The organism is Solimonas aquatica (genome assembly GCF_900111015.1).
GTDB classification, from domain to species: Bacteria; Pseudomonadota; Gammaproteobacteria; order Nevskiales; family Nevskiaceae; genus Solimonas; species Solimonas aquatica.
The window spans coordinates 1-56,847 of the sequence record NZ_FOFS01000006.1 but is presented as its reverse complement, the minus strand read 5'-3'; the positions used below and the strand labels follow the sequence as shown (position 1 = coordinate 56,847).

General features: G+C 67.1%; 47 protein-coding genes and 1 pseudogene (1 of these 48 only partly in view). 13 read left to right on the top strand and 35 right to left on the bottom strand.

What is annotated here, in order from left to right; genetic code table 11:
• Nucleotides 1–914 carry the 3' portion of an efflux RND transporter periplasmic adaptor subunit gene (locus tag BMY12_RS08770; RefSeq protein WP_093284718.1) on the top strand. Its footprint begins 175 nt before the window's first position, so the window shows 914 of its 1,089 coding nt (coding positions 176–1,089); its start codon lies beyond the left edge, outside the window; it ends in the stop codon at nucleotides 912–914.
• A 9-nt stretch (nucleotides 915–923) separates the two neighbouring features.
• On the opposite strand, the gene BMY12_RS08765 is transcribed toward BMY12_RS08770, so the two are convergent.
• The 11 genes from BMY12_RS08765 to BMY12_RS08715 form a co-directional block, all read right to left on the bottom strand.
• Nucleotides 924–2,297 (bottom strand): FAD/NAD(P)-binding protein, encoded by a 1,374-nt coding sequence (locus BMY12_RS08765; protein ID WP_177188910.1) that lies wholly within the window; start codon nucleotides 2,295–2,297, stop codon nucleotides 924–926.
• 55 nt (nucleotides 2,298–2,352) lie between these two features.
• A complete protein-coding gene (cysK, locus tag BMY12_RS08760) occupies nucleotides 2,353–3,327 on the bottom strand; it encodes a cysteine synthase A (RefSeq protein ID WP_093284714.1) in 975 nt (324 codons plus the stop codon).
• A gap of 389 nt (nucleotides 3,328–3,716) precedes the next feature.
• Nucleotides 3,717–5,579, bottom strand: coding sequence for a family 2A encapsulin nanocompartment cargo protein cysteine desulfurase (locus BMY12_RS08755; protein WP_093284712.1), 1,863 nt, complete (start codon nucleotides 5,577–5,579; stop codon nucleotides 3,717–3,719).
• Complete coding sequence (locus BMY12_RS08750; RefSeq protein WP_093284710.1) at nucleotides 5,554–6,480, bottom strand: family 2A encapsulin nanocompartment shell protein; 927 nt, start codon at nucleotides 6,478–6,480, stop codon at nucleotides 5,554–5,556. Before BMY12_RS08750 ends, BMY12_RS08755 begins: the two co-directional genes overlap by 26 nt.
• Nucleotides 6,481–6,586: 106 nt before the next feature.
• Nucleotides 6,587–6,811 (bottom strand): helix-turn-helix domain-containing protein, encoded by a 225-nt coding sequence (locus tag BMY12_RS08745; RefSeq protein WP_093284708.1) that lies wholly within the window; start codon nucleotides 6,809–6,811, stop codon nucleotides 6,587–6,589.
• On the bottom strand, nucleotides 6,808–7,728 hold the full coding sequence (epsC, locus tag BMY12_RS08740) for a serine O-acetyltransferase EpsC (protein WP_093284706.1): 921 nt from the start codon (nucleotides 7,726–7,728) through the stop codon (nucleotides 6,808–6,810). The genes BMY12_RS08745 and epsC overlap by 4 nt, the downstream gene beginning before the upstream one ends.
• 29 nt (nucleotides 7,729–7,757) lie before the next feature.
• Nucleotides 7,758–8,267 (bottom strand): rhodanese-like domain-containing protein, encoded by a 510-nt coding sequence (locus BMY12_RS08735; protein WP_093284704.1) that lies wholly within the window; start codon nucleotides 8,265–8,267, stop codon nucleotides 7,758–7,760.
• Nucleotides 8,268–8,429: 162 nt separating this feature from the next.
• Complete coding sequence (locus BMY12_RS08730; protein ID WP_093284702.1) at nucleotides 8,430–9,341, bottom strand: hypothetical protein; 912 nt, start codon at nucleotides 9,339–9,341, stop codon at nucleotides 8,430–8,432.
• Entirely contained in the window at nucleotides 9,341–9,559 is a 219-nt protein-coding gene (locus BMY12_RS08725; RefSeq protein ID WP_093284700.1) for a hypothetical protein, read from the bottom strand. Before BMY12_RS08725 ends, BMY12_RS08730 begins: the two co-directional genes overlap by 1 nt.
• 111 nt (nucleotides 9,560–9,670) lie before the next feature.
• On the bottom strand, nucleotides 9,671–11,086 hold the full coding sequence (locus tag BMY12_RS08720) for a DUF1329 domain-containing protein (RefSeq protein WP_093284698.1): 1,416 nt from the start codon (nucleotides 11,084–11,086) through the stop codon (nucleotides 9,671–9,673).
• 136 nt (nucleotides 11,087–11,222) lie between these two features.
• Nucleotides 11,223–12,248 (bottom strand): AraC family transcriptional regulator, encoded by a 1,026-nt coding sequence (locus BMY12_RS08715; RefSeq protein ID WP_093284696.1) that lies wholly within the window; start codon nucleotides 12,246–12,248, stop codon nucleotides 11,223–11,225.
• Nucleotides 12,249–12,416: 168 nt separating this feature from the next.
• Between BMY12_RS08715 and BMY12_RS08710 the strand changes: the two genes are divergently transcribed.
• Nucleotides 12,417–14,570 carry a DUF1302 domain-containing protein gene (locus tag BMY12_RS08710; protein ID WP_093284694.1) on the top strand — a complete coding sequence of 718 codons (2,154 nt, stop codon included), beginning with the start codon at nucleotides 12,417–12,419 and terminating at the stop codon, nucleotides 14,568–14,570.
• 166 nt (nucleotides 14,571–14,736) lie between these two features.
• Here the strand turns inward: BMY12_RS08710 and BMY12_RS08705 are convergent, their stop codons facing one another.
• Genes BMY12_RS08705 through BMY12_RS08695 form a run of 3 tightly spaced genes read right to left on the bottom strand, consistent with a single transcriptional unit; the run spans nucleotide 14,737 to nucleotide 17,629 of the window.
• The gene (locus BMY12_RS08705) at nucleotides 14,737–15,570 is read right to left on the bottom strand and encodes a D-hexose-6-phosphate mutarotase (protein WP_245732423.1); all 834 of its coding nucleotides are present in this window, start codon (nucleotides 15,568–15,570) and stop codon (nucleotides 14,737–14,739) included.
• Between the two features lie 2 nt (nucleotides 15,571–15,572).
• Nucleotides 15,573–16,586: a D-alanine--D-alanine ligase family protein gene (locus BMY12_RS08700; RefSeq protein WP_093284689.1), complete on the bottom strand. Its 1,014-nt coding sequence runs from the start codon at nucleotides 16,584–16,586 to the stop codon at nucleotides 15,573–15,575.
• Nucleotides 16,586–17,629 (bottom strand): hypothetical protein, encoded by a 1,044-nt coding sequence (locus BMY12_RS08695; RefSeq protein WP_143068895.1) that lies wholly within the window; start codon nucleotides 17,627–17,629, stop codon nucleotides 16,586–16,588. The genes BMY12_RS08700 and BMY12_RS08695 overlap by 1 nt, the downstream gene beginning before the upstream one ends.
• Before the next feature lie 194 nt (nucleotides 17,630–17,823).
• On the opposite strand from BMY12_RS08695, the gene BMY12_RS08690 reads away from it, so the two are divergent.
• The gene (locus BMY12_RS08690; RefSeq protein ID WP_093284685.1) at nucleotides 17,824–19,641 is read left to right on the top strand and encodes an acyl-CoA dehydrogenase C-terminal domain-containing protein; all 1,818 of its coding nucleotides are present in this window, start codon (nucleotides 17,824–17,826) and stop codon (nucleotides 19,639–19,641) included.
• Between the two features lie 141 nt (nucleotides 19,642–19,782).
• Here BMY12_RS08690 and BMY12_RS20885 read toward each other — a convergent pair.
• The 5 genes and pseudogenes from BMY12_RS20885 to BMY12_RS08665 form a co-directional block, all read right to left on the bottom strand.
• A pseudogene (locus tag BMY12_RS20885) lies at nucleotides 19,783–20,052 on the bottom strand (bacteriohemerythrin); the annotation flags it as partial.
• 142 nt (nucleotides 20,053–20,194) lie between these two features.
• Nucleotides 20,195–20,602, bottom strand: a complete 408-nt coding sequence (locus BMY12_RS08680; protein ID WP_093284681.1) for a bacteriohemerythrin — start codon at nucleotides 20,600–20,602, stop codon at nucleotides 20,195–20,197.
• Nucleotides 20,603–20,794: 192 nt separating this feature from the next.
• Nucleotides 20,795–21,373, bottom strand: a complete 579-nt coding sequence (locus BMY12_RS08675) for a Slp family lipoprotein (protein ID WP_177188908.1) — start codon at nucleotides 21,371–21,373, stop codon at nucleotides 20,795–20,797.
• 100 nt (nucleotides 21,374–21,473) lie between these two features.
• A complete protein-coding gene (locus tag BMY12_RS08670) occupies nucleotides 21,474–23,525 on the bottom strand; it encodes an NADPH-dependent 2,4-dienoyl-CoA reductase (RefSeq protein ID WP_177188907.1) in 2,052 nt (683 codons plus the stop codon).
• 33 nt (nucleotides 23,526–23,558) lie between these two features.
• Nucleotides 23,559–24,107: a thioesterase family protein gene (locus BMY12_RS08665; protein ID WP_093284676.1), complete on the bottom strand. Its 549-nt coding sequence runs from the start codon at nucleotides 24,105–24,107 to the stop codon at nucleotides 23,559–23,561.
• A gap of 160 nt (nucleotides 24,108–24,267) precedes the next feature.
• On the opposite strand from BMY12_RS08665, the gene BMY12_RS08660 reads away from it, so the two are divergent.
• Together BMY12_RS08660 and BMY12_RS08655 are read left to right on the top strand one after the other, a co-directional pair.
• A complete protein-coding gene (locus BMY12_RS08660; protein WP_093284673.1) occupies nucleotides 24,268–25,509 on the top strand; it encodes a TCR/Tet family MFS transporter in 1,242 nt (413 codons plus the stop codon).
• Entirely contained in the window at nucleotides 25,506–27,551 is a 2,046-nt protein-coding gene (locus tag BMY12_RS08655; RefSeq protein ID WP_093284670.1) for a S46 family peptidase, read from the top strand. Before BMY12_RS08660 ends, BMY12_RS08655 begins: the two co-directional genes overlap by 4 nt.
• Here BMY12_RS08655 and tadA read toward each other — a convergent pair.
• Complete coding sequence (tadA, locus tag BMY12_RS08650; RefSeq protein WP_093285096.1) at nucleotides 27,509–28,036, bottom strand: tRNA adenosine(34) deaminase TadA; 528 nt, start codon at nucleotides 28,034–28,036, stop codon at nucleotides 27,509–27,511. The genes BMY12_RS08655 and tadA overlap by 43 nt on opposite strands.
• Nucleotides 28,037–28,102: 66 nt before the next feature.
• On the opposite strand from tadA, the gene moaB reads away from it, so the two are divergent.
• The 6 genes from moaB (at nucleotide 28,103) to BMY12_RS08620 (ending at nucleotide 33,523) form a co-directional block, all read left to right on the top strand.
• On the top strand, nucleotides 28,103–28,645 hold the full coding sequence (moaB, locus tag BMY12_RS08645) for a molybdenum cofactor biosynthesis protein B (protein WP_093284668.1): 543 nt from the start codon (nucleotides 28,103–28,105) through the stop codon (nucleotides 28,643–28,645).
• 166 nt (nucleotides 28,646–28,811) lie between these two features.
• Nucleotides 28,812–29,195, top strand: a complete 384-nt coding sequence (locus tag BMY12_RS08640) for a PA2779 family protein (protein ID WP_366516800.1) — start codon at nucleotides 28,812–28,814, stop codon at nucleotides 29,193–29,195.
• Between the two features lie 14 nt (nucleotides 29,196–29,209).
• Entirely contained in the window at nucleotides 29,210–30,148 is a 939-nt protein-coding gene (locus tag BMY12_RS08635) for a PA2778 family cysteine peptidase (protein WP_093284664.1), read from the top strand.
• Nucleotides 30,149–30,202: 54 nt separating this feature from the next.
• The gene (locus BMY12_RS08630; RefSeq protein ID WP_093284662.1) at nucleotides 30,203–31,222 is read left to right on the top strand and encodes a DUF72 domain-containing protein; all 1,020 of its coding nucleotides are present in this window, start codon (nucleotides 30,203–30,205) and stop codon (nucleotides 31,220–31,222) included.
• 154 nt (nucleotides 31,223–31,376) lie between these two features.
• Complete coding sequence (locus BMY12_RS08625) at nucleotides 31,377–31,814, top strand: BLUF domain-containing protein (RefSeq protein ID WP_177188906.1); 438 nt, start codon at nucleotides 31,377–31,379, stop codon at nucleotides 31,812–31,814.
• A gap of 275 nt (nucleotides 31,815–32,089) precedes the next feature.
• Nucleotides 32,090–33,523 carry an alanine/glycine:cation symporter family protein gene (locus BMY12_RS08620; RefSeq protein WP_093284657.1) on the top strand — a complete coding sequence of 478 codons (1,434 nt, stop codon included), beginning with the start codon at nucleotides 32,090–32,092 and terminating at the stop codon, nucleotides 33,521–33,523.
• 63 nt (nucleotides 33,524–33,586) lie between these two features.
• Here the strand turns inward: BMY12_RS08620 and BMY12_RS08615 are convergent, their stop codons facing one another.
• From BMY12_RS08615 to BMY12_RS08600, 4 genes are all read right to left on the bottom strand, one after another.
• The gene (locus BMY12_RS08615; protein ID WP_093285094.1) at nucleotides 33,587–34,870 is read right to left on the bottom strand and encodes an O-acetylhomoserine aminocarboxypropyltransferase/cysteine synthase family protein; all 1,284 of its coding nucleotides are present in this window, start codon (nucleotides 34,868–34,870) and stop codon (nucleotides 33,587–33,589) included.
• A gap of 543 nt (nucleotides 34,871–35,413) precedes the next feature.
• Nucleotides 35,414–37,288, bottom strand: coding sequence for an InlB B-repeat-containing protein (locus BMY12_RS20280; RefSeq protein ID WP_093284655.1), 1,875 nt, complete (start codon nucleotides 37,286–37,288; stop codon nucleotides 35,414–35,416).
• 375 nt (nucleotides 37,289–37,663) lie between these two features.
• Nucleotides 37,664–39,715, bottom strand: coding sequence for a TonB-dependent receptor (locus BMY12_RS08605; RefSeq protein ID WP_177188905.1), 2,052 nt, complete (start codon nucleotides 39,713–39,715; stop codon nucleotides 37,664–37,666).
• A gap of 95 nt (nucleotides 39,716–39,810) precedes the next feature.
• Entirely contained in the window at nucleotides 39,811–40,632 is an 822-nt protein-coding gene (locus BMY12_RS08600; RefSeq protein WP_093284648.1) for an NAD-dependent protein deacetylase, read from the bottom strand.
• A gap of 64 nt (nucleotides 40,633–40,696) precedes the next feature.
• On the opposite strand from BMY12_RS08600, the gene BMY12_RS08595 reads away from it, so the two are divergent.
• A complete protein-coding gene (locus BMY12_RS08595) occupies nucleotides 40,697–40,906 on the top strand; it encodes a hypothetical protein (RefSeq protein ID WP_093284645.1) in 210 nt (69 codons plus the stop codon).
• Nucleotides 40,907–40,913: 7 nt separating this feature from the next.
• On the opposite strand, the gene BMY12_RS08590 is transcribed toward BMY12_RS08595, so the two are convergent.
• From BMY12_RS08590 to BMY12_RS08570, 5 genes are all read right to left on the bottom strand, one after another.
• Nucleotides 40,914–43,160: a hydantoinase B/oxoprolinase family protein gene (locus tag BMY12_RS08590; RefSeq protein ID WP_093284641.1), complete on the bottom strand. Its 2,247-nt coding sequence runs from the start codon at nucleotides 43,158–43,160 to the stop codon at nucleotides 40,914–40,916.
• Between the two features lie 14 nt (nucleotides 43,161–43,174).
• Nucleotides 43,175–45,310 carry a hydantoinase/oxoprolinase family protein gene (locus BMY12_RS08585; RefSeq protein WP_093284637.1) on the bottom strand — a complete coding sequence of 712 codons (2,136 nt, stop codon included), beginning with the start codon at nucleotides 45,308–45,310 and terminating at the stop codon, nucleotides 43,175–43,177.
• Nucleotides 45,311–45,323: 13 nt separating this feature from the next.
• The gene (locus BMY12_RS08580) at nucleotides 45,324–45,752 is read right to left on the bottom strand and encodes an acetone carboxylase subunit gamma (protein WP_093284634.1); all 429 of its coding nucleotides are present in this window, start codon (nucleotides 45,750–45,752) and stop codon (nucleotides 45,324–45,326) included.
• A gap of 100 nt (nucleotides 45,753–45,852) precedes the next feature.
• A complete protein-coding gene (locus BMY12_RS08575) occupies nucleotides 45,853–46,059 on the bottom strand; it encodes a hypothetical protein (RefSeq protein WP_093284632.1) in 207 nt (68 codons plus the stop codon).
• Complete coding sequence (locus BMY12_RS08570; protein WP_218140130.1) at nucleotides 46,056–48,302, bottom strand: molybdopterin-containing oxidoreductase family protein; 2,247 nt, start codon at nucleotides 48,300–48,302, stop codon at nucleotides 46,056–46,058. The genes BMY12_RS08575 and BMY12_RS08570 overlap by 4 nt, the downstream gene beginning before the upstream one ends.
• A 59-nt stretch (nucleotides 48,303–48,361) precedes the next feature.
• Between BMY12_RS08570 and BMY12_RS08565 the strand changes: the two genes are divergently transcribed.
• Nucleotides 48,362–48,892 (top strand): MarR family winged helix-turn-helix transcriptional regulator, encoded by a 531-nt coding sequence (locus BMY12_RS08565; RefSeq protein WP_093284630.1) that lies wholly within the window; start codon nucleotides 48,362–48,364, stop codon nucleotides 48,890–48,892.
• Nucleotides 48,893–48,902: 10 nt separating this feature from the next.
• Here the strand turns inward: BMY12_RS08565 and BMY12_RS08560 are convergent, their stop codons facing one another.
• The 6 genes from BMY12_RS08560 to BMY12_RS08535 form a co-directional block, all read right to left on the bottom strand.
• Nucleotides 48,903–51,608, bottom strand: coding sequence for a winged helix-turn-helix domain-containing protein (locus tag BMY12_RS08560; RefSeq protein WP_093284627.1), 2,706 nt, complete (start codon nucleotides 51,606–51,608; stop codon nucleotides 48,903–48,905).
• 7 nt (nucleotides 51,609–51,615) lie between these two features.
• Nucleotides 51,616–52,635, bottom strand: coding sequence for an NADP-dependent oxidoreductase (locus BMY12_RS08555; protein WP_093284625.1), 1,020 nt, complete (start codon nucleotides 52,633–52,635; stop codon nucleotides 51,616–51,618).
• An 83-nt stretch (nucleotides 52,636–52,718) separates the two neighbouring features.
• Nucleotides 52,719–53,177: a DUF3237 domain-containing protein gene (locus BMY12_RS08550; RefSeq protein WP_177188904.1), complete on the bottom strand. Its 459-nt coding sequence runs from the start codon at nucleotides 53,175–53,177 to the stop codon at nucleotides 52,719–52,721.
• Between the two features lie 24 nt (nucleotides 53,178–53,201).
• Nucleotides 53,202–54,434: a thiolase family protein gene (locus tag BMY12_RS08545; RefSeq protein ID WP_218140129.1), complete on the bottom strand. Its 1,233-nt coding sequence runs from the start codon at nucleotides 54,432–54,434 to the stop codon at nucleotides 53,202–53,204.
• Nucleotides 54,435–54,440: 6 nt separating this feature from the next.
• Nucleotides 54,441–55,565 carry a DUF5938 domain-containing protein gene (locus BMY12_RS08540; protein ID WP_093284622.1) on the bottom strand — a complete coding sequence of 375 codons (1,125 nt, stop codon included), beginning with the start codon at nucleotides 55,563–55,565 and terminating at the stop codon, nucleotides 54,441–54,443.
• Nucleotides 55,566–55,595: 30 nt separating this feature from the next.
• A complete protein-coding gene (locus tag BMY12_RS08535) occupies nucleotides 55,596–56,360 on the bottom strand; it encodes a glucose 1-dehydrogenase (protein ID WP_093284620.1) in 765 nt (254 codons plus the stop codon).
• Nucleotides 56,361–56,847: the final 487 nt, after the last annotated feature.

Genomic DNA, 56,847 nt, shown 5'->3' with positions numbered 1-56,847 from the left:
CGCAGCCGGCCACGCAGGACCGCTTGCTGCGGCAACAGCGGGCGGCGGAAGTGCTGGCGACACCGGCCAGCACGGGTGCGCTGCGCGCGCCGCAGGCCGGACGCCTGGAAGCCGCCGGCGCCTGGCCGCAGCCGGGACGTCGCGTGCAGGCCGGCGAGCTGCTGGCCTGGCTGCGTCCCTTGCTCAGCCAGCGCGATCAGGCGCAGCGACGCACGCAGCTGGCGGAGATCGAGCAGAAGCTGCAGGTCGCCCGCATCAACGCCGAGCGTCTGCGGGTGCAGGGCGAGGCGGCGCCGGGACTGGTGACCAACGAAAACGTTTATCGCGAGCAGGCCGAGCTGGAACTGGAAGCCTTGCAGAAGCGGCGTGAGCTGGAGGACGCCGCGCTCTCGCAGCGCATGCCGATCCGCGCCGCGCAGAGCGGGCTGCTCTACGAGGCCACGGTGAGTGAAGGCGAGGTGGTGGCTTCGGGGCAGGCGCTGTTTGCCATCGCCGAGACGGATCGTGCCTGGCTGGCCGTGGCCAGCGATCAGCCGCGCGAGGCGCAGCGCCTGCGCAGCGCGCAGCTGCTGCTGGACGATCAGGCCTTGCCGCTTACCTGGCGCGGACAGCAGCCGGCGGACAATGGCCGGTTCGGCTGGCGACTGCTGTTTGAAATCAGCGCGCCACTGCCGCGTCCGCTGCTGCCCGGCGAGCTGCTGTCAGCCCAGCTGGAAACCGTGGCCGAGCCGGCGGCAGTGCTGGATGCGCCCTGGTGCGTGCCGGCCGAAACCGGTGTGCTGGTCTGGGAACATCGCGATGCCGAACACTTCCTGCGGCATCGCTACGCTTCCTGCGCGCAGGCGCTGGCACAGGCCGGCAGCCAGACGCGCTGGGTGACGCAGGGCGCGGCGCTGCTCTCGCAGTATCGCTGAAGTCCTGCGCTACAGGCCGCCGAGCAGCAGCTCGGCGAGCCGGCGCGTGTGCTGCCGCAATTCCGGCGCGGCAATCGCTTCCCAGTAACGCGCCTTGAGCATCGGTCCCACGTAGAACAGCTCCGGACTGGGTTCGCCGCTGCGATTGCAGACCTCATATTGCGCCGACACCTGCAGTCCGATCTTCAGCGCGTCCTGCTGGATGTGGCCATCACGCAGCAGCTGCTGCAGCAGCGGGGTCTGCACCTTGGTCAGATCGTAATTGGGGCCGGCGCAGTTGATCACGCGATCGACCGCCAGCTGCACCTGGCGGCGTGTGCCGCGCTCCAGAAGATGCACGAGCAGACCCTGCGGCTGACGCTGATAGGACAGGATGCGGCCGGCCAGGGTCTGCACCTGTCCCGATTCGCGCAGGCGGCTGAAGCGGCCGTGGGCGATCGGCGCCAGACGATGGCGGTGGATGTCCCAGTACGGCAGCAGGTGCCGCAGGAAGCGGCGCTGCTCGGCGACCGGCAGGCGCTGCCACAGGCTCGCGGTGTGCGGACGCAGCTGGCCGATCACGTCGCGCCAGTCCTGATGCTGGGCGGCGCGTTCGCGCACTTCACGGCGGATGGCGCGGCTGTAGGCCAGCGCGGTGGGCGGACAGTCGCGCAGATAGGCGGGGAACTCGGCGTCCGGACGCGCGCGCGTCTGCGGGCGATGGCCCTGCGGCGAGAGGCCGCGACGCGAGACCATGTGGATGCGGCGCTGATCATTGTGTCCGCTGAGCCAGAAGGCGATGTCCACGGCGGTATGACCGCTGCCGATGATCATCACCCGCTCATCACTGCCGATGGCATCGAGCGCGGCGGCGTCCCAGGGATTGCGGATATAGGCCTCGCTGTCCTGCAGCCAGGAAGCGGGCGGCGGGTCCAGCGGCGCCTGATGACCCAGGCACAGCACCAGGCGATCGCATTCGACGGCGGCGCGGTTGGCGAATTCGATGCGCCAGCCCGGCGCCGTCTCGCGACGATGCGCCGCCACCGCCGCATGCGGCACCAGTTCCAGGCTGGAGCCGTGTGCCTGCAGCGCGCGCTGCAGGATCGCCTCCAGATAGTCGCCATACAGGCGACGCGAGATGAAGGAGGCCGGGCCCAGCGCCGGGTCTTCCGCGTGACAGAACTGCACGAAGTCATCCGGCGCGTCGGCAAACGCGCTCATGTTGCCGGCCGGCACATTGAGCAGATGATTGTCGTCCCAGGTGCGATAGGCCAGACCCCGGCCCATGCGCGGCACCTGGTCGATGAGCTGGATGTGAAAGGACTCACCGCCGCCCAGGCGCAGGATGTTGGCAGCCAGCAAGGTGCCGGAGTAGCCGGCGCCGATGATGGCGAGCTTCCTCATGTGCATCTCCAGTTTGTGTCCGGCGCGCAGCCGCGCGCGCCGTGACGTGGGACTTTCAGAGTGCGGTGCCGTCCGGCTTGAACAGGCCTTCGAACAGCACCGAGCTCAAGTAACGTTCGCCGGAGTCCGGCAGCACCACGACGATGGTTTTGCCGGCAAACTCCGCGCGCTGCGCGAGACGGTCCGCCACGGCGATGGCGGCGCCGCTGGAAATGCCGGAGAGAATGCCTTCCTCGCGCGCCAGACGGCGTGCGTACTCGATGGCCTCCTCGTTGCTCACCTGTGCGATCTCGTCGACCAGCGACAGGTCCAGCACGCCCGGCACGAAGCCGGCGCCGATGCCCTGGATCTTGTGCGGTGCCGGCTTGAGCGGCTCGCCCGCGCGCGTCTGCGTCAGCACCGGACTGGCGGCGGGTTCCACCGCCACCGACCACACCGGCTTGCCGCGCGTGTTCTTCAGATAGCGCGTGACGCCGGTGATGGTGCCGCCGGTGCCCACGCCGGAGATGAAGGCATCGACCTGGCCCTGCGTGTCATCCCAGATTTCCGGGCCGGTGGTGCGTTCGTGGATCGCCGGATTGGCCGGATTCTTGAACTGCTGCAGCAGCACGTACTTCGGATCGGAAGCGGCGATCTCCTCGGCCTTGGCCACCGCGCCGCTCATGCCCTTGGGGCCTTCGGTGAGCACCAGCTTGGCGCCATAAGCCAGCAGCAGCTTGCGGCGCTCGATGCTCATGGTCTCGGGCATGGTCAGCGTCAGCGGAATGCGCCGCGCCGCAGCGACGAAGGCCAGCGCGATGCCGGTGTTGCCGCTGGTGGGTTCCACCAGTTCCTTGCCGGGGCCGAGCAGCCCCTTGTCCTCGGCGTCCCAGATCATCGCCGCACCCAGGCGGCATTTCACCGAGTAGGCGGGATTGCGGCCTTCGATCTTGGCCAGCACGGTGGCGCGCGCCGGGTCGATGATGCGGTTGATGCGCACCAGGGGCGTGTGGCCGATGGAACGGGAGTTGTCGGAATACCAAGATGTCATGAGCGATGTCTCCTGTGGATCGCGCGATTGCACTAGGGCCTGTTAACGCTATGGCAATCGCTGCGTTGCTGCCAGAAATCGCGCCAGGCAAGGCGCGAAACGCAGGCTTTGGTGGGTCCAAAGCCAAGTTTCGCAACGCCGCATGGCGCGATTTCTGGCGCAACCCGAAAGGGACGGGGCCGTTTTGGCGCAGGGCGGCGTTGGCAGCCGCTTGCTTGGAATCACCAAGCGGCGCGTCTGCCGCCTTCCCCTGCGCCAAAACGACCTCCGTCGCAGCGATCGCCATAGCGTTAACAGGCCCTGGCCACCGGAGTCTCGGACATTGATGGTCATCAACACCAGTCCCCTCTGCAAAAAAACGTTATGGCGATAGATCGTAACGATCTGGATCAGCGCCGCCGTCCGGCTGCTGCCGCGAGCCGGTGCAGGGACGCGATCAGCACGTCGACTTCCTCGCAGGTGTTGTAGAAGGCCAGCGAGGGACGCACCGTGGCCTCAACGCCGAAGCGCCGCAGGATGGGCTGCGCGCAATGATGGCCGGCGCGCACCGCGATGCCGTCCTGATTGAGCAGCTTGCCCACCTCTTCGGTCTTGTAACCGTCGAGCACGAAGGACGCGACACTGGTCTTGTCGGCGGCGGTGCCGATCAGATGCAGGCCCGGCACCGTGCGCAGGCCCTGCGTGGCATAGGCCAGCAGATCGTGTTCGTAGCGCGCCACGTTCTCCAGGCCGATGCGCTCCAGATAATCCAGGGCCGCGCCCAGACCCACGGCGTCGGCGATATTGCCGGTGCCGGCTTCGAAGCGCGCCGGCGCGCCGTGATAGACGGTCTTTTCGAACGTCACGTCCTGAATCATGTTGCCGCCGCCCTGCCAGGGCTGCGTGGCTTCCAGGATCTCGCGCTTGCCGTAGACCACGCCGATGCCGGTGGGACCGAAGACCTTGTGGCCGGAGAACACGTAGAAGTCCGCGCCCAGCTGCTGCAGGTTCACGCGCAGATGCGAGACCGCCTGCGCGCCATCGATCAGCACACAGGCGCCGGCGCGATGGCCCAGCTCCACCACCTGCTGCACCGGCACCACCGTGCCCAGGGCGTTGGAGACCTGCGTCACCGCCACCAGCCGGGTGCGTTCATTGAGCAGCTTCTGGTATTCGTCGAGGCGGATCTGGCCGCTGTCGTCCACCGGAATCACGCGCAGCTTCGCGCCTTTCTCGGCGGCCAGCATCTGCCAGGGCACGATGTTGGCGTGATGCTCCAGATGGCTGACGATGATTTCGTCGTCCTTGCCGATGTGCTGACGGCCCCAGCTCTGCGCCACCAGATTGATGGCCTCGGTGGCGCCGCGCACGAAGATGATTTCCTCCACCGAAGATGCGCCCAGAAAGCGCGCGACCTTCTGTCGCGCGGCTTCATAGGCGTCGGTGGCACGCGCCGCCAGCTCATGCGCAGCACGATGGATGTTGGAATTCTCGTGCGCGTAGAAGTGCGCCAGGCGGTCGATCACCGCCTGCGGCTTCTGCGTGGTGGCGGCATTGTCCAGCCAGATCAGCGGCCGGCCGTTGACGCGCTCGGCCAGAATCGGAAAGTCGCGACGCACCGCGTGTACATCGAAAGGCGCGCGACTGGCAGGCAGCGCGGGCACTGCGCCCTGACTGCGCGGCAGCGCGTGTTCGGTGAAGTAATAGGGCGCGGTGCTGCGCTGCGCGGGCTGCACGGTGCTGGACGGTGGCGAGAGTTCGGCGAGCAGTGCCGCCAGACTCGCCTGGCCGGGCAGTGCATAAGGCTGCGCGCTGATGCGGTTCTCGCCGCCGGTGGCCGGCGGCGAGCGATAGGCGCTGGATTCGCCGACGAAGTAATACGGCGTGGACGGCGGCTGCGCGCCGCCGATGCTGGCGGACTCCGGCGCCGGCACGCTGGGCAGCGCGGCCGCATAGGCCTGCGGCACGCCCGTGACCACGCCACCCAGACGCGGCTGCGTGCCCGGTGCAGCCTGCAGCGCGTGATCGGGCACGCCATTGCCGGCCGTGGATGAAGGCGCCAGCGAAGGCGCGCGCTCGGCCAGTGCCGGTGCATCCAGCGGCGCGGCGAAGGACGGCGGCGCCGGTGGCGTGTTCACCCCGTGCAGCGATGCGCCCGGCGCGGCGGTCGAGGGCAGACTGCCGAAGAACTCGTTGGCGAGCCGGCTCAGCGTCGCCAGATCCGGCAGGCCGGGCGCAGCGGGCGCTTCACTTGTAGCTGTCGGGATAGTCATGGTACTTGCCGACTTCCACGTCTTCGAGCACCGCCAGCGCATCGTCGCTGAGCACGGCCAGCGAGCAGTACAAGGAAATCAGATAAGAGGCGATGGCATTGCGGTTGATGCCCATGAAGCGCACCGACAGGCCCGGGCTCTGTTCGCCGGGCAGGCCGGGCTGGAACAGACCGATCACGCCCTGGCGCTTGTCGCCCACGCGCAGCAGCAGGATCTTGGTCTTGCCGTCGGCCACCGGCACCTTGTCGGAAGGAATCAGCGGAATGCCGCGCCAGGTCAGGAACTGTGAACCGAACAGGCTCACGGTCGGCGGCGGCACGCCGCGTCGCGTGCACTCGCGGCCGAAGGCGGCGATCGCCAGCGGATGCGCGAGGAAGAAGGCGGGCTCCTTCCAGACCTTGGTCAGCAGTTCGTCGAGATCGTCGGGCGTGGGCGCGCCGGTGAGCGGGTAGATGCGCTGCGACTCCGCGACATTGGCCAGCAGGCCGTAGTCCTCGTTGTTGATCAGCTGGCTTTCCTGCTGCTCCTTGATCAGCTCGATGGTCAGGCGCAGCTGTTCCTTGATCTGATCATGCGGGCTGCTGTAGAGATCGGAGACGCGCGTGTGCACGTCCAGCACCGTGGACACCGCGTTGAGGAAATACTCGCGCGGCTGTTCTTCGTAATCGATGAAGGTCTGCGGCAGTTCGGATTCATCGCGCTTGGTGCAGGCGATGCGTACGCTCTCCGGATTCTTCACCTTGTTGAGACGGAAGATGCCGGCTTCCACCGGCTGCCACTGCAGCAGGTGCGTCAGCCAGCGCGGGCTGATGGTGGAGAGCTGCGGGACGGTTTTGGTGGCGTTGGCAAGCTGACGCGCAGCGGCGTCGCCCAGGGCCAGTTGCACCGGTTCTTGTGCCATGTGAATCCCCCTTGGCAAGGATGGGCGTGAAACGAATAAGGATAGATTCCGGGAATCTAAGGCCCGGCTCTACAGGCGATCGCCACCAAGGCGATCTCGCGGGCGCTCAGGCCTCTTCGCAGTCGCGCAGCAGATGTGACAGCTTGAGTTCCAGCGCCGCGGCGAGCTTGGCGCCGGTGGACAGCGAGGGACAGACCACGCCGCGTTCGATCTCGCCCAGATAGCTGCGGTTGAGATCGGCGGCCTCGGCCAGTCGCTCCTGCGACCAGCCCTGGCGCTTGCGGGCCTGGCGGACGGTGAGACCGAAACGTTGTTGCAGCTGCTCGCTCATAAGCTGTCGCCGGATTCTTGCTGGGTGCGGGCCTGGGTGATCTGGCTGCCGGGCGGCACGCTGCGCGTGAGCCAGACATTGCCGCCGATCACCGAGCCACGGCCGATGGTGATGCGGCCGAGAATGGTGGCGCCGGCGTATATCACCACGTCGTCCTCGACGATGGGATGACGCGGCTGGTTCTTGCGCAGCGCGCCGGAGTCTTCCACCTCGAAGCGCTTGGCGCCCAGCGTCACCGCCTGGTAGATGCGCACGCGGTCGCCGATCTCGGCGGTCTCGCCGATCACCACGCCAGTGCCGTGATCGATGAAGCAGTGCGAACCGATCTGCGCGCCGGGATGGATGTCGATGCCGGTTTCGCCATGCGCCTGCTCGGCGACGATGCGCGCGATCAGGGGCACGCCGAGGTTGTAGAGCTCATGCGCGATGCGGTGATGAATCAGCGCGATGATGCCCGGATAGCAGAGCAGCACCTCGTCGACGCTGCGCGCCGCCGGATCGCCGGAGAATGCGGCCTCGACATCGGTGTCCAGCACCGCGCGCAATCTGGGCAGCAGATGCGCGAAGCGCACCGCGATGTTGCCGGCCTCGCGCGTGATCACCGCGCTGCTGACCTCGGTGTCGTGTTCGCGCTGGCGGCAGCGCAGCTCCAGATCGATCTGTGACAGCAGCAGGTTCAGTCCGGTATCCAGCGCGTGGCCGACGAAGAAATCCTCGCCCTCGCGCTTCAGATCGGCCGGCCCCAGACGCAGCGGAAACAGCGCGCCGCGCAGCAGCCGCAGCACTTCCCCGACTACTTCACGCGAGGGAAACTCGCGTCCGATCGGATCGCGATGGCGTCCTTCGCGCCAGCGCTCGCGCGTCTTGCGCAGCTCGGCGACGATGCCGCCGAGATCCCAGCGTTCCTGCAAGCTCATTTGTCATGTTCCCCCGGGATGCCGGTCTTTTAGTCCTGGATCCAGGGCAGGCCGTGGTAACGCCAGCCGTCCTGACGGCCACGCTGCTGCAGCGCGTCCAGTTCGCCCTCGAAGCCTTCGAGCACGTTGTAGGCCTGCGTGAAGCCGGCCTTGGCCGCGGCTTCGGCCGCGAGCACCGAACGCTTGCCGCTGCGGCACAGCAGCAGCAGGGGCTGATCCTTGCGTGCCTTGGCTTCCAGCTCGCGCGCGAAACGCGGATTGCGCGTCAGCGCGGTGCCGCTGGCCCAGGCCACATGCAGCGAGCCGGGCACCTGGCCGACGAACTTGCGTTCCTCGCCGCTGCGCACATCGATCAGCAGGGCCGCGCCTTCCTGCACCAGCTGCCAGGCCTCGCGCGGCGCCACGCCGCCGGCGTGCGCGAGCCCCTGCGCGGCGGCGCTGGCGCGCGCCTTCTGCAGGAGCGGATGCAGGGGGTCGCTGGCATTGGCGACAGCCTCGGGCGCCGGCGCGGCGAGCGAAGCGCTGAGTGGATGCGGCATGAGTGTCCTCGCATGAAAGTCGATTCGCGGCAGCGATCCAGGCGCCGCAGTGACGACACTCTAAGTGCAGGCCATAGCCGTCATGAACGAATTTCGAATGCTTTTCTCAGCGCCGGACGGCATAAGAGCACGGTGGCGGACCGTGTCAGGCAGAGCGCTGTTTCAGGGCGCCGGTGGCGCTTGATTCTGCGTCGCGCCGAGCAGGCGCTTGAACACGAGCGGTTCCAGCTGTGCCAGCGCCTGCTGCAGTCCGCGCAGTGCCGCCTCGTCTTCAGCGGCGGTGCCGATGCCGATCAGCTGTGCGAGCAGACCGGCCTCGTCACTGATGCGGATCATCTCCAGCAGTTGTGCGGGCTCGCGGCGCAGCGCCAGCTCGCCGAACTCGCGTTGCCAGCGTGCGTCCAGCTCGCCGATCAATGACAGCGCCGCCGGCCACAGCGCGCCGTTGTCGGCCAGTGCGGCTTCGATGATGCCGGCCCGCCGCGGCGCGGGCAGCAGCGCGATCAGGGCATTGAGGCGCTGACGGTCTTCGACGTAGGCGGCGATGCGGATCAGCGCAGCATCGTCGCTCAGCTGCGGAATCACGCCGGCCAGGATCGAGACATCGAGCATGTCGACGAACAAGGCCATGGTCGCGTACTCGCGGCGTTGCGCCAGCGCCAGCGAGACCGCGAGGATCTGCGCCGCGGGAATGCCGGGGGCCAGCTCGCGCAGGCGGCGCGGATCGAGCAGCACGCAGACTTCGGCGAGCAAGGGGCTGGGCAGGCGGCGCGCCACGGCGCTGGCCGTGCTGTTGGGCAGCAGCGCGGCGATGCGCGCGCAGAGCAGGGCGCCCAGGGATTTTTCCGCGAGCAGCGCGATCAGCGAGACCGGCAGGCGCTGCGCGGTGCTGGCCAGCGCCTGCAGAAGCTCGCGATCCGAGTCGTGCAGCATGGTTTCGGTCTGCTGGCGCAGCTGGCGCAGGCTCTGCGCATCCAGGCGCAGCAGAAAGTCCAGCTCGGCCTCGCTCAGATTGAGCAGGCGTGCCAGGCGCTGCTGCTCGGCCTGGCGTGCCAGTTCTTCGCGCAGCCGCATCACAGGCCGAGCAGCTTCTTCAGCGCGGCGCGCAGCGGCGAAGGCAGCTGCTGCAAGGCGTCTTCCAGCGCGCGCTGCAGCAGGGCGCGCTGATTGCGTCGCGCCGTCTGCAGGGCCTGCGTCAGGGTCTGCAGCTCGCTGTGGCTCAGGGCCTGCAGGGCCTCGGGCGCCTTGTCACGCAGGACCTGGTTGAGGGCGTGGTGTTCTTGACTGCTCATGATGACGGTGTCGTTTCAGACTTTGTCGCTGACAAAAAAAGGGCGGCCAGATGGCCGCCGAGTGAGTACACCCCCAACAACAAAACTTAATCGAGCTTCACGACGAACGGCCTATTTGTTGCGCGCCAGGCGCTTGAGATTGGCGGGGTCGAAGAAGGAATCCGGATAGCTGGCTTCGAAGTCGGTCACCGAATCTTCGTTGGCCAGCGTGGTGGCGAAGTAACGCGTCGACTGCAGATCGTAGATCAGCTCCGGAATGCCGGTGGTGGTGGGAATGAAGGGCACCGTCAGCAGATGCGCTTCCTGCACCTTCCACAACTGGCCGCGCGCATCGTAGCAGTCCACGGCCGCGATCGCCCAGCTGTCTTCGTCCACGTAGAAGGTGCGGCGCGCGAAATTGTGGCGCATGCCGGGCTTGAGCGTGGCGTCCACCACCCACACGCGATGCAGCTCGTAGCGCGGCAGGTCCTGATTGATGTGATGCGCCTGCAGGATGTCCTTGTATTTGATCTTCGGCGAATTGATCTGGTACGAGTTGTACGGGATGTACAGCTCCTTGCGGCCCACCAGCTTCCAGGTGTAGCGATCCAGCGCGCCGTTGAAGACGTCGATCTGGTCGTTGTACTGCTCGTTGTCGGTGCCCACCGCGGGATTGTCGTAGCCCACGTCCGGCGCGCGGTTCACGCGCGCCAGGCCCGGCGAGAAGATCCAGGCCAGACGACCGCCGGTGGACTGGTCCAGGGTCTCGTGCACCAGGGTGATCTGGCCGGCGACGCGCGGCGGCGAGACCACGGTGGAGAGATAGTAGGCGAGCAGCTTCTGGGTGTTGGTGTCGCCCGGTTCCTTGAGATTGGCGTACTTGAACTTCACGTCTTCGACGATCTTGGTGATCACGAAGCTGCCGTCGGGTTTGACGATGGCCTGGTTGTTGAAGCGCTTGGCGGCCGAACCCTTGTACTTGAGCTTGTGGTTCCAGATCACCTCGGCGCCGGACTTCGGAATCGGGAAGGGGAAACCCAGGCGGGCGTTCTTCACCGAGTCGGTGTCCTGCAGGCTGGCGCCGGTGGCATTGGCCAGCGTGGCCTTGTAGATCTCGTCCGGGTAGAAGGCGTCACGGACCGTCTTGTACACGTTCATCTTGTACGTCGGGTACTTCTTCAGCAGGGCCTTGTGGCCCTCCGTGAGCTTGCCCTCGTACTGCGCCATGTTGGCGGGCGTGATGGTGATGATCGGCTTGAGGTAGTCCGCGCCCATGCTGCCCTTGAACTTGGCTTCCAGCTCGTCGGGGCGGTTCTTGCGCAGGTCTTCCAGCTGCGCACGCGTGTAGTGCTTGCTGTCCTCGGGGAAATTCTTCTCGCCGGTCCACTCCGGAATGCTGCCATCGGCATTGCCGGCGCGGATCGCGCCCACTGGCGTCAGGTCCTTGCCCAGGTGCGCCGCCTCTTCCGCCGTGGCGCTGGCCTGAACGCTGCCGCTCACCCACAGCGCCACGAATGCCGCCAGCGCAGCCTTGCGCATCGCCTTCATGATCCGCTCCCCTCCGTATCAAGCTTTATATGGTCCGCCGTCGCGATGGCGACAGGCAGGGCGCACTGTGCGATGCCGGCCGCGCCGCGGTCCTTGGCTGAACGGACGCGCGGCTTGGCGGCAGGGTCAGTGCGGCTCAGCCGTGGGGACGCGGCGCGCGGCGGCGGCTGCGGCGCAGCTCGCGGTACTGCACCGGGGTCATGCTCGACCAGCGCTTGAAGGCGCGATAGAAAGTGCTGGGCTCCGAGAAGCCGGTGAGGTAGACGATGTTTTCGATCGCCTCGTCGGTGCCGGCCAGCAGACGCTTGGCCAGGGCGAAGCGGAAGTCCGCCAGCAGCTCGGAGAAGCTGGTGCCGGCGCGGGACAGTTCGAAGCGCAGGCGGCGCGTGGGCACGCCCAGCTCGGCGGCCACGTCTTCGAGGGTGAGCTGATCCAGCTCCAGGCGCTGAGCGAAGATTTTCTGGATGCGCTCGATCAGATCGTGCCGGCGCAGCTTGGACAGGCGGCGCTCGGCCAGGTCCTCGTGCAGCTTCAGCAGGTCCGGGTCCCAGCGCGGCGAGCGGTAATCGAGGATCGCCGGTTCGCACCAGATCTCGCTTTCGGCGGCACCGAAGCTGACCGGGCAGCCGAAAATCATCTCGTAGCTGGTGGCGCTGGCGCGCTGGCTGCAGCGCAGGGCGATGCGCAGCGGCTTGAACTGGTTTTCGGTGACGCTCTTCAAAAACTGCACCAGCTCGTAGACCACCACGATCTCGGTGTGGCGCAGCTGCGGCGCGTCCGCAGCGGTGCCCTTGACCAGGGCGCGCGCGCCCTGCTCGTCGCGCAGGATGCGCACATTCAGGGCGTCGCTGAGCAGGCGCAGATACTTGAGCGCGCGTTCCAGGCCTTCGCCCAGGGTGGCGCTGCTGAAGATCAGGTACTCCAGCACCTCGCCGTGGAAGACCGGCAGGTGCGGGCACAGGTGCAGGCCGATCTCGGCGTCGCCGGTGACGGCTTCCACCGTCTCCCAGAAATACGCCTGCAGCTCGTGCGGCGTGCGCATCTCGCGCAGCGGCAGATCCTCGGCGTTATAGCCCAGACGTTCGTAGATGGCGTTGACGTCCAGGCCGGCCTTGACCATGCCCTGATGGATGATTTCGAGAAAATAACCAGAGTCGCGCATTCACCTAGACCTTTTGTCTGACCGCTTCCGGTAGTGCCGCTACAGGCAACAGTTTGCCCAAATGACAGTCATCGGTCACCCCCGGCAAATGTTTGCGTCCGGATCCGGCTGCTAGCCTCGCCGCCGTCCGTACTACAAAAGCGGTTCACAGCGAGGGGGATCCAGACGATGCGTAGCCTGCACGGTGTTGGGCGGCTGGCCGGTTTTCTCGTGGCCTTGAGTGCCACGGGGCTCGTGACGCCCGCGCTGGCGGGGGAGTGGCAGTTCGACCAGCTGAACCTGCGCTTCAACAACCGCTTCAGCAGCGGCGCCGCCATCCGCCTGGAGAAGATCGACGATGCGCTGATAGGCAAACTCAGCGTGCCCGGGCAGCGCGATCTGTGCGCGCCCGACGACTGCTTTTCCCTCAATGGCGACCCCAGCGCCAACCAGCGCCTGGTGAACGCGCGCGGCGCGTTTTCCGGCGTGAATGCCGACGACGGCGATCTGAACTACCGCCAGTACGACATCGTCGCCGCCACCAGCAAGCTGATCTCCGATCTCAACCTCTCCTGGGGCGAATGGAACCTGCGCCTGCGCGGCGTGGCTTATTACGATCCGGTCAATGCCGGCTTTCGCGAGCGGCATCCCTACGATGTCCACCAGCCGGCGCGCAGCGAGCGGCCGGGTTCCATCGAGCGCCGTTATGCCCTGGGCGCGCAGCTGCTGGACGCCTTCGTGCAGTACAGCTTCACGCTGGGCGAACGGCAGGGCGTGATTTCCGTGGGCAGCCAGACCGTGCGCTGGGGCGAGAGCACCTTCATCGCCCTCAACAGCATTTCCGAGATCAACGCGCCCAATGCCAATCTGCTGCACATGCCGGGCGTGGAGCTGGGCGATGTGTTCAAGCCGGTGCCGGCGGCGCTGCTGTCCATGGACCTCGCCGACGGCTTTTCAACGGAGCTGTTCTATCAGCTGGCCTGGCGGCGCACCGAGCCGGATGCGCGGGGCAGCTTCTACTCCGACAGCGATATCGCCGGCGGCGGCCGCTACGCGATGATCAGCCTGGGCCAGTTTGCCGAGGACCCGGACGGCATCGGCCGCTTCGCCGGGCCGCTGGGCCTGATCAGCAGCTCCTCGGCGCGCGCCCAGGCCTATGAGCGCCGCGCGCCCAGCCAGGGGCAGTACGGGGTGCGCCTGAGTTATCTGGCCGACTGGCTCAACGACGGCACCGAGCTGGGGGTCTACTTCCTGAACTACCACTCGCGCCTGCCGTATGCCGGGGCCATCGCCACCGAGGATTCCTGCGCGCGCTTCTCCACCAACACCATCGACGCCTATCTGGCCTGCAACGGCTTCAACGGCAGCCTGCCGCTGCCCAAGCCGGCGCCGGGCCAGGCGCGCGGCGAGCCGCTGCCGCTGGACACCCTGCAGATCGTGCTCGACTACCCGAAAGACATCCACCTCTATGGCCTGAGCTTCAACACCAATATCGGCGACTGGGCGCTGGCCGGCGAGTTCGCCTACCGCGACAACGTGCCGGTGCAGATCAACTACACCGATGTGATTTTCAGCGGCCTGCAGCCGGCGCTGCCGGAGCAGGAATTCTCGGTCACGCCGCAGGCCCTGGCCGGCCTGATCAATCTGCTGCCCTCGGGCAGCGGCGGCCTGGGCGATGTGACCAATCTGCTCGGCGCCACCTTTCCCGCAGCCGACATAGCCTTCCCCAGCTACATCAAGTCGTATCGCGGGCTGGGCAGCATCGCGGCGCGCCAGTACATCCGCGGCTACGAGCGCCTCAAGGTCGGGCAGCTGGATCTGACCGCGATCCGCGCCGTGTCCAGCAATCCCATCGGCGCCGACCAGCTGATCTTCATCGTCGAAGCCGGCTTCACCCAGGTCTACGACATGCCCAAGCTCAAGGACCTGCAGTTCGAAGGTTCCGGGCCCAATCGCACGCATTACAGCCCCGGTGCCGACGGCAGCGGTGCGCCGGATGGCCAGCCCGATGCGCGGCGCTTCAATCCGCATCAGCAGACCCGGAACTTCGCCGACGATTTCGCCTGGGGCATGCGCTTCGCGGTGCGCAGCGAGTACAACGATCTGGCCTTCGGCTGGAACTTCAAGCCGACCCTGGCCTATTTCTGGGACGTGCAGGGCATTGCGATCTCGCCGATGCAGAACTTCGTCGCCGGCCGCAAGGAGCTGGACCTGGGCAGCGATGTGGTGTTCAGCGAAAGCCTCTCGGGCCGCCTCGTCTACCAGATGCTCACCGGCGGCGGCAGCGCCAACACCCGGCGGGATCGCGACAATCTGGCGCTGAGCTTCACTTACTCGTTCTGAGGCGCGTGAGGCCCGAGGCGGCGCAGCGCGGTGCGGATGAAACGCGGTGTCATGCCCGCGCAAGCGGGCATGCCGTGGGCGCCATCCGCTGAGTGCTGCACCTGATCACTGGATTCCCGCTCGCGCGGGAATGACGAAGGCTGATCTTTTTTCTCACGCCTGAGGTTCAGCGCAGCACCCGCAGCGTCTGCGAGCCCTGCCAGCGCGCGCCGGGCGCCAGCTGTACCGGCTGGCCGACCTGCGCGGCTTCCACGCAGAGCATCTTCTGCCAGTCGTCGGGCGGCATGTCCGGGAGCGCGGCGGCCTTGCCGGCGCCGGGGTTCCAGACCACGCTGTCGTTGAAGCCTTCCTGCAGCAGGCTCAGATGCGTGGCGCCGTCGCGCAGGATCAGCTCACGCGGCGTGGCGTAGTAGAGGCGATCCACCTCGCCGACGATGGCCAGCTCGGCCTCCTGCTGCCAGCGCTGGCGCAGGCCATCGGCGCTGTCGCGATAAGCCAGATGCTGCAGTCCGCTCAGACGCAGGCCGGAAAGGTCCTGCACGCGCAGATAGGTGTGCAGGGCGCAGCTGAACTGAAACGGTGTGCCGCCGAGGTTGTCGATGCTCAGGCTCAGCTGCAGCTCGCCCCCCTTGAAGCGGATGCCCAGCTGCGCATCGAAACGCTGCGGCCAGATCGCGCGGGTGGCGGGGCTGTCGCTCAGGCGGTAATGCGCCTGCGCGCTGCCGTCGGCGAGCACGGTGCTGGCCAGCAGCTGCCAGTCCTGGGTGCGCGCAAAGCCGTGCTTGGGCAGCGAGCCTTCACCCGCGAACTGCGGAAAGATCACCGGCACGCCGCCGCGGATCGCCTGACCCGGGCCGGCCTGCGCCAGCGGCGAGCAGTACAGGCGCTCGACGCCCGCGGCATCGCGCCAGCTGCAGACCTGCGCGCCGTGGCGGCTGAGCAGCACGCGCGCGCCGTCACGGCTGCGCAGTTCATCGACGGGGAAGGGCAGAGTGTCCATGTTCATTGGCTGCGGCGCAGGGCCTGATTGACCAGCATGCGGATCAGGGAAGCATAGGCGATCCCGACCTTCTCCGCCGATTGCGCCAGCTCGTCGTCGCGGGCGATGCAGGGGTTCACATTGGGCTCGATCACGTAGACCTGCCCGGCGGCGGTGACGCGCAGATCGAAGCGCGCATAGCTCTTGAGATTGAGCGCGCGGTAGGCGCGCTTGCAGGTGTCGTGCAGGCGCTGCGCCAGCACCGGGTCCAGGTCTTCGGCGAAGTGATTGCGGATGCCCCAGCGCTTGCGATAGGCCTCGTCCCACTTGGCCTTGTAGGTGGCGATGCGCGGCTCGTCCTCGGCCATCTGCCCGAAGCTCAGCTCGCGCGGCGGCAGCAGGCGCAGCAGCCTGTCGCCGATGATGCTCATGTACAGCTCGCGGCCCTCGACGTATTCCTCGGCGATGGCGTCCAGGTTCATGCGCTCGTGAATCATCTGCACGCGCGCGCACAGTGCCGCCTCGTCGTCCACCACGGAAGCCTGCGAGATGCCGCGCGAGGCTTCCTCGGTGAGCGGCTTGACGATGCAGGGCAGCTTCAGGGTTTTCGGCAGGCGGATCTTCTGGCCGCGGTAATAGCTGTGGAAGCGCGGCGTGCGCACGCGGTGGAAGCGCAGGATCTTCTTGCACAGGCTCTTGTCGTTGCACAGGAACAGCGCGCCGCTGCCGGCACCGGTGCAGGGCACGCCCAGCAGCTCGATCAGCGCCGCCACGTTCTTGTCCCACTGCGTGATGTTGTGGAAGGTCTCGCAGAGATTGAAGATCACATCCGGCCGCTGCTCGCGCACCACCTCGATCAGCGGCCGCACATCGTCGAACAGGCTCAGGCGCTGCACCTCGTAGCCGCTGTCCAGCAGCGCGCGATAGACATCGGCCTCGGTGTAGCTGCCGTTGGGATTGGCGAATTCCTCCGCGTAGTCATAGCCGGGCTTCACCGCATAGGGCAGATCGAACAGCATCAGCACGCGTGTCGCCATCAGTCCTCCCCGCGCAGCCGGTTGGTGTAGCGGTAATTCATCATCAGGCTGCTGAGATAGGCAGTGAGCTGCATCACCGCCACCGGCTCCGGGTCTTCGGTGAGCAGCTGCAGGGCGCGGGCGCGCTGCAGGATCGCCTTGTAGACCTCGTTGACCATGTAGCGGCGTTCGCCGCTCCAGCTGCTGACCGTGATCAGCAGGGACTTGCGATGTGTCTGCAGCAGCCGCGCCACCTCGCGCGCGCCGCTGGCGCCGGGCGTGGCGGCGCCGAACATGCGGCGCAGATTGGCGTCGTGGAATTCCGGGAAGTCCTCGGCCTCGGTGTAGCGGCGCTTGCGGTAGTAGCTGCCCAGGGTGCTGCGCAGGCTGCTGATCTTCCAGAACTGCCGGCCCTGGGCTTTCTGTGGCGCCTTGCCGGCGATGCTGGCCATCAGCCGGTCCACGAACAGCAGCTTGTCCAGGGCCTTCCAGCCCTGGTACTTCCTGCGCCAGTCCAGACCCGGCGTCAGCCACACCGCGAAGGTCTCGCAGAAATCCTCGTCCGGGTGGTACTGCGCGTAGTAGTAATCCAGGTGGCGCACGAAGGCCTTGCTGTAGGGACGGAAGCGGTAGGTTTCCTCGTAGGCCTGCGAGGAGTGGCCGAACACCTGCTGCCAGCTGCGCTTGCGGTGCAGGCCGTAGGCGTAGCTCAGGGCATGGCCGGCCTCGTGGCGCAGCAGCTTCATGCACCACTCGGGGGTTTCGCCCTCGGCCTCCAGCAGCATCTTCTTCTGCAGCTCGATCAGGCGTGGATGCGCCAGGTAGAAGGGGATGCCGATTTCCGGTTCGTTCTCCGGCGTGAGCCACTCGTCGGCGAGAAAGCAGCGCGGCGCGAAGCGGATCTCGCGCGCCGCCAGTTCGCGGTGCAGCTGCGCCACGCGCGCCTGCAGCCAGCTGTCCTCGATCTGCAGCGGCAGGCTGCACAGGCGCAGCTTGAGCAGCGCCTCCTCGGGCAGGCTGTTCAAGTCGATGCGGGCGGCGATGCTGCCAGCTGCGGACGCCATGCTGCCTTCTCCTTCGCGATCACCGCCACCACCGCCAGTCGGGGCAAACCGGACCCCGGTAAGCCGCCGGCGGCGGCAACGGGCGCCGGACTTACTCTATAGCCGTAGCGCACTGCGATGTAGGCCAATGCCGCCGCCATGTTGCGCTGCCACAATTCGCATCACTGCAAACACGATCCACCGAGGTTATCGCCATGCCGGCTTACAAGGCTCCCCTGCGCGATATGCGCTTTCTGCTCAATGAGGTCTTCGACTATCCGGCGCACTACGCGCAATTGCCCAACGGCAAGGATGCGGACCCGGACACCGTCGGCGCCATTCTCGAAGAATGCGCCAAGCTGGCCGAAGAGGTGCTCTCGCCGCTGAATCTGTCCGGCGACGAGGAAGGCTGCAAGCTGGAAAACGGCGAGGTGCGCACGCCCAAGGGCTTCAAGGAGGCCTACGAGCAGTATGCCTCCGGCGGCTGGCAGGGGCTCTCGCATCCCACCGAGTTCGGCGGGCAGGGCATGCCCATGTCGCTGGGCCTGGTGAAGTCCGAGATGATCGGCACCGCCAACTGGTCGTTCTCCATGTATCCGGGCCTGTCCCTGGGCTGCATGAACACCCTCATGCAGTACGCCACGCCCGAGCACAAGGCGATCTACATGCCGCCGCTCACCGAAGGGCGCTGGTCCGGCACCATGTGCCTCACCGAGCCGCATTGCGGCACCGACCTGGGCCAGCTCAAGACCAAGGCCGAGCCGCGCGGCGACGGCAGCTACAGCGTCAGCGGCACCAAGATTTTCATCTCCGCCGGTGAGCACGACCTCACCGAGAACATCGTGCACATCGTGCTGGCGCGTCTGCCCGACGCACCGCCGGGCACGCGCGGCATCTCGCTGTTCATCGTGCCGAAGATCATCCCCAACGCCGACGGCTCGCTGGGCGCGCGCAACGGTGTGGTCTGTTCGGCGCTGGAACACAAGATGGGCATCAAGGCCTCCGCCACCTGCGTGCTCAATTTCGAGAACGCGCAGGGCTGGATGATCGGCGAGGCCAACAAGGGTCTGGAAGCGATGTTCACCTTCATGAACACCGCGCGCATCGGCACCGCCATCCAGGGCATCTGCCACGCCGAGCTGTCCTTCCAGGGCGCGCTGGCCTATGCCAAGGAGCGCCGCTCGATGCGCGCGCTGTCCGGCAAGAAGGAGCCGGACAAGGTCGCCGACGCCATCATCTATCACGCCGATGTGCGCCGCATGCTGCTCACGCAGAAGGCCATCGCCGAAGGCGGCCGCGCGATGATCTACTACGCCGCGCAGCTCGCCGACCACATGACCAATGGCATCGTCGAAGGCGACCAGAAGAAGTACAAGTACTGGGACGACAAGCTCGGCTTCTTCACGCCGATCCTGAAGGGCTTTCTCACCGAGCTGGGTCTGGAAGCGGCCAACCAGGGCATCCAAGTGTTCGGCGGCCACGGCTACATCAAGGAACATGGCATGGAGCAGATCGCGCGCGACGCGCGCATCGCCACGCTCTATGAAGGCACCACCGGTGTGCAGGCCCTGGATCTGCTGGGCCGCAAGGTGCTGATCATGACCCGCGGCAAGGCGGTGCGTGAGTTCACGGCGGTGATCGCCAAGTTCAGCGTGGACAACATGCGCAATCCGCGCATGCGCCGTTATGCCACGGTGCTGGCCAAGTACGCGGCCGAGTGGAACCTGCTGACCATGCGCCTGATGCTCACCGCGCGCAAGGATCGTGACTCGGTCAGCGCCGCCTCACATCATTTTCTGATGTATTCGGGCTACGTGATGATGGCCTACTTCTGGGCGCTGCAGGCTGCCATCGCTTCGGAGAAGATCGGCAACGGCGGAAGCGAGAAGCCGGAGTTCTACAAGGCCAAGCTGGCCACTGCCCGCTTTTACTTCGACCATCTGCTGCCGCGTGCCAAGGGCCATGCGTCGTCCATGGTCAAGCCGAGCAAGACGCTCACCAAGCTGCCGATCGAAAGCTTCGTGTTCGATTGAAGGCTGGTTGGGGAAGTCAGACAAGGCGCCGGAAGGCGCCTTGTTTTTTTGTTGCCAGCGGCTGACGGAGCGTCGCACGCAGTGGGTGTACTGCTTGTCGATCTGAATGTGTGCGCCACACAGGCGGCACAGGAAACGGCGGACCTCGTCCTCGACCTGCGGCCGGTCGCGCTGAAAGGCGCTGCTGAGTTCGGCGAAGCGATCCACCAGGTGTTCGTGGATGGCGTGATGCCGCGTGAAGTCGGGGTAGCCGACCTGACGCATCAGCAGCTCTTCGTCACGGAAATGATGCAGCGCGAGGCAGGCCACCTCATCGAAGCGTTGGCGCAGATGCGAGAAGGCCTGCAGCTCATCCAGCGCCTGATCGTAGGCCTGCGCCGCCGCAAACAGGCGCCGGTGCTGCTCGTCCATGACGGCGTGTCCGACCGTCAGGCTGGGGGTCCATACTAGAAGGCTCATACCGGCCGGTCCTCGGCGGTAAAACGGGGTCAGGGTCCTTTGTTTAGCGGTCGGCGCTGAGCCCGTCTGTAGCCTTCGCGGTGGCCCGTCGGGCTCAGGCTGTGACGGCCTTCACCATATAGGGCGCGTACTGCTTGTCGATGCCCATGATGTGCGCGGTCAGCCAGCTCTTCAGGAAGAACTGGATTTCCCGCTCCACCCCGGGCTGCTGCTTGTCCATGGCACTGACGAACTCGCCGATGCGCTGGGTGAGGTTCTGGTGAATCAGGCGATGGCGCTGCAGATTGGGGTACTGGTGCTGCTCCATCTCGCGCTCTTCATCGCGGAAGTGCTCGACGGCGTAGCTGATCACTTCCTTGAAAATCGTCATCAGCTGCGCATGGGGTACGCCGGCTTCCAGCGCATCGTGGTAGCGGTTGATGATGTCGATCAGACGCTGATGCTGCTTGTCCATCTGCTGGCTGCTGACGGACATATCGGATGACCAGTTGATGAAGCTCATGTGCGGTTTCCATCGGTATGCAAGTGGGTACGCCGGGACTTTCACAAGATGTTCCGACGCACTTGCAGCTTAGCGAGAGTGCCTGCGCCTGCGGACCCACTTGTCGGCATGGTGCTGCCGCAGGGCGGCAGGGCCGCGGCGGGCTTGATCTGGATCAGGCCCGCAGCGGATTCGCGAACGCTTTTGCGGCCGCTACGGGGCCGCCGTTGTCGGGGTTTTACGCAGGGCGGCGGCCTGGCCTTGCGCCTCGGGCGCCGCGTAATAAGGCTGCGGATACTGCTGTGCCGAGAAGTAAGGGTCGCTCAGATACACGACGCCCTCGTCGCCACGGCTCTGCCAGAGATAGAACTGCTCGGCCTTGAGCCTGGCATGGCGCGTGGTGCTCGCCCCGGCCTGGGCCGGCTGCAGGCCGATGGCGTAACCGATCACGGTCAGCACCCGGCCGGTGGCATAGCGCTGCGGATCCAGATAGCCGGGCTGGCAGGCCAGGAAGCGGCCGTAGTCCTGCTGGACCGGCTGCGGCTTGCCGGTGCTGTCCAGTGGCCGCGCCAGCACCTCCACACAGCTGAGACCCTGCTCATTGCTGAGCGAGAGCAGGGTGCCGCCCCAGCGCACCGGCACCGTGGTGTTGCCGCCGGCCTGCACCTGATCGGGCCGCAGCGGCGCGAAATCGCCGCGCAGCGGCTGCGGTGTGAAACAGGCGCTCAGGGCGAGCAGCGTGCCGGCGGCGAGGGCGCCGCGAATCGTCCTGGCGTTGATATCAGCGACCATGTCTCTGCACCTGTGATGGAGAACCGCACAAAGGCAGGAGGATGCGGCAGCTTCTGTGAATGTCGGATGAAAGCGGCTGCCACGGCGCCGGTCCGGCGGCTCACAAGCGCGCCACCAGCCTGGCGCCCTGGTTGATCGCACGCTTGGCATCGAGTTCGGCGGCCACGTCGGCGCCGCCGATCAGATGCGTGCTGACGCCGGCGGCCTGCAGCGGTGCCTGCAGCTCGCGCAGCGGTTCCTGGCCGGCGCAGATCACGATGTTGTCCACTTCCAGCAGCGTGGCCTTCTCGCGCTTCTCGCCGTAGCTGATCAGGAGGCCGCGCGCGTCGATGGCCTCGTAGTTGACGCCGCCGATCATCTCCACCTTCTTCATCTTCAGCGTCGCGCGGTGAATCCAGCCGGTGGTCTTGCCCAGGCGCTTGCCCAGGCTCTCGGCCTTGCGCTGCAGCAGAATCACCTCGCGTGCCGGCGGCTCGATCTGCGGACGCGTCAAACCCCCGCGCGCGGTCTGCGGATCGGTGACGCCCCATTCGCGGTTCCAGGCGGCCAGATCCAGGCTCGGCGAGTGACCGTCCTGCACCAGGTATTCGCTGACGTCGAAGCCGATGCCGCCGGCACCGATCACCGCCACGCGCCGGCCCACGGGCTTCTTGTGCAGCAGCAGGTCGATGTAGCTGAGCACCTTGCCGGCCTGTTCCTGCTCGGCCTGACCGGGAATGCGCGTGGCGCGTGGCGTCACGCCGGTGGCGAGAATCACCTCATCGTACTTCGCCGCAATCAGCTGCTCCGCGCGCACGCGCGTGTTCAGCTGCAGCTGCACGCCGCTGAGCTGCAGCTTGCGGCGGAAGTAGCGCAGGGTTTCGTGAAACTCTTCCTTGCCGGGAATCTGCTTGGCGATGTTGAACTGTCCGCCGATTTCGGCGGCGCCGTCGTACAGGTCCACGGCATGACCGCGCTCGGCCAGCACGGTGGCGGCGGACAGACCCGCCGGCCCGGCGCCGACTACGGCGATGCGCTTTTTCTGCGTCGCCGGGGCATAGACCAGTTCGGTTTCATGGCAGGCGCGCGGATTGACCAGGCAGCTCGCGGTCTTGGCCTGGAAGGCATGATCCAGGCAGGCCTGATTGCAGGCGATGCAGGTGTTGATCTCGTCGGCGCGGTTCTGCGCGGCCTTGAGCACGAACTCCGGATCGGCCAGCAGCGGCCGCGCCATCGACACCATATCGGCCTGGCCCTGCGCGAGGATGTTTTCAGCCACCGCCGGATCATTGATGCGGTTGGTGGTGCAGACCGGAATCCGCACCTCGCTTTTCAGCTTCTGCGTGATCCAGGCAAACGCGCCGCGCGGCACCGAGGTGGCGATGGTGGGGATGCGCGCCTCGTGCCAGCCGATGCCGCTGTTGAGGATGGTGGCGCCGGCCTTTTCGATGGCGCGTGCCAGCCGCACGATCTCCTCCCAGTTCTGGCCGTCGGGCACGAAGTCCAGCAGCGAGAGGCGGTAGACGATGATGAAGTCGCGGCCCACCGCCTCGCGGATGCGCGAGACGATTTCCACCGGCAGGCGCATGCGGTTTTCAAAGCTGCCGCCCCACTGGTCCTGGCGCTTGTTGGTGTGCGAGGCCAGGAACTGGTTGATGAAGTAGCCTTCCGAGCCCATCACCTCCACGCCGTCGTAGCCGCCTTCGCGCGCCAGCTGCGCGCAGCGCACGTAGGCGCGGATCTGGCGTTCGATGCCGCGCGCGGAAAGCTCGCGCGGGGTGGTGGGCGTGATGGGGGACTTGATGCGCGAGGCCGAGACCGACAGCGGCGAATAGCCGTAGCGGCCGGCGTGCAGGATCTGCAGCGCGATCTTGCCGCCTTCGCCATGCACCGCATCCGTCACCAGACGATGCGCCTGCGCCGCCGAATGCGTGGACAGCTTGGAGGCGAAGGGAAACAGCCAGCCTTCGATGTTCGGCGCGAAACCGCCGGTGACGATCAGGCCCACGCCGCCGCGAGCACGCTCGGCGAAATAAGCCGCCAGACGCGGGAAGTTCTTGCGCCGGTCTTCGAGGCCGGTGTGCATGGAGCCCATCAGCACGCGGTTGCGCAGCGTGGTGAAACCCAGATCCAGGGGCTGGAGCAGATGCGGATAAGGTGCGGCGGTAGTCACGGATAAGCTTCCCGTTGAAAAGAAATTCTGGAATCAGGCGCGCGACTGCGCTTCGGCCTTGAGGCGCTGGCTGATGCGATCCTGATTCTCGCTCCAGCGGATCAGATAGTCGGGCAGGGTGGGCGTCTGCAGCTCCTCGCCGCTCAGGGCCATGGCCCTGGACGGCGGCACCGGGCCTTCGCGGCTGACGAACAGGTAACGCACCAGCACCAGGGCGCAGACGCGCTTGTCGAGCACAAAGCGATGCTCGCAGTAAATCCATTTCTGGTCCCAGCCCAAAGTCCGGGTCTGCAGCTCGTAGCGCTCGAAGGGCTGCAGCGAGCGCGAGAAGCGCGCATCGGCATCGCCGGCCAGCGGCCGCCAGCCGCGACGCAGGGCCTGATACCAGACGCCGCTGCGCAGGCCGTGGTCGAGGCGGCCGAGATCGGCCACCGACAGATAGCGGCCGTTGTTCATATGCAGATTGCTGTCCAGATCGCCCGGCAGCACGCGATAGCGCAGACAGCCGCTGTCCAGCGCATGCAGGCGCGCACGCCAGCGAAAGCTCAGCCAGATTGCCAGGCTGCGCCAGAACATCATCATGAGCCGAGAGCTCCCCTGAAAATATGTGATTGACGATTGTGCCGCGAAAGCTTGCGGGCAGCGGCGGCGCCACGCATTGGCACGACCGCCCGGGGTCTCTGGCTTGGCTTGCCGGCGGCGCTGCGGTGAGAATGCCGGCACTACCGGGGAAGCCTTGCTCATGAGTTCCGAAACCCAGACGCCGCGCCGTGGCGCAGTGGCCTTCATCTTCGTCACCGTGCTGCTGGACATGCTGGCCTTCGGCATCATCATTCCGGTGCTGCCCAAGCTGGTGGAGCAGTTCCAGCACGGGGACACCGCCGCCGCCGCGCGCAGCTACGGCCTGTTCGGCATGGCCTGGGCGGCGATGCAGTTCATCTTCTCGCCGCTGCTGGGCGCGATGTCGGACCGTTACGGACGCCGGCCGGTCATCCTGCTGTCCTGCTTCGGCCTGGGGCTGGACTATCTGTTCATGACCATCGCGCCGAGCCTGGGCTGGCTGTTCGTGGGCCGCGTGATCAGCGGCATCACCTCGGCCAGCTTCTCGATGGCCAATGCCTACATCGCCGACGTCACGCCGCCCGACCAGCGCGCCGGCTACTACGGCATGCTCGGCGCCGCCTTCGGCATCGGCTTCGTGGCGGGACCGGCGCTGGGCGGTCTGCTCGGTCACTACGATCCGCGCTGGCCTTTCGCGCTGGCCGGCGTGCTGGCGCTGGCCAATGCCTGCTACGGCCTGTTCGTGCTGCCCGAATCCCTGCCGCGCGAGCGGCGCACGCCGCGCTTCTCCTGGGCGCGCGCCAATCCGGTGGGCGCGCTGCACCTGCTGCGCCGCTCGCCGCAGCTGCAGGCCCTGGCCGGCGTGTACTTCCTGTTCCAGTTCGCCCATTACGTGCTGCCCAGCACCGCGATTCTCTATGCCAGCTACCGCTATGGCTGGAACGCGCGCGAGCTGGGGCTGATGATGGCGGCGACCGGCGTCTGCAGCATCATCGTGCAGGCCCTGCTGGTGAAGCCGGTGGTGGCGCGCGTCGGCGAGCGCGCCACCTTGCTGATCGGTCTGCTGTTCGCCAGCTGCGGTTTTGCCGGCTACGGTCTGGCCGGCAGCGGTGCGCAGTTCATGATGATGGTGCCGGTGTTTGCGCTGGCCGGTTTCGTCGGTCCGGGGCTGCAGGCGCTGATGACGCGCACGGTGTCGGGGCAGGAGCAGGGCCTGCTGCAAGGCGCCAATGCCAGCATGATGGGCATCGCCGGACTGATGGCGCCGGGCTTCTTCACGCAGCTGTTTGCCTATGCCATCGCCGATGGCTGGCAGGCACCGGGTGCGCCGCTGCTGGCGGCGGCCGGCTTCACGGCGCTGGCGGCGCTGATCGCCTGGCGCGCGGCGCGGCCGAATGCCGCGCTCCTGCAGCCTGCGGCATGAAGCCGCGCGCCGCCCTCGGCTGCCCGCTGCTCTGGCTGCTGTGCGGCCCGGCGGTATCGCGGGCCGCCGAAGGCATGTGGACCTTCGACAATCTGCCGCGTGCCCAGCTCCAGGCGCGCTACGGTTTCGAACCCGATGCCGCCTGGCTGCGGCACGCGATGCGCAGCACCCTGCGTCTGGCCGATGGCTGCTCCGCTTCCTTCGTCTCCGCCCAGGGTCTGGTGCTGAGCAATGCCCATTGCGTGCTCGACTGCGTGCAGAACCTGAGCGCGCGTCGCGACCATGTGAACGAGGGCTTTGTCGCGCGCACGCGCGGCGAGGAGCTGCGCTGCCCGTCCATGGAACTCAACCGCCTGGAAGAGATCCGCGATGTCAGCGCCAGCGTCACCGAGGCGCTCGCCGGCAAATCCGGCACAGACTACGTCGAGGCCAGACGCGCGCTGCAGGCGCAGCTGGAATCGGAATGCGTCGGCGATCAGGCGCCGCGCAGGCGCTGCGATCTGGTCGAACTCTATGGCGGTGCGCAATACCAGTTGTATCGCTACCAGCGCTATGACGATGTGCGCCTGGTGTTCTGGCCGGAGTACGCAGCCGCGTTCTTCGGCGGCGATCCGGACAATTTCAATTTCCCACGCTATACCCTCGACGCCGCGCTGCTGCGCGCCTATCAGGACGGCCAGGCCCTGCAGCCGGGCGAGCACCTGCGTCTGCAGCCCCGGGGCGCGCAGCCCGGCGAGCTGCTGCTGAGCATCGGCAATCCCGGCCACACCGACCGCCAGCTGACGGTCGCGCAGCTGCAGACCCTGCGCGCGCTGCGTCTGCCGCAGACCCTGCTGTACTACGCCGAGCGCCGCGCCATGCTCGCGCAGTACAGCCGCGCAGGCGCGCGGCAGGCGAACTATGCGCAGGCCGATCTCACCTTCACCGAAAACAGCCTGAAGGTCTATCGCGCGCAGCTGCAGGCGCTGAACGACGATGGCCTGTTCGAACGCAAGCGCGCCGAAGAGGCGGCGCTGCGCAAGGCCGATGCCGGGCTCACCGCCTTCGATGACATCGCGCGCGCCGAGCAGACCCTGCGGCGCCTGTATCTGCCCTATCAGATGCTGGAGCAGCGCCGCGCCTTCTTCACGCCGTACTTCAAGTTCGCGCGCGATCTGCTGCGCGCCGCCGCCGAACGCGAGCGGCCCAATGCCCAGCGCCTGCCGGAGTTTCAGGACGCGGCGCTGCCGACGCTGCAGCGGCGCCTGTTCTCGGCCTCGCCGCTGCGCGACGCTTACGAGGAAACCAAGCTGGCCTGGTCGCTGGCCAAGCTGCGCGAGGCCCTGGGCGCCGACGATCCGCTGGTGCAGCAGGTGCTGCGCGGGCAGTCGCCCGATGCGCGGGCTTCGCAGCTGCTGCGCAAGACCCGGCTTGGTGATGTCGAGTACCGCCGGCGGCTGTGGCAGGGCGGTGCGCAGGCCGTGGCGGCCAGCGATGATCCCTTCATCGAGCTGGCGCGCGCACTGGATGCGCCCTCGCGCGAACTGCGCCGACAGATGGAGGCGGACGTGGAGGCGCCCGAGGCGCTCGCTGCGCAGGCCATCGCGCGGCTGCGCTTCGCGCAATACGGCCGGAGCCTCTACCCCGATGCGAGCTTCACGCTGCGCCTGTCCTACGGCGAGCTGCGCGGCTGGGAGGAGAACGGCAGGAGCGTGGCGCCGTTCACCGACTTCGCCGCCGCCTTCGCGCACCAGACCGGCGCGGCGCCGTTTCTGCTGCCCGAGTCCTGGAATCGCGCCCGCGCGCGTCTGGCGCTGGACACGCCGCTGAATTTCGTCAGCAGCCATGACATCGTCGGCGGCAATTCCGGCAGCCCGCTGCTCAACCGTCAGGGCGAGCTGGCGGGCCTGCTGTTCGACGGCAACCGCCATTCCATCGCCGGCGCCTACGAGTACGACGAGGCGCTCAACCGCAGCATCGCCCTGCATCCGGCCGCGCTGCTGCAGGCGCTGACACGGATCTATGCGGCACCGGGGCTGGCGGCGGAGCTGCTGGACGACTGAGCCCGGCGGGCGCGGAAGAAGGCGCGCAGCAGCTCGCCGCATTCGGCTTCCAGCACGCCGCCGCGCCAGGCCAGACGGTGATTGAGGCGGGGATTGGCAATCAGATCGTAGACCGAGGACACCGCGCCGGCCTTCGGGTCCCAGGCGCCGAACACCAGACGCGCGATGCGCGCATGGATGATCGCCCCGGCGCACATCGCGCAGGGCTCCAGCGTCACATACAGCGTCGAACCCGGCAGGCGGTAGTTGTTCACCGCGGCGGCGGCGGCGCGCATCGCCACCATCTCGGCATGCCCGCTGGGATCGTGGCTGGCGATCGGCTGGTTGCGGCCCTCGCCGAGGATGCGGCCGTCCTGCACCAGCACCGCGCCCACCGGCACCTCGCCGGCGGCCTGCGCGCGATGCGCCAGCAGCAGGGCGTGGCGCATGAACACCTCGTCCTGCGCGGCCAGCGCGGCATCGGGACTGTCGCTTGCTTCGTTCATGGCGCGCATTATCGCGTGCACACGGTGCTGTGAAACAATCGCGCGCAGTTTTTTGCGAGAGCCGCCATGCCCATCAACGAGAATCTCAAGTTCCTGCCGGTGCACGTCGCCGTGCTCACGGTCTCCGACACCCGCGATCTGGCCGCCGACAAGTCCGGGCAGATTCTGGCGGAACGCATCACCGCCGCCGGGCACCGCCTGGCCGACCGGCGCATCGTGCGCGACGACGCCGAGGCCATCGCCGCGATCCTGCGCGAGTGGATCGCCGATGCCGAAGTCGATGTGGTGATCAGCACCGGCGGCACCGGCGTCACCGGCCGCGACGTCACGCCCGAAGCCTTCCAGCGGGTGCTGGACAAGGAGATTCCCGGCTTCGGCGAGCTGTTCCGCATGCTCAGCTATCAGAAGATCGGCACCAGCACCATCCAGTCGCGCGCGCTGGGCGGCGTGGCCGGCGGCACTTATCTGTTCGCGCTGCCCGGGTCCAGCGGCGCCGTGAAGGACGGCTGGGACGATATCCTGCGCTTCCAGCTCGACAGCCGGCACCAGCCCTGCAATCTGGTGGAGCTGATGCCCCGCCTGCTGGAGCATCTGCCGCAGGATCACTGAAGCCGCAAATCGACGGACGCCGCTTCAGAGGCTAGGATCAGGGGGCTGCAGCAGGCAGGCGTGCTGAGGGCATGGTCTTCCTGGCGGCTCATGGCTTGGCGCAATTGCGCAAGCTTCTTCGGCGCCGTGGAAACGGCCAGGCACTACAGGCACTAGGAGCACACAGATGAAAGGAATGGCTCGCGGAGCTTTCACCGGGATGCTCTGCATGGGAATCGTGCTGGTGACCGCACCCGCGCCGGCGCGGGCCGCCATCATCGGCACCGAGCAGATGGTCGATACGCAGGCGCGTGCCGATGATCTGGCAACGGTCCAGGTGTTCATGCAGCGGCAGGATGTGATGGCGCAGATGGAAAAGCTCGGCGTCGATGTCGTGGCCGCACAGGCGCGGGTGGCCTCGCTCAGCGCCGCGGAGCTGCGCGAGCTGGCGCAGAACATCCATCAGCAGCCGGCAGGCGGCGACGGAGTGTTCGTGGTGCTCGGCGTCGTGTTTCTGGTGCTGGTGATACTCGAACTGCTGGGCGTGACGCACGTCTTCAGAGCGTTTTGAGGCGCGCTGTCGCCTTGCGGCTGCTCGCGGCCGGCCTGCTGGCCGGCTGCGCGGCGGCGCCGCCGATGCCGCAGCCGACGGGTCGGGCGGTGGAGCTGCAGGAGGTCGTCTTCCATCCGCAGAAGCGTTATCAGTGCGGGCCGGCGGCGCTCGCCACGGCGCTCGATGCCAGCGGCGTGACGGTCAGCCCTGATGCGCTGGTGGCAGAAGTCTATCTGCCGGACCGCAAGGGCAGCCTGCAGTCGGAAATGATTGCCGCGGCACGCCGGCACGAGCGGGTCGCGGTGCGCATTCCGGGCACGCAGGAAGCCATCGTGCAGCAGCTCGAAGCCGGCACGCCGGTGCTGCTGCTGCTCAATCTGGGTTTCTCCTGGCTGCCGGTCTGGCATTACGCGGTGGTGGTGGGTTATGCGCCGCAGGAGCCGTCGTATGTGCTGCGCTCGGGAACGAGCCGGCGCGCCATCATGAGCACCGGCGCGCTGGCGCGCAGCTGGGCGTACAGCGAGCAATGGGCCGTGGTGCTCAGCGCGCTCGACCGCATTCCGGTCAGCGCCGAGCCGAAGCAGTGGCTGGCGGCCGTGGCGCCCTTCGAGTCGCTGGGCCGTTACGAGCTGGCGACGCAGGGCTATCAGGCGGCGGTGGCGCGCTGGCCGGACTCGGCCCTGGCCTGGACGGCGCTCGGCAATGTCACGGCGCGGCGCGCGCAGTGGGCCGCAGCCGTGCGCTATTACGGCAAGGCCATCGCGCTGCAGGACAGCGTCATCACGCGCAACAACCGCGCGAGCGCGCTGGGCGAGCTGCAATGCCGGGCGCTGGCCATCGCCGATCTCGAAGCGGCGCGCCGCCTCGACAGCCAGGGACGCTATGCCGCCGCGCTGGCGGACACGCTAGCCGGATTGCCTGCGCAGGGCGCCTGTCCGGCGACGCTCGGCGACGGCGATAGCGAGTCCTGAACGCCCATGGCCGCGCAGCGCCTGAACCCGCAGATCCGGTGGCAATGAAGGCCGATGCAGGACGCCCTGTTTCCTGAGGAACGCCCCGCAGCGCAGACCGCGCGCAAGCGCGGCGGCGTGCAGGCTGCGGCGCATGATCCCTTGCTGCAGCCGCTGCGCTCGCGTCTGCCGGCGACGTTGCGCCTGGGCACCTCGTCCTGGAGTTATCCCGGCTGGATCGGCACGGTCTGGGATCGCGAATACTCGCCGCAGCTCTTGTCGAAGAAAGGCCTGCCGGCCTATGCGCAACACCCGCTGCTGCGCACCGTAAGTCTGGATCGCGCGTTTTATCAGGCGCTGCCGGCGGCGCAGTACGCGCTGTACGCGCAGCAGGTGCCGGCGGATTTCCGCTTCGTGGTGAAGGCGCCGAGTCTGGTTGCCGATGCCCTGATCCGCAGCGAGAACGGACGCGGCCTGCAGCGCAATGCCAGCTTTCTCGATCCGCATCTGGCCCTGGAGAGTTTCGCGCGGCCGGCCAGTGAAGGTCTGGGTGCCAAACTGGGCGTGCTGCTGTTTCAGCTCAGCCCCTTGCCCGAGTCCTTGCTGCTCGATCCACCGGCGCTGCTGGCGCGCATCGCGGCGATGCTGGCGGCGCTGCCGCTGGCCGAGCTGCGGGTGCGTTCGCCGGAGCTGATCCTGGCCCTGGAGCTGCGCAACGGCGAGCTGCTGGGCCGCGAGCTGGCAACGATGCTGCGCGCCTGCGGCGCCACTTACTGTCTGGGCCTGCATGCCAAGATGCCCCAGATCGAAGCGCAGCTGCCGACGCTGCGCGCGCTGTGGCCGGGGCCGCTGGTCTGTCGCTGGAATCTGCATCGCAAGCATGGCGCTTACGGCTACGAGGAGGCCAAGCGCCTCTACGGCAATTTCGACCGGCTGGTGGACCCCGATCCGCACACGCGCGCGCAGCTGGCGCGGGTGATCGCCGGCACCACGGGTGCGGGCCATCCGGCTTATGTCACGCTGGGCAACAAGGCCGAAGGCTCGGCCCCGCTGTCGGTGCTGGCGCTGGCGCAGGCCTTGAGCGCCGCGGGCTGAGTGCGCGAGGCCAGCCTTGCCGCTCAATCCCCCTTTTGCCGCCGTTCACCCTGGGCTGTCTTCTTTCGCCGTGGATCGCCCCGATAGCTAGCTCGCAGGAGCGCGCCCGTGTGCGGGCCGCTTCGTCTTTTACGGGCTGATTGCAAGGATGCCAATGGAGCTGGTCCACTGTATCTACACGAGTGCCGCGCGCAGTCCGGCTTTCGGGCGCAAGGAACTCGACGAGCTGCTGAAGGTGTGTCGCACCAACAACCAGGCACACGGTGTCACCGGCATGCTGCTGTTCGAAAAGGGCTCGTTCTTCCAGATTCTCGAAGGCGAGCGCTCGCAGGTGGAGGCCCTGTTCGACAAGATCGCGACCGATCCGCGTCATGTGCGGATCAACAAGCTGATCGTCGAGCGCATCGCGCAGCGCGATTTCGGCGAATGGACCATGGGGCACGGCGAGATCAGCGCGCTGGATCTGCTGCGCATTCCCGGGCTCAATGATTTCTTCTCGCGCGGCCAGTCCTATGAGCAGCTCAACGAAGGCCGCGCGAAGCTCTTGCTGGCGGCGTTCAGGGATGGCGACTGGCGCACGCGGCTGAGCTGAATGCGGTTTTGCTGGCTGTCGCGGCCCGCCGGTCTACAGCGCGACAGCGCCGCAACCCGCCCTACGATCTGGAACTCAACGAACCGAGCGGGCGAGACGCTTCGGTGCTGCGAGGTCCCAGGCCATGCGGATGCGGACGCGCGGCCAGATCATCCCCGCACCCGGTGATTTCACCCTATGGGCACCCGAGGCGGCGTCCGGCATCATGCCGGATCGGGTCGCTGCGGCGGTTTTTGCATGCTGAGCGCCACTCCAACATTTTCGGGGACGCACGCTTGCAAGCCTTTATCGACACCTTGAACGGCTACGTCTGGAGCCGTGCACTGATCTTTCTGTGCCTGGGCGCCGGCCTGTATTTCTCCATCCGTACCCGTTTCATGCAGGTGCGCGGCGTGGCCGAGATGCTGCGCCTGATGCTGCACAGCAAACCCTCCGAGGCCGGCGTCTCCACCTTCCAGGCCCTGGCCATGTCCCTGGCCGGACGCGTGGGCATCGGCAATATCGCCGGCGTGGCCACCGCCATCGGCCATGGCGGCCCCGGTGCGGTGTTCTGGATGTGGATGGTGGCGTTTCTCGGAGCGTCCACCGCCTATGTGGAATCGACCCTGGCGCAGATCTACAAGGAGAAGGACGAGCGCGGCCTGTATCGCGGCGGCCCGGCTTACTACATCGAAAAAGCCATGGGCCAGAAGTGGTACGCCTGGCTGTTCGCCTTCGCCACCATTCTCGCCTGCGGCTTCCTGCTGCCCGGTGTGCAGGCCAATGGCATCGCCGCCGGCATCAGCAATGCCTGGGGGATCTCGCCGCTGGTCACCGGCGCCGGCGTCGCGCTGCTGCTGGGCTTCATCATCTTCGGTGGCGTGCGCCGCATCGCCGGTTTCGCCGAGCTGGTGGTGCCGTTCATGGCCCTGGCCTACATCGCCATGGCGATCTACATCATGGTGCTGAACGCGCACAAGCTGCCGGAGATCGTCTCGCTGATCTTCCACAGCGCCTTCGGCGCCGATGCGATGTTCGGCGCGATTCTGGGCCTGGCGGTGGAGTGGGGCGTCAAGCGCGGCATCTATTCCAACGAAGCCGGGCAGGGCACCGGCCCGCACGCGGCAGCGGCGGCGGAGGTCACGCATCCCGCGCAGCAGGGTTATGTGCAGGCCTTCTCCATCTACGTGGACACGCTGCTGGTGTGCTCGGCCACGGCCTTCATGATTCTCTCCACCGGCATGTACAACGTGATCAATCCGGCCGGCGGCATGCTGGCCGAAGCGCTGCCGGGCACCGAGCCTGGGCCGGCTTTCGCGCAGCACGCGGTGGAAGCAGTGCTGCCGGGTTACGGCGCGGGCTTCGTGGCGATTGCCTTGTTCTTCTTCGCCTTCACCACCATCGTCGCCTACTACTACATGGCCGAGACCAATATCAGCTATATCAACCGCGCTGCGCACCGGCCCTGGATGGTGTATCTGCTGCGCGTCGGCATCATCGCCATGGTCTGCTTCGGTGCGGTGCGCACCGCCGGCGCCGCCTGGGGCCTGGGTGATCTGGGCGTGGGCCTGATGGCCTGGCTCAACATCGTCGCCATTCTCATCCTGCAGAAGCCGGCCTTGCTGGCGCTGAAGGACTACGAGCGGCAGAAGAAGGCCGGTGTGGCGCCCAGCTTCGATCCGGAAGCGCTGGGCATCCGCCGCGCGGACTTCTGGCGGCGTCGCCCCTGAGGCAAGGTGCATGAAAAAGCCCTCTGCGTGATCGGCGCAGAGGGCTTTTTCGTTGCGGCGGTATCAGACCGCAGCCAGGGCCTGATCCAGATCGGCGAGCAGATCATCGACGTGCTCGATGCCCACCGACAGGCGCACCATCTCCTCGCTGACGCCGGCCTTGGCCAGTTCCTCGGCATTGAGCTGACGATGCGTGGTGGAGGCCGGATGCGTGGCCAGGGACTTGGCATCGCCGATGTTCACCAGGCGCGTGAACAGCTGCAGCGCATCCAGGAAGCGCGCGCCGGCGGCGCGCTGGTCGGCGTCCTGGCTGCGCAGGCCGAAGGAGACGATGCCCGAGGCCTTGCCGCGCATGTATTTCTGCACCAGGGCGTGATCGGGATGGTCTTCCAGACCCGCGTATTTCACCCAGGCCACCTTGGGATGGGCGCGCAGCTTGCGCGCGATGGCCAGGGCGTTGTCGCAGATGCGGTCCATGCGCAGCGCCAGGGTCTCGATGCCCTGCAGGATCAGGAAGGCATTCATGGGCGAGATGGCCGCGCCCATGTTGCGCAGCGGCACCACGCGCGCACGGCCGATGTAGGCCGCCGGCCCGAGGGCTTCGGTGTAGACCACGCCGTGATAGGAGACATCCGGTTCGTTGAGGCGACGGAAGCGCGCCTTGTGCTCGGCCCAGGGGAACTTGCCGGAGTCGACGATGGCGCCGCCGACGCTGTTGCCATGACCGCCCAGATACTTGGTCAGCGAGTGCACCACGATATCGGCGCCATGCTCGAAGGGACGACACAGATAGGGGCTGGGCACGGTGTTGTCGACGATCAGCGGCACGCCATGTTCATGCGCGATCTTCGCCAGCTTCTCGAAGTCGGTGACATTGCCCAGCGGATTGCCCACCGACTCGCAGAAGATCGCCTTGGTGCGCGCGTCGATCAGGGCCGCGAAGCTCTCGGGCCGCGTGGCATCGGCAAAGCGTGTGCTGATGCCCTGCTGCGGCAGGGTGTGCGCGAACAGATTGTAGGTGCCGCCGTAGAGCGTGGCGCTGGAGACGATGTTGTCGCCGGCTTCGGCGATGGTCTGGATCGCATAGGTGATGGCGGCCATGCCCGAGGCCAGGGCCAGCGCGGCGATGCCGCCTTCCAGCGCCGCGACGCGCTTTTCCAGCACGTCCTGCGTGGGATTCATGATGCGCGTGTAGATGTTGCCCGCCACCTTGAGGTCGAACAGGTCGGCGCCATGCTGGGCGTTGTCGAAGGCGTAGGCCACGGTCTGGTACACCGGCGTGGCCACTGCGCGCGTGGTGGGATCAGGGCTGTAGCCGGCGTGCACGGCTAGCGTTTCAAGTTTCACGGCAAGACTCTCCATGTTGGGGGTTACGCGGAACCTCGTGCTGCGGCTGGCGAGCTTGATGGCGGCCACGGCGTGGCGCAAGCCCAGCGAAGAACGCGTGTTCATAAAAAACGCCGCCGTGGCAGGCCACGACGGCGTGCATGCACGCTTCGCGTGCCAGGGTCTGTTGACACGATGGACAATCGCGGGGACGGAGCCGTCCCGGCGATTGCCATCGCTAGCAGCGTGCTGAAAAACGAAGGCTTCGGCACGCTGTGCTTGGCACATGGAGGTGCCAACGGCAGTCAAGCGCGCAAGCGCTTGACTGCCGGGAGCGTAGGAAAACCACGCTTTTGTGTAGCGACCTGAAAAACGCCAGGGATGGCGTTTTTCAGCAAGCTGCTAGTGTCGCGAGTCAGAAATTCGCATGCGAATTCGCCGGTCTTTTTCGCGTCTGGCGGCCTTGCGCCTCCTCGCCATAGTCACCACTATGCCTCGTCGGCGCGCCTTGCCAGCCACGAAAAATTCTCGGCGACTTCATCAAGGAACTTCTGACTCACGACACTAGGGGCCGAAGCTGGCGCTGACGCTCTGCGCCGCGTACATCGGCACCGTGCAACTGCTGGCGGTGCCGGCGCAGGCACCGCCCCAGCCGAGGAAGCGCTGCTTGAGTCCCGGCTTGGCGCTGAGCTTCACGACCGTGCCGACCTTGAACGAGCCCGAGCAGTTCAGGCCGCAGCTCACACCCAGCGGCGAGCTGGACACCGTGCCCTTGCCGGTCTTGCTCACCGTCAGCGTGTACTTCGTGGTGTTGGGCACGAAGCTGGCGCTGAGGCTCAAGTTCTGGCGGATGTTGCTGATGCTGCAATTGCCCAGGCCGCTGCAGGCGCCGCTCCAGCCGGTGAACACGTTCTTGGCTGCAGCCGTGGCGCTGAGCGTGAGCGAGGCGCCGGCGGCGAGACGGGTGCTGCAGGCCTTGCCGCAGTTGATGGCGCCGCCGCTGACCGTGCCGCTGCCCTTGCCGGTCTTGCTGACGCTGAGCGTGTACTGCTGCGGCGCAACGCCGCCGATGTGCAGGGTGTAGGAGGCGCTGCTGCTGGCGCCGCTGGCATCCTGGGCCACCACCTGCAGATCGAAATCGCCGGCCTGCAGCGGCGTGCCGTACAGCACGCCTGCCTGCCTGGCACCGGTGTTGGGATCGGTGTACTCACCCAGCGTCAGGCCGGCCGGCAGATTGCTCGGCGTGATCTGGTAGGGCGTGTTGCCGCCCACCACCACCACGCGCGGTGTGTAGGCCACGCCGGCCTCGCCGTCCTGCAGATGCTCGATCAGACCCAGCGGGGCTTCGGCGGCAAAGGCCGCCATCTGCGCGCCCTGATAATCACCGACCACGGCCAGCGTCGCGCAGTTGAAGTCGTAGCTGTTGCCGCTGGCGTTGGCCACGCTTACCGTGCCCACGCCGTGGATGCCGTCGGCCGCCACCTGATCGCACATCGCCTCGCCGCTCTCGCCATCGATGGAGCCGGCGCCGATGGGGTGGGGATCGTTGTAGGCGTAGAACTCGTAGCGACGCGTCACCACTTCCTTGCCATTGCCCATGCCATCCGGCGCCAGCGCCTGCACCTGATCCTTGCCGTCGGCGCGGTTCTGCACCAGCTTCCACTCGGTTTCCACCTCGTCCGGCTCGCCGTTCTGCCACTCGGCCTTGCCGTCGCCGTTGATGTCATCGGACATCAGATCGCCCAGGGCCACCGGCTTGGCATTGTGCGTGGTGGTCTTGATCACCTTCATCCAGGACGGCGGACCGAAAGCCTTGCCGGCCGGCACCGGTTCTTCCGGCGCGGGAATCGCCGCCACCACCTGCGCGGGCTTCTTGATGTTGGCGGGGTCGGGCGGCTGCGCCGGATTGACCAGCACCGGCGGCGTGTAGGTCCATACCGGCGTGGACACCGACACCGCCGGACCGAGCTTGAGCTGGCCGGGATGCAGCGGGTCGGCGATCAGCCAGTTGTACTTCACTGCCGAGGGCGCGCCGTTGATGCCCACGCCGAAGTGTTCGCAGCCCTGGTTCACCGAAGGATCGGTGCAGGCGTGGCCATCGGTGGGCGCCAGCGGCGCCGCCGGCACGGCGGTGTAGGCGCTCCAGCCGCCGCCGGTGCTCTGTGCGGCGTAACGGACGAAGACCTTCGGGTGCAGCGGGTTGCTGCTGTCTTCGCGGATCACCGGCGTGCCGTAGTGATTCCAGTCGTAGGTGTAGCTGACATCGGTGCTGTGTGCGTCATCGATCTCGATCTCGAAGCCATGCGTCTGCTCGCCGGTATCGTTGATGCAGTCGAAGTTGTTGAGATCGCCATACGAAGTGCTGGCCATGGCCGGCACGCTGGCCAGCGCGGCGATGCCCAGCACGCTCTGCCAGGCCTTTCTGCCTTTTGATTTCATACCCGTTTCCCCTTGTCTCGCCCTGGTGAATTGCTTCTTGGCAGACGGGCGGACCTGCGGCGCCGAACGTGCCAGAAACACCAGGACCCTAGCAGCGGCTTCTTATGATCGGCTTAATGCGCTGGCAAAGTGATGACTGCATCTGCCTTTTTGCGAGGATGACTGCGCTGCCATCGCCGGCGCCTCACATGACGGGAGCGTTCATGAGCACGCCACGCTGCTTGCTGAAAGCCGATGAGATGGCCGCGATGCCGAGCGAGACCCGGGTGCATGTCCTCGCAGCTGCGTCTCTACGCGCGGCAGCGCGCGTGATGTCGTGGGGCGGCTGCACATCCAGTGGTACGAGCGGCAGCCGCGATCGCTTGCCCCGGTCCGCTACAGGCTGTAGCTCAGCAGCAGGCGCAGATTGATCGGTTCCACCGGATGGAAATGGATGTCCTCCACGCCCTCGGCCGGCTCACCGGGCAGGCGTGAGGCGAAGTAGTAGTCGATGTCGTGGTCGCGGCTGTTGAACAGATTGAGCACTTGCAGCGCGAGCCTGGCTTTGCGGCTCAGGTGATAGCCGGCATCGAGATTGACTACGGCGGTGGCCTTCGAACGCACGCTGTCATCTTCGATCAGCGGCCGTGGCCCGAAGTAGCGCAGGCGCAGCGCGCCGAACCAGCGCTCGGGATCATCGTAGCTGGCGCCCAGGGCCGCGACGCTGGTGGCTGCTTCGGGAATGTAATGGCCCTCGCTGGCCTGGTCGCGGAACCGCGCGCGCGTGTAGGCAGCGTCGGCATCGATGAGCAGATGGGTCAGCGGCGTCCAGTAGGCGGCCAGCTCCAGGCCGTAGCGGCGGCTGGGGCGGTTGGGTTCGGTGCTGTTGCTGTCGCCGCCGAACGTCAGTTCCGAATCGATGTCCAGCCAGAACAGCGTGGCGCTGTATTGCAGGGACTCGAAGGCCAGGCTGCGCAAACCCAGATCGAGGCCGCGCGTGGCCACCAGCGGCGTTACCGCCGACACCGCCGAACCGTCATTGGGATCGATGGTCTGCGTGGTGCCGCGCGCATCATTGCTGTGGAAGCCGCGGCCCAGATTCACGAACAGCTCGGTCTTGTCGAAAGGCCCGAAGGCCAGGCTCAGCTTGGGGCTGAAGATCTGGTCACGGGCTTCGCCGGAATTGGCGGGCAGATCGCTGTGCACGGAAAAATCGTAATGGTCATAGCGCAGCCCGGCAGTGGCCTGCAGCCAGGGCGCCAGGCGCAGCGTGCCCTGCGCATAGAGCGCCTTGGACCATTGCCGCACCTCATTGCGGCTGATGCTGCTCAGGCGCTGACGGGTCTGCGTGTGATACAGCGCCACCGGCGAGATGTCGTCGTAACGCGTCTGCAGTCCGAGTTCGCCGCGCAGCGGCAGACCGGCCAGCGACAGCGCCGGCAGCAGATACGCGCTCTGGCCGCCGTAGACGCCGCGGCGGTCGTACTGCTCGAACTGATCGCCGTTGAGCGGATCGTTCAGAAAGTAGGTGAAGTTGGAAAACAGATCGAGCTGGTAGGCGATGGCATAGGCCGAAGCGCGCCAGCGGCCGGCGCCGAGAACGCGATCCAGATCGCCCGAGAGGCTGTAGCGATAAGTCTTGCCGCCATCGCTGCAGTCCAGGCAGCCCAGGCGCGAGATCAGGCCCTGGGTGACGGCGCGCTGCGGAATCTGGTCGCTGGAATCCCAGCGGGCGTCATAGCCCATGGCGCTCAGATGCCAGCTGCCCTGTGCGTCCTGCTGCGAGTAGCGCAGCAGACCGTTGAGCTTGTTGAAGTGCTCGCTGTGCTGCCAGGGCCCGCTGTAATGCTGGGCTTCCAGGGCGGCGAACAGATTGCCCGACAGCAACTCGGACGAGCCCAGCGCCACGGCGCGCGCGTAATCGTGACCACCGAGGCTGAGGTCCAGGCGCGGCGCGGCGAGCTGATCGCGCAGGCGGATGTCGGCAGCACCGGCCGCCGAGAAATCGCCGTACTGCGCGTAGTAGGGGCCTTTGCGGTATTCGATGGCCTGCACGGTTTCGGCAATCAGGAAATTGGCGTCGCTATAGCCCTGGCCATGCGCATGCGTGGGCATGTTCACCGGCATGCCGTCGATGCGGGTGGCGAAGTCGGTGCCGTGATCGAGGTTGAAGCCTCGCAGGAAATACTGATTGGCCTTTCCCTCACCGCTGTGCTGGGTGACGATCAGGCCGGGCACCACTTCCAGCAGCTCGCCGGGGCGCGACAGCGGGCGGTTCTCGAACTGTTCCGCATAGACGGTGCCGATGCTGGCGGAGTCGGCGTTGACCGGCGCGGGCGCGCCGTTGACGTAGACGGTGTCCGGCTCCGCCGCCTCGCCGGGAATGCCGCCGGCCTGGACCAGGCCCGGAAGCGCAAACAGCACGGCAGCTGGCCAGAGCTTGTGCATGAATTCCCCTGCGGCCCGACGCCGGGCTCTTTGTGTGATGAATATGAAATTCATCATAAGAACTGCAGGATAGTCGCGCAATTGGATGGCGCCCGTTACAGCGCTGCCTGCGCGTCCTTCAGCAGAAAGGCCAGCGCCTCGCCGCAGGCCTGATGGAGCTTCAGCTGCAAGAGTTCGTCGGCACGGGTACGGCCCAGATTCACCGCCGCAATCGGCAGTCCGCGCTCATGCGCCTGGCGCACGAAGCGAAAGCCCGAATACACCATCAGCGAGGAGCCCAGCACCAGCACTGCATCGGCCTGCGCCAGGGCCTGCAGGGCCTGCGTGACCCGCGCCGGCGGCACCGCCTCGCCGAAGAACACCACATCGGGCTTGATCAGGCCGCCGCATTGCGGGCAGCCCGGCACCTGGAAGGCGGCGAAGTCGGCCAGCTCCAGATCGGCATCGCCATCGGGCGCGGCCTCGGCGGCGTAATCCGGCCAGCAGGGGTTGTGTTCCAGCAGCAGGCTCTGCCACTGCGCACGCGGCAGGCGCAGCCCGCAGTGCAGGCAGCGCACGGTGTCGATGCGACCGTGCAGATCCAGCACGCGGCGGCTGCCGGCGGCCTGATGCAGACCATCCACGTTCTGCGTCAGCAGCAGTTCCACCCGCTCCATCTGTTCCAGCCGCTGCAGCGCGCGGTGCACGGCATTGGGTTGCGCGCCGCCGAGGCGCTGCCAGCCCACCAGGCTGCGCGCCCAGTAGCGCTGGCGGGTGTGCAGTTCGTGCACGAAGGCCTGATACATCACCGGCGGCCTGCGCTTCCAGGCGCCTTGCTCGTCGCGATAATCGGGAATGCCGGAGCCGGTGCTGCAGCCGGCACCGGTGAGCAGGAACAGGCGGCGATGGCCGTGGATGAAATCTTGCAGGGCGGACATGCGACAAGCTTAGGCCCTCGCCCTTATGCTTGCAGCCGATCCTCATTACGCCCGGGAGGCGCGCATGACCAAGCCCTTGCTGGCCCTTGTGCTCTTGTTGTCGCTGGCCGCCTGCAGCAGCGAGGCCGCCAAGCGCGCCGCCTACGAGGCGGCGTACCAGAAAAGCTGTACGGACCGCACCGGCAATGCACAGTGCGATCCCAATCATCCCAGCTACGACGAGTACCGCAAGCAGCGCAGCGACCCGCAGCAGGCGGAGCCGCCGGGCCGCTGAGCGTTCTTCAAGGTCTGGCCAGCGCCGCCTTGAGCTGCGCTTCGAGTTCGGCGATGCGCAGGTCCTTGGGATTGAGCATGAACATGCTGGACAGGGCCTTGCCGTCCATCTTCACGCGCTGCCCCATGCTCACGCCGTAGACCACGGTCGCATCATCCCAGCAGCCGAAGAAGGGCAGATGCGCCGGCGGCGCCGGCGTCTGCCATTCGGCCAGGAAGGCGTCATACGGCTTGCCGCGCGCCAGACGGGCCTGCCGCTCGGCCGCGCGTGCGCGCTCGGTGGCCGCCTCGTCCACCACGCGCGAGGCCGGGTCGTAGATCACCTGGTAGATTTCGCGCGCGGTGGCGTCCGAGATCAGGTCTTCCTCCAGATCCTTCATCACCAGCTGCGGATCGCGCTGCAGCACATCGCCGTAACCGCCGCCGGCGCCCTGACACATCATGTACAGCTCGCCGGGCGCGGCCAGCTCGAAGGTCATGCCCATGTCGTGCGTGGAGTAGCTGGCGCCGGGAATCGGCTGCTCGTTCATGATGCGCACGATGTCCAGCGGCAGCGCTTCCGGTTGTTGCGCCAGGAACTCGAAGACGTTCACGCCCTTGACCTTGCACAGCGGATAGGTGGGCGAGGCATAGCCGCCGAACAGGGGCTGCGCCGAGCAGAACAGCGAGCCCGAGCAGCCGGTCATGAAGCCCCAGAGGCCCGAGTTGCGATAGGTGTGGATCTGCTCGTAGCCCAGGCCGCTGCGCTGCTTGCCGAAGCCGACGCGATCCCGGGCCAGGGTGAAGGCGCCCAGACGCACCATCGGCAGGTCTTCCTCCATCAGCTCGATCTCGCCCAGATCGCAGTGCGCGGCAAACGGCGGTGACACCGAATGCTCGCCGTCGCGATGGCTGCGTCCACCCTGGCCCATGCCGTTGATGTCGGCGCAGAAGTTGCCCACGTATTCGCTGTGCTGGGTGAGGCCGCCGTAGATCAGGGTTGCCGGCTGGTCGTACTGCGGCGCCACCATCGCGGTGTAGCGCTGCGGCAGGCTGTAGTTGAACTTGGCCATCGGAATGCAGGCGATGGTCATGGTCTTGAACAGCGGAATCAGGCTCATGGCCTGCGGCGTGTCGAAGGAGCCGTTGATCAGCGACTTCTCGTCGAAGATGAAATCAAAAGGCGTGAACACCGCCATGGTGAACGGCAGGTCCGGCCAGATGTTCTGCATGAAGCCGGTGAACAGCATGGTCTTGAACGAGGCCTGGCAGGCATTGATGGAGCGGTTCAGCAGCTCCGGCGAGCTGCCGCGCATGTCCACGATCATCTTCTCGCCCTGCACGGTGATCGCCATGTTGAGCTTGAGCAGGGCGTTCTCGCGCAGCGTGGAATCGGCGAAGGACACGGTGCGCGTGGTGCCGTCCGGCAGCTCGGCGATGCGCCGCCGCACTTCCGTCACCACGTCCTCGATGTGCACGCGCAGGGTGCTGACCAGGGCCTCGGGTCCGAAGGCCTCCAGAATCTTGAGCACGCGCTCGCGCAGGCGCAGCACCGAGTGCAGGCGCACCTTCATGTCTTCCAGCTGCAGCTTGGGGTCGCGCACCGAGTTCTGCAGGAAGGTGACCAGATCGCGCTTCAGCTCGAAGTTCTCCACCACCTTGAACGGCGGCATCTTCAAACCTTCATCGAACTTGCTTTCCGCCGCCGCCGGCATGCCGCCGGGTTCGCAGGCGCCGTTCTCGCCTTCGTGGATGGTGGCCGAGAGCCAGCACACGATCTCGCCCTTCCAGAACACCGGCATCATCATCGACTGATCGGTGTTGTGGATGCCGCCGTAGCGCGCATCGTTGTGGATGAAGCCATCGCCCTCGCGCACGCCGACCGTGGGCTCGGGAATCCAGTGCTTGATGATGAACTTGATCGGGTAGAACACGGCGGCGGCAAAGCCGCCCACGCCATGCGGCGCGATCATCGACAGGTCGCCGGCGGCGGTGAAGATGGCGGTGGTCATATCGCCCCACTTGGCGCCGGGCGCTGCGCCCATCTGCTCGATCATGGTGTGGCTTTCGTCGAGCGCCGCCACGATCAGGCCGCGCAGCTCGTTGATCTTCTGTCGGTCCAGAGGCTGGCTGAGCAGGCGTTCCTCGAGTTCGCTGCGCGGCGCGATGCGATGGTTCTCCATGATCGAAGGGTCGGGCGCATAGAACAGCTTGTTCTCGTGCAGGAAGCGGTCGAGCAGGGCCTGCTGGCGCGCGCTGAGGGTGATGTCGTCCATTCGGATACTCCGGTTCAGTGATCCAGACGCGTGAACCACACGGCGTTCTGCGCTGCAGCGCGATAACGCCAGCCGGGTTCGATCAGGTAAGTGGTGGCGCGCGTGACCACGATGGCGGGCCCGTCGATCTGCGTGCCCACCGTCAAGGCCGCCTCGTCGTAGATCGCGGTGCGGATCGCGCCTTCATGGCCGACGAAATGGCAGTCGCGATGCGCGCGCGGCGGCGGTGGCGGCAGCGGCTCGCCCTGCGGCCGGATGTCGGCGAAGGCGATGCCGGGATGCTCGACATGGGCGCAGACGCGGATGGTGTTGATGCGCACGCCGGCTTCCGGGGTCTGGCTGCCCTGGCCGAAGCGCTCGCCGTAGCGGGCATGGAACTGCTCGATCAGCTGCAGCACCTGCTCGGGCTCGGTGAGGCGATTGAGTGACGTGACCACGGCGGTTTCCACGCGCTGATTGCCGTAGCGCATGTCCAGCTCCAGCCGATAACGGATCTGCTCCGCCGCGAAGCCCTGCCGCAACAGGTCGTCGCGACCGCGCTGCTCCAGCTCCTCGACCACGGCATTGAATTGCGCATAGTCGCTGAAGAAGCGCTGCTGGCTGGCGTCGAACAGCGTGGTCCAGCAGCTCTTCTCGTGGATGTGCAGCTGGCTCATGTTGCCGGCGCCCACCGCCGAGAACACCGAGGCAAACGGCGGCGCGAGGATGCGCCGCACGCCCAGGGCGCGGGCGATGCCGCAGGCATGCAGGGGGCCGTTGCCGCCGTAGGCGAGGATGGTGAAGTGCTCGGGCTCGTAGCCGCGCGTGCGCAGCTCGCGGGCGATGCCATTGGCCATGTTGGCGTCGACCGTGGACTTGATGCGCTTGGCGGCTTCGATCGCGGACACGTCCAGCGGCTCGGCCAGTTCGTCCTCGATGGCCTGGCGTGCGCGCCGCGCATGGAGCTTGATGCGGCCGCCGGCGTAATGCGCGGGGTCCAGATAACCCAGCAGCAGATCGGCATCGGTGACCGTGGGCTTGAGGCCGCCGCGATCATAGGCGGCCGGTCCCGGATCGGAGCCGGCGCTGTCCGGCCCCACCTGCACGCTGCCGAACATGCGGTCGTAGCTGCAGATCGAACCGCCCCCGGCGCCGAGCGTGACCAGATGCACCATGGGCACGCTGACCATCCAGCGCTCGATCACCGGATTAAAGTCGTAATGCTTGACGCCGCCTTCCACCACGATGCCGATGTCGAAGCTGGTGCCGCCCATGTCGGTGGCGACGATATTGCCCAGCTGCGCCTGCAGGGCCAGATGCTCGCCGGCGGCGATGCCGGACACCGGCCCGGAATGCACGGTCTGCAGCGCGTCGGTGGAATTGAGCTGCGCCATGCCGCCGGAGTTGTGATTCACCAGCATGGGCTTGCGATAGCCGGCCTCGCGCAGATTGAGTTCCAGCGTGCCCAGGCCGTGGTACATCACCTGATGCAGGAAGCCATCGAGGATGGTGGACATGGCGCGCACGTACTCGCCCTTGCGGCCGGCCACCTGGTGCGAGAGCAGCATGGGAATGGCGCCGAGCATGTGGCCGGGGTATTCGTCGAGAAAGATCTCGCGGATGCGCAGCTCGTGCGCGGGATTGACCACGGAATTGGCCAGCACCACCACCAGGGTTTCCGCGCCCTTGTCCACCAGCGTGCGCAGCGCTTCGCGCAGCTGTTCCTCGTCCAGAGCCATCACCACCTGGCCTGCGTAGTCGATGCGCTCGCGCACTTCCACGATCATCGGCAAGGGCACGATGGGCTCGGGCCGCTGCGCATTGGGCACGTCCATCTGCTGCGCATGCGGCAGGCCCACGCCATAACCCTTGGCGCGTGCCAGCGGCACCGAGGCGCGAAAGCCGGCGGTGGTGAGCAGGCCCAGGCGCGGGCCCTTGCGCTGGATCAGGGCATTGGTGCCCAGGGTGGTGGCGTAGCGCACCGAGTCCACCTGCGAGAGCAGCTCGTATTCGCTCAGGGCCAGTTCCGCGCAGGCATTGCGCAGCGCCTCGTTGAAGCCCAGGGCCAGATTGTGATGCGTGGTCAGCGCCTTGCTCTCGATGCAGCGGCCGTCCCAGGCCACGAAGCAGTCGGTGAAGGTGCCGCCGATGTCCACGGAGACGCGTTTCATGGCCGCCTCCCGTTCAGTGCGAGTGCGTGCGCGCGTGCACGGCGCGCTGGCTCAGCAGCTTGTCCAGGCCGGCATCGGCGCCGGGCGCGTGCTCGCGGACTTCGGCACGGTCCCGCCACTGCGCCTTGAGCGCATCGATGTCGAGCTGGATGTCATGCACCGGCGGATGGCCGGGCGGCAGGTATTCGGTCTCGATCATGCTGCCGCAGCGCGGGCAGTAGTATTCGAGAATGCGGCACCAGTCGGGATTGGGCGAGTAGGTGAGCGCGTACTTCGCCGGGTCCAGCAGCGGCTTGTGAATCTCGCGCGGATCGCGGTTGTAGACCAGCAGGCCGCGCTTGTAGTTCTCGCGCGCCGAGATCAGCGCCTTGCCGCAGTGGCGGCATTCCCACAGCTCGCTGTCCAGGTCGATGCGCAGGTTTTCGGTGATCAGCACTCGCATGGCGGGCTCCTCCTTGTTCTGGTGACGACACCAGGAGAGCTTGGCAGTGCGCCGGGGCGCTGGCACCACCCGGAAGGAGAGTCGGCGGCAGGCGGCCTGCCTACAGGCCTTTCTGGTAACGCGTCAGCTCGTCGGGATCGTAGCCCTGGTCGGCGATCACCATCTCGTCGAGATCGAAGTTGAAGTGCAGCACGCGCTCCAGGATGCGGCGCGCCAGGCGGTCGAACCAGGTCTGGTTGCGCGAGGCCTTCTTGGCCAGCGCAAAGGCGATCTTGGCCATGGCCTCGCGCCGGTAGTAGGGCTTCATGCCAGCGCCTCCGGCTTCTTCACGATGCGGCAGGGCAGGCCCTTGAGATGCGGAATGCCTTGCTCGTGATCGAGGTAATCGCCCTCGTCGCCGCACAGCTGCGCGTCGGCGTACTGCAGGGCGCCGGACAGCGTGCCCAGGCCCTGCGCGGTTTCCGGCTTCCACCAGCCGTGCGGGATGCGCACCAGATTGTCGGGCATGGTGTCGCGGATGCTGACCTGGATGTCGACGCGCCCGGTGCGCGTCTCCACCACCACCCACTGGCCTTCCTGCAGCTCCTGCGCGCGGGCGGTGGCGGGGCTGATGAACAGCTGCGGCTCGGGCTTGCGCGCGCGCAGCTCCGGCACGTGGCGGCCGCCGGTCTGGAAGTACTCGGCCTCGCGCACGCCGGTGAACATCATCAGCGGATACTCGGGATCGGGCGGCGGGTCCTCGCGCCAGTAGGGCAGGGGATCGAAGCCCAGGCTTTCCAGAATCGAGGAGCGCAGTTCCACCTTGCCGCTGGGCGTGGCGAAACCGGTCTTCTCGTACTTGCGGAATTCCAGCTTGTCGGCGTGCACCTCGTAGACGCTGGCAAAGGTCTCGAAGGCCACGCCCAGACCCTTGAGCCGCCAGTCGTAGAAGGCCTCCAGCGTCGGCCAGGGCACCAGCTCCGGACGGTCCAGCGCGCCGGCGACGAGCTTCCAGAACTCGAAGGTGCTCTTGCACTCGCCGGGCGGCTCCATGGATTTCTGCGAGGGCTTGTAGAGGGACAGCCAGCCATAGCCATCGAACATCCAGGGCCGCTCCAGCCAGGAGTCGCCGGGCAGCACGTAGTCGGCCAGCTGCGCGGTGGGCGTCATCACGTGCTCCTGCACCACGATCAGCTCCTGGTTCAGCAGCGCCTTGAGAATCAGCGGCATGTTGGCAAAGCCGAGCAGGGTGTTGTTGCCGATGGAGAACAGCGCCTTGACCGGGTACGGCCCCTGTCCGGCCATGGCGCGGAACACCGCCGAGGGATTGGCCATGTAGCAGCCGGTGGCCTGGTTGGCGTACTCATGGCCCCAGACCCGCCTCAGGGGCTCGCGCAACGCGGCCTGGCCGCGATAGGTGAAGACCGGATGCTGATCCGCGCCCAGCTGCTTGGCCTTCTGCGCCTCCGGCAAGACCTCGTGCATCTCGACGGCCGACTCCGGCACGATGTCCGGATGAAAGCCCATCAGGGCCTCGCCGCCCGGCACGTCCAGGTAGCCGCAGACCGCGCGCAGGATGCTGTGCAGGCGGATGCCCGAGGTGCTGTTGCGCTGCTGATCGGTGATCGGTGTCCAGGGAATCACCGAAGGGCCTTGCGAGGCGTACAGGCGCGCGGCCTTGGCGATCAGCTCCGCCGACACGCCGGTGATCTGCGCCACGCGCGACAGCGGAAACTCATCGACGCGGCGGCGCAGGTCCTCGAAGCCGATGGTCCAGCGCGCCACGAAGTCCTCATCGTAGAGCCGCTCGTCCAGGATCACCTTGAGCCAGCCCATCATCATCGCGGTGTCGGTGCCCACCTTCAGCGGCAGCCACAGATCGGCCATCGCCGCGCACTCGCTCTTGCGCGGGTCGAGCACGATCAGCTTGCCGCCGCGCGCCTTGACGCGCTGGATCTGGTTGTAGATCGGCACCCAGGAGTTCCGGCCCGGGTTGTGGCCGAACAGCACGATGCAATGGGTGTTGTCGTAATCCGGCCAGGGGAACCAGCCGTAGGTCAGGCGATTGACCGCCGCGGTATTGCCGGCGCACAGCGCCACGCCGCTGATCCAGTTGGGAGAGCCGATGTGATTCATGATGCGGCGGCCCAGGCCGTGATCGGTGCCGGTGTTCCACTGGCTGGTGGACACGGCCCAGGCTTCCGGCCCGTGCTGCGCGATGATGGTCTTGAGGCGCGCGCCGATGTCGGCCATCGCCTCTTCCCAGCTCACGCGCTGCCATTGCCCGGAGCCGCGTTCGCCGACGCGCCTTTGCGGATACAGCACGCGCTCGGGGTTGGCGAAGTTCTTGGGCGCGGTGATGCCCTTGACGCAGATGTTGTCCTTGAACAGCGGATTGTCCGAGGAGCGCACGCGGGTGACGCGGCCCTTCTGCACCTCGGTCACCACGCTGCAGGCGATGTCGCAGCTCGCGCACAAGGCCTTGCGGGTCTCGACGCCGGGCCGTGGATGGGCGCGGGGCAGGCTGCGGCTGCCGACGGCGGAGGGCATGATGGAGGGTGAGCCGGGCATGAGGATTCCTGGACCGTTTCGTTTTGAGTGCACCGTAATGTACGTGTATATACACTGATATGAAAGCCAAGCGCTATCACCTGCCCTATCTGGAGGACGTGCGGAATCGCCGGCACGTCTGCTTTTCCGAGCAACTGCGCTCGGCCAACCGCAGCATCACCAAGCTCTACAACGAGTATCTGGGCGGCACGGATATCGGTATCGCGCAGTTCTCGCTGCTGATCCGCCTGTACTACTTCGGCGAGGTGAAGATGTCGCGCCTGGCACGGGCCCTGGAGACCGAGCGCACCACGGTGGCCCGCAATGTGCAGCTGCTGGAGCGCAGCGGGCATCTGGAAGTGGTGGCTGGCGAGGATGCGCGGCACCGTCTGGTGCGCCTGACGCCCAAGGGTTTCGCCTCGCTGGAAAAAGCCCTGCCGCACTGGCGTCGCGCGCAGGACGACCTGCTCAAGCACCTGGGGCCGGCGCAGTGGGATGCGCTGTTCAAGGGGCTGAGGGTGCTGGCCGAGCTGGAGCGCTTGCAGGATGGGGGGCCGGGCGCCGCTGCGCCGCAGGCTTCATCAGGACGGAAGAAAAAGGCCTCGGGTTGAGGCGGACGCGCTAGTCGATCAGACCCAGATGCCGTGCCAGCGCGATGGCCTGTACGCGATTGCCGATCTGCAGCTTCTCGAAGATGTTGCGCAGATGCCACTTCACGGTGTTGGTGGACACCGACAGGCGCTCGGCCAGCTCGCGATTGGAAAGTCCCGTGGCGACGTGCCGCAGCAGGCGTTTCTCGCGCTCGGTGAGGCTGGCCAGCAGCTCGGCGCTGGGCGGACGCGCGACCTGGCAGGCGGGCGCGGGCAGGGGCTTGTCGCCGGCCTCGCGCAGCAGATGCTCCAGATAGGCCTGCAGGCTGTCGCGTTCGGACAGCTCCGGCAGCTGCTGCAGGCCGCCGCCCAGCTCGCGCAGCAGGCGCAGCGCCGGCGCGCGCTCGTCGAGAATGCTGCGGATGAATTCCTGCGGCGTGCCCAGGCTCAGGGTTTCCAGCATCGCGCGCCGCGCCGCCGCCTCGCGGCCCTCGTTGTGCAGGGAGATCGCCAGCAGCAGGCTGAGCTTGAGTTCGCGCCGGCGACGGCGCTGCTGCCGCGCCTCGCGGATCTGCGCCTGCAGCGCGGTGCGTGCCTGCGCATGGCGGCCGCTGTGAATCAGATAGCGCGCCAGGCTGATGCCATGCGCTTCGTTCTCGCCGGCGTGAAACAGCAGCGGCCCGGCCAGCGTGGCATCGTGCTCGGGATCCAGTTCGCGCAAGCGTCGCTCAGCGCGGTCCAGGTCACCGGACAGCGTGGCCTGGCGCACGAACTCGGCGCGCGCGTAGCTGAGCAGGCGTGTGTAACCATGGCGGTAGCCCAGGTACAGCAGGCGCTCCAGGATTTCCTCGGCCTCCGCCTCGTCGCCGCGCAGGTGCGCGATGCGCGCCTGCGTGAGCAGCATCACCGCCAGCGGATCGGCGATGGCCTGCTGTTCGGCGAGCTGCGCGTAGTCGTGAATCAGGCCTTCGGCCTCGGTGATGCGGTTCTGCTCGTAACAGGCTTCCGCCAGATACGCGGCCAGCACCGAGCCGGCGCTGACGCTGCCGGCGGCTTCCTGCTCGGTGTGGTGCAGGGCGGCGGACAGGCAGCGCTGCGCGTCCACGATGCGGCCCTGGGCGCTGAGCGTCATGGCGTGGATGGCTTCCTGATAAGCCTGGCCGAACAGATGCCGCTCGCGGTCGTGCAGGGGGCGGGCCTGCAGGCACAGGCTGCGCGCCTGATCGAAGTCGGAGCGGCCCACGCAGGCCATGGAGCGGGCGTTGAGACTCACCGCGTAGCGGTAGCCGTCGCGCGCATCCAGATGCTGCAGGCAGTGCCCGGCGCACTGGCCCATCTCTTCGATGCGGTCCTGCGCGGCGAGCACGAACAGGCGCGTGCTGTGGTGGCGCGCCAGGGTGTGCGCGTCGGCGTGCTGCGTCTGCAGATGCGCGGCGCGACGCTCGATGAGGCGGTGCGCCTTGTCGAAGCTGCGGCGAAAGCCATAGGCGATGATCGCTGCCTCGCACAAGGCCTCGCTGGCCAGCAGGCTGTCCACCGGCAGCTGCTCGACATAGCGCTCCACCAGACCCAGGCGCTCTTCGGCGATCAGGCTGTCGATGATCTGGCTGAGCAGGCGCGCGGCCTCGTCCTGGCGCTGTGCGTCCAGATAGTGCTGGATCGCCTCCTCGCGAAAGCCGTGCTGCTCATACCACTGCGCGATGCGGCCGTGACGGGCCTGCATCTCCTGATCCGAGGTCTCGCTGCGCAGGCGCGCCAGCAGAAAATGCCGGAACAGATTGTGGAAGCGGTACCAGTGCCGCTGCAGATCGGCCTGCGCCAGGAACAGTCCGGCCTTCTCGATCCGCGCCAGCTGCTCGCGACCCTGGCCGCGCGCGCTGATGTGTTCGACCAGCGCCGCGCTGAGCTTCTCCGGCACGCAGAGTTCGAGCAGCAGCGATTGCAGCTCGGGCGCCAGCTGCTCGAAGACTTCGGCGGCGAGAAAGTCGATCAGCTCCGGCGTGATGCCGCGTCCGGCAAAAGCCAGGCTGCGCTGGCTGCGGCCCCGGCGCAGGCACAGGCGCAGGCATTGCAGCGCCGCCGGCCAGCCATCGCAGCGCTCGTGCAGCTCGGTGATTTCCCGGGCGCTGAGCATGGCGCTGTCGCGCAGGAACTCGGTGCTCTCCGCCGCCGAGAAGCGCAGCGCCTCGGCGTCCAGCAGCAGGCTCTGTTCTTCGATCAGCAGTCGCGACAGCCGATGACCCGGCAGCACGCGTGTGCCCAGACACAGCTGCATGCCGGGCTTGAGCAGGCGTACCAGCTGGCCGAGCAGACCGTCGAGCGCCGCGCCGCTGGCCTGCTCGAAGTTGTCGATCACCAGCAGCAGGCGCCCGCTCTGGGCGCGCAGCAGGCTGGCGAGATCCTCCAGCGTGCTCGGCCGCCGCGCGCCGCGACCGCGCGGCGCCGCGCCGCCGCGCAAGGCCTCGCAGAGCGCGCGCAGGAACTGCGAGGCGTCGGCGCAGTGCAGGTCCACGCGCAGCCAGGCCACGGCATCGCCCTGCGCGGCGCGCAGCTCGCAGTACTGCTGCAGCAGGCTGGTCTTGCCGAAGCCCGCCGGCGCCTGCACCACGATCAGGCGCAGCTCGCGATGCTGCTGCAGGCGCTGCAGGGCTTCGCGACGCAGCACCAGCGCCCCGGCCTGCGGCGCGGCGCCGTCGTTGGCGGCGGGACCGGCATCCAGACGCGCGCTGCGGACCATGGGGGGCTCAGGCCGGCTCGGCGCCGATGCGCACCATGAGCTTGCCCTGATTGCCGCTGGTGTAGAGCAGCTTCAGCGCCTCGCTGGCGCGCGCTAGGCCGTCCACCACATGCAGGCGGTATTTGATTTTGCCTTCGAGCATCCAGGCGGCGAGCTTCTGCTGGTACTGCGGATACTTGTCGAGATGATCCAGCACCACGAAACCTTCGATGCGCAGGCGGCGCATGATCACATTGCGGAACATGTAGGGACCCGGCACCGGATCGCTGCCGGCGTTGTAGCTGGCGATCAGGCCGCAGACCACCACGGTGCCGAAGTTGTTCATGCAGCTGAGCGCGGCGTCGAGAATCTCGCCGCCCACGTTTTCGTAATGCAGGTCGATGCCCTCGGGCGCGGCCTGGCGCAGCTGGCCCAGCAGATCGCCTTGCCGGTAATCGACCACCGCGTCGAAGCCGAGTTCGTCTTTCAGCCAGCGGCACTTTTCCGCGCCGCCCGCCACGCCGATCACGCGGCAGCCGTGAATCCTGGCCAGCTGTCCGACGATCATGCCCACCGCACCGGCGGCGGCGCTGACCACCACGGTATCGCCCGGCTTGGGCCGGCCGATGTCCATCAGGCCGACATAGGCCGAAGGTCCGGCCACCGCGAGAATGCCGAAGGCCTCGGCCAGCGGCAGGCCGGGAATGCGCGGCATCGGCGAGAAACCCTCGCCCGTGCTCACCGATTCATCGGCCCAGGGCGCCAGGCCCGCCGCCAGCGAGCCGACCGCAAAACCGGGATGACGCGACTCGACCACCTCGCCGAGCACGAAGCCCAGCATCGGCGAGCCGGGCGCGATGGTCGGCATGTACAGATCCCATTCGCTGATCCAGAGGCGGTTGGTGGCATCCAGCGACAGATACAGATGGCGCAGGCGGAATTCGCCGTCCTGGAGCGGCGCGCGCGGCAGCTCGCGCAGCTGCAGGGTGTCGGCCTCGATCTCGTGTCGCGGGCGACGATTGAAATACCAGCAACGATGCGTGCTCATGCGCCAGCTCCTCTTGGTCTTGTGCTGCCCGCAGTCTGCGCCACGCGGGCGCCCTCCGGCCCCTTCCAAGGAAGGGGCGGCTCTCAGCGGACGGCGTAAACGTCGTAGTCCACGCTCAAGCTGCCGAAGTCCGCTTCGCCGACCCCGATGCAGAGCAGGCGGTTGAGCTGCGCGTGCTCGGGATGCGCGGTGCTCATGCGGATGCTGGTGCGCAGCGCCGCGCGCGGCGGCAGGCGACCGGCGATGAAGTCCTCGTAGCCGTTTGTGCCCAGATCGAGGATGCCGGTGTACTGCAGGTACACCAGCGCGCCGTCCTGGAGTTCGGCGGTGGCGCGCACGTTCATGTGGCCCACGCCGTCGCGGCTCAGCAGCACCCAGTCGGCGCCCACCGGCCGCAAGCGACCGCAGGCCAGCGGGCCGCGCAGCTCGCCGCCGGTGATGTAGAAGTTCACGCGCAGGCCTTCCGGCACCGGGCCGATCACTTCCGGCGGCGCGAGCGTGGCGCTGTAAGAGAACAGATGCGGCATCTCGTAGCGATGCATGGCCATCTCCGGTGCAAGCCGCGCTCAGGCGGATTCGAGAATATTGATGACGATGGCCGCGACCTCGCGACCCACCACGCCGCCGCCGCTGTGCGCCAGCGCCAGTCTGGCTTTCTGCACCTGACGCGCGCCGGCCTCGCCGCGCAGCTGCCAGACCAGCTCGGCGATCTGCGCCATGCCGGAGGCCGCGCCGGCGTGTCCGCGCCGCAGCAGGCCACCGGAGGGATTCACCGGAAGGCGGCCACCCAGGCGCGTGGCGCCGCTGTCCAGCAGCTCGCCGCCTTCGCCCGGCGCACACAGGCCCAGGTGTTCGTAATAGAGAATCTCGCAGGCGGCGCTGGGATCATGCAGCTCGATGCAGTGCAGATCCTGCGGGCCGATCTCGGCCTTGGTGTAGGCGCGCTGCGCGACCTGTTCGGCGGCGTGGATATCGTCCTCGTCCTGCGTCTCCCAGCCGCTGGCCAGCACCGAGGCGCGCACCCGCACGGCGCGGCGCAGGCCCAGTTCGCGCAGCTTGCGCGGACTCACCACCACGGCGGCGGCGGCGCCATCCACCAGCGGCGCGCACATGCCCGCACCCAGCGGGCCTGTGAGCAGGGGCGCAGCGAGCAGGGCATCGGCGTGCACGCGCTCGCGCAGCGCCGCGTAGGGATTGGCCATCGCGTGCTGCGCGTTCTTCACCACCACCTGCGCCAGCTGCTCGCGCGTGGTGCCATGCGCGTGCATGTGCCGCCAGGCCCAGACGCCCAGCAGATCCAGACGGCAGCTGCCGCTGCTGGGCAGCCCGGCGTCGCGCAGCTTCTGCCGCAGCAGCTGCTGCAGCTCGTCGGCGCGCTCCACGTCCAGGGCATTGCCCAGGGCAGCATCGGCGCGTGCGGCATCGGCCTGATGCAGTTTTTCGTAGGCACAGGCCAGCACCACATCGTAGTAGCCGGCGCTGACCATGGCGCAGGCCTGATGAAAGGCCGTGGCGCCGCCGGCATCGGCGTTCTCCACGTTCACCACTGCGATGCCGCCGATGCCCAGCTCGCGCAGCAGGACCTGACCGCCCACCGCGCTCTGTCCCGTCACCAGCGGTGCGGCGGCGTTGGCCAGATACGCAGCCTGCACGCTCTGCGGTTCCAGGCCGGCATCGGCCAGCGCCAGGCGCAGGGCTTCCGCGCCCAGGCTCTTCAGGCCGCGCCCGGCATGCCGCGCGAACGCGGTCATGCCGACGCCGGCGATGTAGGCGTGCTGCTGCAGCATGCGCGCCTGCATGGGCGCTTACCTCGCCAGATCGCCGCTGATGCGCGGCGCGCTCACCAGGCCGAAGCTCTGCAGCACGCCCAGCAGCTGACGATGGCCGAAGGCCTGGCAGCCCGAGGCGAAGCCATAACGCTGCGGCGGCGCCTGCAGCAGGTGATAGGCCGCGTAAGCCTGCAGCAGACCGGTCTGCTTGTAGTTGCAGTTGCCGTGAATCACGCAATGCACGCGACCCAGCGGGCCGCTGGCGATCACCGAGTCCACGGAGGTGTTCTCGCGCGGGTTCTCGCGTGGCGGCATGCCGGACTGCAGGCTGGCGGCCATGGCGGAGAGCTGCGCCTCCTGCTCGGCTTTCGGCAGCTTCTTGATCTTCTCTTCGATGACGGCGGTGATCTGCACCACGCCTTCCATCACCGCGCGCGCAAACACGCCGCCTTGCGCCTTGCAGTTGGCCACGCGCGGATCATTCTTGAACCACACCGGATGCGCGGTGCCGCCCCAGGGCAGGGCCATCGCCACATCATGCTGGCCGGGCACCACCACTTCGGAGCGGGCAGTGGGCGACCACTGCACGTACTTGTTCTGTTCCAGGTAATAGAAGTTGGCGGTGAGGATGCTGAAGATGGTCTGCGTGGAGGCGTAGGTGGGGAAGCCTTTCCACAGCACCAGGATATCCAGGGTGTCGAGCCCCGGGGTTTCCAGGCACAGCTGCGCGGCGATCTCGCCGGTGGTGTACATCTGCGCGATGCCGGGTGCGAGCAGCAGGTTCTTCGCTGCGAACTTCGCGCCCCAGGTTTCCTCGGCGTGCATCATCCAGTTCTGCTCGCCATTGGTATCGGTGTAATGGCAGCCGGCGGCCAGCGCGGCTTCCACCGCCTCGGGGCCATACTTCATGAACGGGCCGACCATGTTGCAGACCACGCGCGCGCCCTTGAACAGCTTGGTCAGTGCTTCGGTGCTGTGTTCGACCTCGGCGATCTCGTATTCGGCGTTCTCGATGCCGGGCACCTTGCTCAGCACCTCGGCGATGCGCTTGCCGTCGCGGCCGGCGGCGATGAAGGGCACGCGGTATTCGCGCAGGTATTCGGCAACCAGGCGGCCGGTGTAACCGGTGACGCCGTAAATGACCACGGGCTTCTTGCTCATCTTGCTCCTCTCTCGTGCTTTCGTTGTGTGTCAGGCCGTCATGCCGCCATCGACCACCAGATCCGAGCCGGTCATGTAGCTGGACTCGTCCGAGGCCAGGAACAGCACGGTGCTGGCGATCTCGGCCGGTTTGGCGAAGCGGCCCATGGGAATGCGCGCCAGGGTCTTGGCGGCGAAGTCCTGCGCCTGCTCGGGACTCAGGGCCGCCAGGGCACCGGCCACCATCTGGGTTTCGGCAAAGCCGGGGCAGACGTTGTTGATGCGGATGTTGTAGCCGCTGCGCGCGCAGTGAATCGCGGCCGAGCGCGTGAACAGGCGCACGCCGCCCTTGCTGGCGTTGTAGGCGGGCAGCGCGGCTTCACCGATCAGGCCTTCGATGGAGGCGATGTTGATGATGCTGCCGCCGCCGCTGTTCTTCATGCGGGCGATGCCCTGCTGGGTGCCGAGCATCACGCCGCTCAAGTTGATGTCGAGGGTGCGCTGCCAGTCGTCGCTGCTGATTTCCTCGATGTTGAACAGGGCGCCGATGCCGGCGTTGTTGACCAGCACGTCGAGGCGGCCCCAGCGGGCGATGAGCGCGTCGAGGGTTTCCTGCCAGTGCGCGGCGCTGCGCACGTCCTGTTCGCGGAACAGGGCCTGGCTGCCCAGGCGCGCAGCCTGCAGCTGGCCTTCGCGGGCATCGAGGTCGGTGATCATGACCCTGGCTCCTTCGGCAATCAGCGCCTCGGCAGCCGCAAGGCCCAGGCCGCGCGCGCCGCCGGTGATGAGGCAGACTTTGTCTTTGACGCGGTTCATGGCTTCAGGCGCTCCTCACAAATATTCAATATTCCGAATCGTTGATCGTGGACGGCGGACTTTGAACCGTAGGGCGGGTTAGGCGCGCCAGCGCCGTAACCCGCCAGGGCTTTGATGTTGTTGCTTGGTTTGTTTGCTGATCGAGCCTTGGTTTCGTGCGCCTGTCGGCGCCCGAGGTACTTCTCTTTGCTCGTGCAAAGAGAAGTACCCAAGAGAAATCACGCCCTGCGCCTCGCATCCGTCGCCGCTGTCGCGGCGCCGGCAGCCTGCGCTGCTCGCGTGCTCGGGGCCGTTGCAGACGCGCCATCCCTGGCGCGGCTGCAACTGAGCCGAACTTCCTGTTCGGCTCTCCCACTGCGCTCGCTGCGCTGCTCGGTGCGAGGCAAAGGGGGTTAAAGGCAACAGCAAAGCACAGCGCAGCCGCGCTCATCGCGCGAAGCTGCCGTGGCTTTTGATGTTGGGGTCCCCGTCTCTGGCGCTGAGCTGT

Coding starts and splice junctions, on each gene's coding strand:
- BMY12_RS08765 (WP_177188910.1), bottom strand. CDS start 2,297: ATGAGGAAGCTCGCCATCATCGGCGCCGGCTACTCCGGCACCTTGCTG.
- cysK (WP_093284714.1), bottom strand. CDS start 3,327: ATGACATCTTGGTATTCCGACAACTCCCGTTCCATCGGCCACACGCCC.
- BMY12_RS08755 (WP_093284712.1), bottom strand. CDS start 5,579: ATGACTATCCCGACAGCTACAAGTGAAGCGCCCGCTGCGCCCGGCCTG.
- BMY12_RS08750 (WP_093284710.1), bottom strand. CDS start 6,480: ATGGCACAAGAACCGGTGCAACTGGCCCTGGGCGACGCCGCTGCGCGT.
- BMY12_RS08745 (WP_093284708.1), bottom strand. CDS start 6,811: ATGAGCGAGCAGCTGCAACAACGTTTCGGTCTCACCGTCCGCCAGGCC.
- epsC (WP_093284706.1), bottom strand. CDS start 7,728: ATGAGCTTGCAGGAACGCTGGGATCTCGGCGGCATCGTCGCCGAGCTG.
- BMY12_RS08735 (WP_093284704.1), bottom strand. CDS start 8,267: ATGCCGCATCCACTCAGCGCTTCGCTCGCCGCGCCGGCGCCCGAGGCT.
- BMY12_RS08730 (WP_093284702.1), bottom strand. CDS start 9,341: ATGCGGCTGCGCGAAGAACTGGCACGCCAGGCCGAGCAGCAGCGCCTG.
- BMY12_RS08725 (WP_093284700.1), bottom strand. CDS start 9,559: ATGAGCAGTCAAGAACACCACGCCCTCAACCAGGTCCTGCGTGACAAG.
- BMY12_RS08720 (WP_093284698.1), bottom strand. CDS start 11,086: ATGAAGGCGATGCGCAAGGCTGCGCTGGCGGCATTCGTGGCGCTGTGG.
- BMY12_RS08715 (WP_093284696.1), bottom strand. CDS start 12,248: ATGCGCGACTCTGGTTATTTTCTCGAAATCATCCATCAGGGCATGGTC.
- BMY12_RS08710 (WP_093284694.1), top strand. CDS start 12,417: ATGCGTAGCCTGCACGGTGTTGGGCGGCTGGCCGGTTTTCTCGTGGCC.
- BMY12_RS08705 (WP_245732423.1), bottom strand. CDS start 15,570: ATGGACACTCTGCCCTTCCCCGTCGATGAACTGCGCAGCCGTGACGGC.
- BMY12_RS08700 (WP_093284689.1), bottom strand. CDS start 16,586: ATGGCGACACGCGTGCTGATGCTGTTCGATCTGCCCTATGCGGTGAAG.
- BMY12_RS08695 (WP_143068895.1), bottom strand. CDS start 17,629: ATGGCGTCCGCAGCTGGCAGCATCGCCGCCCGCATCGACTTGAACAGC.
- BMY12_RS08690 (WP_093284685.1), top strand. CDS start 17,824: ATGCCGGCTTACAAGGCTCCCCTGCGCGATATGCGCTTTCTGCTCAAT.
- BMY12_RS08680 (WP_093284681.1), bottom strand. CDS start 20,602: ATGAGCTTCATCAACTGGTCATCCGATATGTCCGTCAGCAGCCAGCAG.
- BMY12_RS08675 (WP_177188908.1), bottom strand. CDS start 21,373: ATGGTCGCTGATATCAACGCCAGGACGATTCGCGGCGCCCTCGCCGCC.
- BMY12_RS08665 (WP_093284676.1), bottom strand. CDS start 24,107: ATGATGATGTTCTGGCGCAGCCTGGCAATCTGGCTGAGCTTTCGCTGG.
- BMY12_RS08660 (WP_093284673.1), top strand. CDS start 24,268: ATGAGTTCCGAAACCCAGACGCCGCGCCGTGGCGCAGTGGCCTTCATC.
- BMY12_RS08655 (WP_093284670.1), top strand. CDS start 25,506: ATGAAGCCGCGCGCCGCCCTCGGCTGCCCGCTGCTCTGGCTGCTGTGC.
- tadA (WP_093285096.1), bottom strand. CDS start 28,036: ATGAACGAAGCAAGCGACAGTCCCGATGCCGCGCTGGCCGCGCAGGAC.
- moaB (WP_093284668.1), top strand. CDS start 28,103: ATGCCCATCAACGAGAATCTCAAGTTCCTGCCGGTGCACGTCGCCGTG.
- BMY12_RS08640 (WP_366516800.1), top strand. CDS start 28,812: ATGAAAGGAATGGCTCGCGGAGCTTTCACCGGGATGCTCTGCATGGGA.
- BMY12_RS08630 (WP_093284662.1), top strand. CDS start 30,203: ATGCAGGACGCCCTGTTTCCTGAGGAACGCCCCGCAGCGCAGACCGCG.
- BMY12_RS08625 (WP_177188906.1), top strand. CDS start 31,377: ATGGAGCTGGTCCACTGTATCTACACGAGTGCCGCGCGCAGTCCGGCT.
- BMY12_RS20280 (WP_093284655.1), bottom strand. CDS start 37,288: ATGAAATCAAAAGGCAGAAAGGCCTGGCAGAGCGTGCTGGGCATCGCC.
- BMY12_RS08605 (WP_177188905.1), bottom strand. CDS start 39,715: ATGCACAAGCTCTGGCCAGCTGCCGTGCTGTTTGCGCTTCCGGGCCTG.
- BMY12_RS08600 (WP_093284648.1), bottom strand. CDS start 40,632: ATGTCCGCCCTGCAAGATTTCATCCACGGCCATCGCCGCCTGTTCCTG.
- BMY12_RS08595 (WP_093284645.1), top strand. CDS start 40,697: ATGACCAAGCCCTTGCTGGCCCTTGTGCTCTTGTTGTCGCTGGCCGCC.
- BMY12_RS08590 (WP_093284641.1), bottom strand. CDS start 43,160: ATGGACGACATCACCCTCAGCGCGCGCCAGCAGGCCCTGCTCGACCGC.
- BMY12_RS08585 (WP_093284637.1), bottom strand. CDS start 45,310: ATGAAACGCGTCTCCGTGGACATCGGCGGCACCTTCACCGACTGCTTC.
- BMY12_RS08580 (WP_093284634.1), bottom strand. CDS start 45,752: ATGCGAGTGCTGATCACCGAAAACCTGCGCATCGACCTGGACAGCGAG.
- BMY12_RS08575 (WP_093284632.1), bottom strand. CDS start 46,059: ATGAAGCCCTACTACCGGCGCGAGGCCATGGCCAAGATCGCCTTTGCG.
- BMY12_RS08570 (WP_218140130.1), bottom strand. CDS start 48,302: ATGCCCGGCTCACCCTCCATCATGCCCTCCGCCGTCGGCAGCCGCAGC.
- BMY12_RS08565 (WP_093284630.1), top strand. CDS start 48,362: ATGAAAGCCAAGCGCTATCACCTGCCCTATCTGGAGGACGTGCGGAAT.
- BMY12_RS08560 (WP_093284627.1), bottom strand. CDS start 51,608: ATGGTCCGCAGCGCGCGTCTGGATGCCGGTCCCGCCGCCAACGACGGC.
- BMY12_RS08555 (WP_093284625.1), bottom strand. CDS start 52,635: ATGAGCACGCATCGTTGCTGGTATTTCAATCGTCGCCCGCGACACGAG.
- BMY12_RS08550 (WP_177188904.1), bottom strand. CDS start 53,177: ATGCATCGCTACGAGATGCCGCATCTGTTCTCTTACAGCGCCACGCTC.
- BMY12_RS08545 (WP_218140129.1), bottom strand. CDS start 54,434: ATGCAGGCGCGCATGCTGCAGCAGCACGCCTACATCGCCGGCGTCGGC.
- BMY12_RS08540 (WP_093284622.1), bottom strand. CDS start 55,565: ATGAGCAAGAAGCCCGTGGTCATTTACGGCGTCACCGGTTACACCGGC.
- BMY12_RS08535 (WP_093284620.1), bottom strand. CDS start 56,360: ATGAACCGCGTCAAAGACAAAGTCTGCCTCATCACCGGCGGCGCGCGC.